Below are 57,671 nucleotides of genomic sequence, written 5' to 3'. Positions count from 1 at the left end.
TGCACGCGAAGCCAGCGCGTACCGCGCCCTGCCCACTGCGTCCTTTTCGGGTGCTGCCGGGAGCAGTTCGGTGCGCAGGAACTCTGCCAGCCCCACGTAGGCGCTCCGGGCCGCGCCGGTTCCGGCGTCGAGCTTTTCCTGGAGCGGCGCGGGCAGGGGGCCGCCGGCGGTGGCTGCACCGGCGGCCAGCTTGGCGAAGAATCCGTCGTCGGCGGCGTACTTGGTGACCTGTTCAATGACGATCCGGACCTGCCTCGCGGCGGCCACTTTGCCGGCGTCCCTGGCGACGCGGAGGGATTCGATGTAGCCGCTGATGGCCGCCGGCACGTTGCCGGCGCGGCCCGCGATATGCTCCCAGTCCTGCGCGGTGGCGGTGGGCATGAGGTCGAAGATGGCCCGGATGTCCTGGGCGGGGGAGGCGATGTTGTTGAGCTCGGCATACTCCCAGCCGGAGGCGTGGATCAGCAGTTGCAGCCCGAGCCGCTCCCGCATCGCGTCCAGGGTGACGGCGTCGACGTCGTCTTCCGGCTGCAGGCCCTCCAGTGCGGCCAGCGCGTCTCGCGCGGCCTCGGCGAAACCTGCGATGCCGGCAGGAGAGAAGTCCTGGTATTCCGTCTCGTGGCCCGGCAGGCCGAGAGTCGTGGCGAAGGTCGGGTTGAGCCTGATGAGGGTGTCGGTGTAGTCATCGGCGACGGCGTCGATGCGGGTATGCGGGCGCGCGGCGGGTGCAGTGTCTGTAGTCACATTCCGAGACTACCCGGCCGGGCGGACAGGGCGGGCCCACGCGGCCGCGGGTTCCCTGGCCGAGCGAAGCGAGGTGAGGCAGGCGCTGGGGAGCGTCAGCCGTGGCTGCGCTTCCAGGCGCCGGGGCCGGGCGACGGCGCGAGCCGCAACTGCTGCCGGCGCACCCAGTGCCGCACGCTGGGTGCGGCAGGCTTGGCCGGCGCCGGGCCGCCGAGGGTCAGGACGACGGCGGCCAGCGCGGCGAGTTCCTCGGCGTTCGGTTGTCCTTTGACGACAGAGAACAGCGGCGCGGTCGGGGTTTCGGCAGGCTCAACCACCGGCATCTGGTCGGGCGTCACAGCGGGATGTTCCCATGCTTCTTGGCCGGGAGGCTGGCGCGTTTGTCGCGCAGTGCCCGCAGTCCCTTGATGATCTGGACCCGGGTGTCGGAGGGGGCGATCACGGCGTCCACGTAGCCCAGCTCTGCCGCCTGGTAGGGGTTGAGGAGTTCTTCCTCGTACTGGCGGATGACCTCGGCGCGGCGCGCTTCGACATCCCCGCCGTTTTCCGCAACGGCGGCAAGGTCGCGGCGGTAGAGGATGTTGACGGCACCCTGGGCGCCCATGACGCCGATTTGCGCGGTGGGCCATGCAAGGTTCAGGTCGGCGCCGAGCTTCTTGGAGCCCATCACGATGTAGGCGCCGCCGTAGGCCTTGCGCGTAATCACCGTGAGCTTGGGGACGGTCGCCTCGGCGTAGGCGTAGAGGAGCTTGGCGCCGCGGCGGATGATCCCCTGGAACTCCTGGTCCTTGCCCGGAAGGAAGCCGGGAACGTCCACCAGGGTGATGATGGGAATGTTGAAGGCGTCGCAGTGGCGCACGAACCGGGCCGCCTTTTCGGAGGCGGCGATGTCCAGGGTGCCGGCGAACTGGAGCGGCTGGTTGGCCACGATGCCCACCGTGTGGCCCTCGACGCGGCCGTAGCCGATCATCACGTTGGGGGCGTACAGGGCCTGCATCTCCAGGAAGTGCCCGTCGTCCACGATCTGTCCGACGACGGCCCGCATGTCGTAGGGCTGGTTGGCGGAATCCGGAACCAGCGCATCCAGGGCGAGGTCGTCGTCGTCGACCTCCAACTCCTGCTGGTGTCCCAGCACGGGTGCCTCGGACAGGTTGTTGGAGGGCAGGAAGTCCAGCAGTTCGCGCACGAACTCGATCGCGTCGGTTTCGTCGGAGGCCAGGTAGGTGGACGTTCCTGTGGTGGCGTTGTGCTGCCGGGCACCGCCCAGCGTTTCCATGTCCACGTCCTCCCCGGTGACGGTCTTGATGACGTCCGGGCCGGTGATGAACATATGGGACGTCTTGTCCACCATCACCACATAGTCGGTGAGGGCGGGGGAGTAGGCGGCACCGCCGGCGGAGGGGCCCATGATGAGCGAGATCTGCGGCACGACGCCTGAGGCGTGCACGTTGTTGCGGAAGATGTCCGCGAACATGGCAAGGGATGCCACGCCTTCCTGGATGCGTGCGCCGCCGCCGTCCAGGATCCCCACCACGGGGCAGCCGTTGCGGAGGGCAAATTCCTGGACCTTGACGATCTTTTCGCCGTTGACCTGGCTCAGCGAGCCGCCGTAGACGCTGAAGTCCTGGCTGTAGACGGCCACCAGCCGGCCGTCCACGGTGCCGTAGCCAGAGACCAGGCCGTCGCCCAGCGGTTTCTTCTTTTCCATGCCGAATGCCGTGGAGCGGTGCACGGCGAGGGCATCGAATTCAACAAACGAGTCCTCGTCCAGCAGCAGCTCGATGCGTTCGCGGGCCGTGTTCTTGCCGCGGGCATGCTGCTTTTCGATGGCCTCGGGGCCGGAGGGCTGTGCGGCACGCGCCTGGCGGTCGCGGAAATCTGCGATCTTTCCCGCTGTCGTTGTCAGATCGTGGCTCATCAAGTGTCTCCGGCTCTGTAGCAAGTCAGTTCTGTTGGCAGTCGGTCCGCATTCGCGGGAGCTTTAAGTAGCATCCACACAAAAGAAGGACCCTGGTGGCAAGTCTAATGACGGTTTGTGCGCCCGCAGCTGTAGGGAACCTACAATTTTCTGCGGTTCCAGCGCCCTCTCCGTTATGTTACCCGCCAGTAACTTAGTTGGGCTACAGTGTTTCCATGACTTCAAGCGACGAGGCTTTGCAGGCACCCCGGAGCCCCTACCGGGCAGCCGGTTCCCTGGCAGGACGCACCATCCTCATCTCCGGCGGAAGCCGCGGAATCGGGCTGGCCATCGCCAAGAGGGCGGCCCGGGACGGCGCCAATATCGTGCTCCTGGCCAAGACCGGCACGCCCCACCCCAAACTGGCGGGCACGGTCTTTACCGCCGCCGAAGAACTGGTGGAGGCCGGCGGCCAGGCGCTGCCCCTGGTGGGTGACGTCCGCCGGGACGAGGACGTGGCCGGAGCCGTCGCTGCCGCCACGGAGCGCTTCGGCGGCATCGACGTCGTCATCAACAACGCCTCTGCCATCGACCTGTCCACCACGGACGCCGTCGACATGAAAAAGTACGACCTCATGCAGGACATCAACGTCCGCGGTACCTTCCTGCTCTCCAAGCTGGCGCTCCCCGCCCTCCGGGCCTCGGCGCACGGGCACATCCTGACGCTGTCCCCGCCGCTGAACCTCCACCCCTCATGGGCGGGAAAGCACCTCGCCTACACCATGGCCAAGTACGGGATGAGCCTGACCACGCTGGGCCTGGCCGAGGAATTGAAGGCCGACGGCGTCCGGGTGAACTCGCTCTGGCCGTGCACCCTGATCGATACGGCCGCCATCCGCAACATGCCCCACGGTTCAACGATGGTGCTGGCCGCGCGGGGCCCGCAGATCATGGCCGATGCCGCCCACGCCGTCCTGACCGGAAGCCACCTTGCCGCAGGAGATGCGGAATCGGGCAATTTCTACACGGACGAGCAGGTCCTGGCGGGCGCCGGCGTCACTGATTTCCGGCCCTACAGCCTCGGTGCGGCCGAGGACCAATTGGTTCCGGACATCTTCCTCTAGGGCCGGTTGGGTCCCGCCCGGACCGCCCGGCCACCTCCCTGTTGTTGCGGGTGGTGGACGGTCCCGGGAGGAATCCGTGCTGATGGGTAGTCTCCAGCTTCGCTCGGTAGGATTCAGGTATGGATGACACGCACGTACCGGGCACCCCCCTGAACCGAGTGGACCTGGCCGACCAGCGTTTCCTCTCCGCCACAGGCATTTCCCGGATCGACGTCGTGGACTCGACGGGCTCCACCAACGCTGACCTTCTTCGTGCCGTCACGGTGGACCCTTCGGCCTGGCCGGACCTTTCGGTCCTGACGGCCGAATACCAGACCGCCGCCAGGGGCCGGCTGGACAGGCGCTGGGAAGCGCCGCCGCTGAGCTCGGTGTCCGTCTCCGTGGTGTTGCGTCCCGTCAACGCGGAGGGCCGGCCGCTCCCCACCCAGAGCTACTCCTGGTTGTCCCTCATCGCCGCCCTCGCACTGCGCGAGACGCTGCTGGATGCCGCCGGCATCCCGGCCGAGCTCAAATGGCCCAACGACGTCCTGGTGCGCGGCCGGAAGATCGCCGGCATCCTGGCCCAGCTTGGTCCGATGGCTGACGGCAAGGTGCCCGCGGTGGTCCTGGGCACCGGCCTGAACGTCACCCTCCGCGAACGCGAACTCCCGGTCCCCACCGCAACATCGGTGGCACTTGAAGGCGCCCGGACCACCGACCGCACCGTCCTGCTCAAGAGCTACCTCACCCACTTCGCCACCTTGTACCGCAGTTTCTGCAACGCCGACGGCGACCCCACGGCCGGGATGGCCGGCGGCCCTTCCCTGCACAAGCGGATAGAGGCGGTGATGGTCACGCTGGGCAAGCAGGTTCGTGCACAGCTGCCCGGCGACCACGAGATCATTGGACACGCTTCCCGGCTGGATGACTACGGCTCCCTGCTGGTGGTGGACCGCGATGGGCGGGAGCATGTGGTGACGGCCGGCGACGTGGTGCACCTGAGGCCGTGGACAGCACCGGAAGACTCCGGCCAAGGCGGTTATGCGTAAGAGCCTCCTTCCCGGGGAACAAGTCATCGTCACCACCCGCCCGCAGCCCAGGAAGCTCGCCGGTGCCGCCGCAGCCTTCGTGCTCGCCCCCGCGCTGGCAGCCTTTGCCAGCGCCTGGATCATCCGCGGCGGCGCTGCCCGGGTGGCGCCGGTCCTGAACCGGCAATGGACATCATGGCTCGTGGCCGGCTGCGTCCTTGCTGTCGCCGCCGTGTGGCTGGGCTACTGCCTGCCGCGGCTCCTCCGCTGGCAGGGAACCCGGTACACCCTGACCAGCCAGCGGATGGTGGCCCGGTACGGCATGCTGAACAGGCGTGACCAACAAGTGAACCTGGTATCCGTGCGTAACCTGACCGTCCATGAATCGCTCCTTCAGCGGTTGGTGCGCTCCGGGAATATATCCTTGGAAACCGGGTACCAGGGCGTGGTGACCTTTCCGGACGTGCCCGAGGTTGCCCGGTTCCGCGACTTTATCCTCGACGCCATCGGGGAACTGCCGGACCAGGCCGATGCCCTGCCGGATGCGACGTTTTATCCCGCCGGTGCTTTTCCGGAGGACATGAGAGAAGGTGGACGGGATGACCGATGAGGACCAGCAGGAACGCGTCAACAGCATCGATCCCGGCATCGGCGCCATCGACACCGCCGCCGACACCGCTGCCGCCGTCGACGCGGCCGCGCCCGGCACCTCCGCACCCGGCACCTCCGCTCCCGACACCTCCGCTCCCGACACCTCCGCTCCCGACACTGGCGCAGACAGGCACCCGCCCACCGGTGCCATGTCCGCCGAGCGCCTCGCCATGAAGGCCCTGGAAGCACGGCTCCTTGGCGGGGAGCGCAAGCTCCGTCGTCGTGAAGTGGCCGCCGGCGCCGGTCTTTCCCTCCTCTCCGCCCGCAAACTTTGGCGCGCCCTTGGCTTCCCGAACTTTGGCGACGAAGACGTTGCCTTCACCGAACGCGACCAGGCGGCTCTGTCCACCGTGGTGGACCTGGTCCGCGCCGGCAAACTCACCGAGGAAGCGGCGATTTCAGTCACCCGGGCAATCGGCCAAATGACGGATCGCATGGTCGTCTGGCAGATCGAGGCTCTGGTGGAGGACATGGTCCACGAGCAGGGCGTCACGGACGCCGTGGCCCGCAAGCGCCTGGTCAACGAACTTCCCGCCCTCGTGGATGCGCTTGAGGAAGTGCTGGTGTACTCCTGGCGCCGCCAGCTCAACGCAGGCGTCCAGCGGCTCGCAGTCCGCGCCGAGGCGGGCCTCCAGGCCAGCGAAGAAGGCCGGGAAGGCGACGAAGACGATGCGCCGTTGCCCTTGGCACGCGCGGTTGGTTTCGCCGACTTGGTGTCCTACACCAGCCTGTCGCGGCGGATGAACGAAAAAACACTGGCCCGCCTGGTGCAGCGGTTCGAAAACAAATGCGCTGAAATCATTTCGGTAGGCGGTGGCAGGCTGGTCAAGACCGTGGGCGACGAAGTCCTGTACATCGCCGAAACACCCGCCGCAGGTGCCGAGATCTCCCTGGCGCTCGCCGAAGCCTTCACCGCAGACGAAATCCTCCCCGAAGCCCGGGTGGCCATGGTCTGGGGAAGGATCCTCTCCCGCCTCGGTGACATCTACGGCCCCACCGTCAACCTGGCGGCCCGCCTCACCACGCTCGCGGACCCGGGAACCGTGCTGGTGGACTCGATGACCGCCTCCGCCCTGGAGCACGACGAGCGGTTCGTCCTGATTCCCCAGGACCCGGAAAATGTCCGCGGTTTCGGCGAAATCAAACCCGTCCGCCTCACACGCGGACGCGGCAAGGGCCTGGTCCTGGACTAGGGGCGCCACCCGGCGACGGGTGACCCGGGGCTGCCCGAAAACAATTTGTCCACTTGTTGGCGGATAGCGGTATGGTTGTGATGCCCGGGGTCCTGTGCCACCGGCTGCCGGCAGGGGCAGAGAGCTATCGGGGGATAACACTTCATGGAACGTCGCGACCAATCGCGCGCTGAAAACCCTGGTTTTGCCATGCCCTCGAAACGCCGGCTGCTGCGCTCGCGGTGGTCCGCCGGGGCTGCGTTTGGTGTGGTGGTGGCTGTGGTGGTGACGGGTGCGGTGTTGTATCCGGGGTTTAAGACCACTGAGGTTGAGTTGAATGATGGTGGCGTGTGGGTGGTGTCGAAGTCCAAGAATGCTGTTGGGCGGTTGAATTATCCTTCGCGGGTGCTTGATGGTGCGGTGACGCCGGCGTCGACGACGTTTGATGTGTTGCAGCATGCGGGTGAGGTGTTTGTTGATGATGCGACTGGTTCGACGTTGAACCAGGTGTCGCCGGCGAATATGCGCCTGGGTGGGGATAAGCGGTTGCCGGGTTCTGCTGCGGTGAGTTTTGGGGCGCAGACGATTTCGGTGACGGATCCGGCGTCGGGCAAGGTGTGGGCGGTGTCTCCGTCGACGGTGAATGGTTTTGATGAGGAAGCGTCGGAGCCTGTCATGGTGGGTTCTGAGGGGATTGTTTCCGCGGTGGGGTCTGATGACCGGATTTATTCGGCGGATCCGAAGTCCGGGGTGGTGTCCGTGACGGGGGTGGATGCCAATGGTGCGGTGATGTCCTCGGAGTCCAGTACCTGGGAGGGGTTGAAGGGTTCCGGGGATCTGCAGATGACGGTGGTGGGGGATAAGCCGGTGGTGTTGGATGCTGCGGCGGGGAACCTGTTTTTGCCTGGTGGTAAGCGGCTGGTGTTGGAGAATGCGCGGGATGCGAAGTTGCAGCAGGCGGGGCCGGGCAGTGATTTTGTTGCCGTTGCGACGCGGAAGGCGTTGTTGAAGCAGCCTTTGGACGGGGCGGCGGCGAAGACGGTCTCGTTTGATGGTGAGGGCGTTCCTGCGGCTCCGGTGCAGTTGGGCGGGTGTGTGCATGCGGCGTGGTCGGGTGCGAACAAGTACGTCCGGGACTGCACCAATGATGCGGATGATAAGAATGTTGCGGTGCCGAAGGCGAGTGCGTCGCCGTCGTATGTGTTCCGGGTGAACCGGGACCTGGTGGTCCTGAATGATGTGAATTCGGGCAACGTGTGGCTGGTGAACCAGAACATGCAGCTGGTCAACAACTGGGACGACGTCATCCCGCCGCAACAGACCTCGGACGACGCCGACAAGGACTCGGCCGATGAGGTGCAGCAGACCGTCCTGCCGGACCGCACCAAACCCAACAACGCCCCCGTGGCCAAACCGGACACCTTTGGCGTGCGCGCCGGCAAGACCACCGTCCTTCCCGTGCTGGACAACGACTCGGACCCCGACGGCGACGTCCTCACCGTTCGCACGCCCGACCCCCTGAAGTCAGGCCTGCTCGCGCCGATCTACGGCGCCACCGGGTTCCAGGTCAGCGTCGGCGCCGACAAAACGGGCTCTGAGGCGTTTAAATACACGGTGGACGACGGCCGCGGCCTTTCCGGTTCCGCCGATGTCACGTTGAACGTCGTCCCGCCGGGGGAGAACTCGGCACCGCGGCAAAAGCCCAACCGCAACACCACCCTGGTGGTGCAGGCAGGCAAGGTCGTCAGCCAAAACATCCTCACCGATTGGATCGACCCCGACGGCGACGACCTCTTCGTGGTCGGTGCCAGCGGCAGCGACCCCCGCGACCAAGTCCGGGTCCGGCCTGACGGCCTGCTCAGCTTTCAGGATTCCGGTGCTGAACCGGGACGCAAAACCGTCACCGTCACCGTCTCGGATGGCCGGGCCACCACCGAGGGAAAGGTCACCGTCGACGTCCGCGCGCCCGGGGCGCTGCCGCCGATCGCCAACGCGGACCACGTGGTCGCCGTCGCCGGGGTGGACACGGTGATCGCGCCGCTGAAGAACGACTCAGACCCGCAAGGCGGGGCGCTGCGCCTGGCCCAGGCCACCCCGGACGGTAATTCCACCGCCACCATGGGCGCCGACCAGCAAACCTTCACGTTCAATTCCACCGCCGAGGGCGCGCACTACGTCACCTACCTGGCCACCAACGGACCGGCCAGCGCCCAGCAACTGGTGCGTGTCGACGTCGTGCCCGGGAACGGCGACGGCGCCCCCGTCGCCGTGCGCGACACCGCACTGCTGCCCAGTGGCGGCAACGTGCTGGTGGACGTGCTCGGCAATGACTCCGACCCCTCCGGCGGCGTGCTGGTGGTCCAGTCCGTGACGGCCGCGGACGGCCTGCCCATCAGCGTCTCCGTGCTGGACCATTCCGTTGTCCGGATCACCGACATCCGCGCCCAGGGCCAGCTCACCGTCAAATACACCATCTCCAACGGCAAAGCCTCGGCCACCGGCGAGATCGCCGTGCTGGTGGTCCCCGCACCGGCGAAACTCCAGGCCCCCCAGGCCAAGCCGGATGAGGCCACCGTCCGTGCCGGCGACGTCGTCACCATCCCCGTGCTGGCCAACGACACCGATCCCAACGGCGGCGCCCTCACCCTTGACCCGCAGCTGGCCCAGCAGCCGGACCCGGCGGACGGGCGCATCTTCACGGCAGGCGGAACTGTGCGGTTCATCGCCGGCGACGTACCCAAAACCGTCTACGCGATCTACAAGGTCACCAACGAATCAGGCCAGTCCGACTCCCAGCAGGTCACGATCCGGATCCGGGCCCGCGACGACCAACTCAATACCCGGCCAGAACCAAGAAACCTCACCGCCCGGGTGGTGGCGGGCATGACCGTCCGCATCCCGGTACCCCTCGATGGCGTGGACAGCGACGGCGACTCCGTCCAGCTGACCGGGGTGGACAAGGCTCCCGCCATGGGCACGGCCGTGGTCAAGGACGGCTACCTCGAATTCACCGTAGCGGGCAATGCAGCCGGCACTGACACCTTCACCTACCGGGTCCGCGACCGGATCGGGGCCGAGAACACCGGAACTGTGATCGTCGGCATCGCACCCGCGGAAGCCACCAACCAGAAGCCCATCGCAGTCGACGACGCCATTGAAGTCCGGCCCGGACGCAAGATCGCCGTTGAAGCCCTCGCCAACGATTCAGATCCGGACGGTGACCCGATCACCCTGGTGTCCAACGGCTTCGAGGCCCGCCCGGACCTCGCCGTGGAGGCAGCCGAAGGCGGCAAGGTGCTGCTCACGGCCCCGAACGCTGCCGGCAATGACAGCGTCAGCTACAAGATCCAGGACGACAAGAAAGCCCAGTCCGGTGCAGTGATCCGGGTTAAGGCCAGCCCTGATGCCGCACTGAAGGCCCCGGTTGCCAAAGACGATGTGGTCACCCCCGCAGAGACGCTGGGCAAGTCCGCCGTGGACGTGCCGGTCCTCAAGAACGACTCAGACCCCGACGGCGTGGCCTCCGAACTGAAGATCGGCCTGCCGGACGGGAACCCCAACGCCCGCGTCACCGGCGACGGCACCGTGCGCGTCACGCTTGGGCCGGCCGACCAGCTGGTTCCCTACACTGTCACCGATGTTGACGGCCAAAGCGCGACGGCGGTCATCTGGGTGCCCGGGCAGGGGGAGCAACACCCCACGCTGGCCAAGACCGAGACCGTGGAAGTCATGTCCGGGAAGGACATTACCCTCAACCTGGCGGACTACGTCCGGGTGCGGGAAGGCCGCACGCCCCGGATCACCCAGGTGGACAAGGTCCGCATCCTGGGCGGGGAACCGGACAACGTGGTGGCCGGAAACGGCAATGCCCTGCGCTATGCCGCCCTCAAGGACTACGTGGGTCCAGGCTCCATCACCTTCGAGGTGACGGACGGCACCGGGCCGGACGACCCCGCCGGCCTCAAGTCAACGCTGAGCATCATCACCAAAGTCATCCCGGACCCCAACGCCAACCATCCGCCCACCTTCAGCGGAGCCACCCTCGACGTTCCCGCCGGCGAGTCGGCCACCCTGGACCTGAGCAACCTGGCCAAGGACGTTGACGCCGGCGACCAGGACAAGCTCGCCTTCGCTCTCGACGGCGCGCTCCCCGAGGGCTTCAACGCAACAGTGGACGAGGCAACCCTTAAGGTCACCCCCGATTCAGCCCGGGCCGCCGGCTGGAAAGGCAGCATCCCGCTCAAAGTCACCGACGGCCGCTCAGATCCGGTCCGCGCCACCATCACCGCCACCGTGGTGGCCTCCAACCGACCGCTTCCCACAGCCAACGAGGACGTGGTGGACAAAGCGAACGCCGGCACGTCCGAGACCGTCAACGTCCTCGCCAACGACTACAACCCCTTCCCGGAGACGCCCCTCAGGATCACCTCCGCCACCGTGGAGACCGGATCGGCCGCAGGGCAGCCCGCCGTGGCGGGGGACTCGATCACCGTCACACCGGCCAGCGGGTTCAAAGGCGTGATGGTGGTGCGCTACACCATCATGGACAAGACCGGAGACGTATCCCGGCAGACCGACGGACGGGTCCGGATCACCGTCCGTGACCGGCCCGACGCGCCCTCCGCGCCCACGGCCACGGATGTCCGGAGCCGGACGGCCGTGCTCAAGTGGACACCGCCGTCGGATAACGGCGCGGCCATCACCAAATACACCGTGCACTCCACCAGCGGCTTCAGCCAGGAGTGTGCCACCACCACCTGCACGCTGACCGGCCTGACCAACGACGTCAAGTACGTCTTCACCGTCACCGCCACGAACGAGGTCAGGGAATCCGACCCGTCGCCGGCCTCCAATGAGATTCGGCCGGACGAAAAGCCGTCGCCGCCGGACGCGCCTGCCGTCAAGGCCGGCGACAAGACCATGGAAATCACGTGGCCGGCAGCCAAAACCGAGGGTTCGGCCGTCAAGAACTACAACCTTGAGATCTCACCGCCGCCCGCGAATGGGGCGGCGGTCAAGAACGGCGTGACCGGGCTGAACTACACCTGGCCCGGGCTGACCAACGGCGTCCGGTACAAGGTGCGCGCCCAGGCAGTCAACGAACTGGGCCCCTCAGACTGGAGCCCGTACTCCGCCGAGGACAATCCTGCCGGTGTCCCCGCCGCACCCGCCGCTCCGACGTCGTCCGTGGCATCTTCCGTGGGAACCTCCAACCAGCTCAAGGTGGACTGGAACGAGCCAAACACCAACGGTGACGCCATCAGGAACTACTACGTCACCATGAGCGGCGGCGGCGGGGCAGCCCAAACCCAGATGGTGGCCGGCACCGTCCGGACAGCCAACTTCACCGCCAACAACTCCGAAGCGGCCTACACCTTCACCGTGCAGGCCGAGAACAAGGCCGGGAAGGGCGCGGTCAGTGCGGCGTCCGCCCCGCGCCGCGCCACCGGCAAGCTCGCGCAAGTCTCCGGCGTGAGCGCCACGGAAGCCAACACGGGCGGAGCCGGGCGCTCCGTCACCATCGACTTCCGCGAACTCACCGCCGCCGAACGCAACGGCTCAACGTACGCCGAAGTCAGCTACACCTACCGGGCCAGCACGGGACAGTCCGGTCCGATCAGGCCAGGGCAAACCGTCGGAGGATTCGCCAACGGCAGTTCCACGGCCATCACCGTCATCGCCAACTCTTCGGTGGCCCCCAGTTCCGACGCCAGCACGCCGGCCACCGCCAACCCGTACGGTTCTGCTGGCACGCCGTCGGCCGCCGGGCAGGACGGCGCGGAGAACCAGAAGAACCTCACCTTGAGCTGGGCATCCCCGGCGGCGGGCAGCCACGACATCGCCTACACCCAGATCAGGATCGACGGCGGGGGCTGGGAACGGGTGGCTGCCTCTGGCAACCGCACCATCAACACCGCCGGATTCAACGAGCGGCATTCGATCGACGTACAAACGGTCAATTCGCGCGGCACCGGTGGCCCGGTCGCGTCTGCCTCCGCGCAGTCGGGTGCCGCGAAAACCCGTTGGACCACGCGGCTTGGTCCCGGCATGGACCGCAGCTGTACCGACCTGCCCGGCGCCACGTCATATGACCCGTCGAGGAATACCTGCGATGGCCAAGGCGGCTACGACCGGCCCTGGATGTCGCACCTGGACACGTTCGATGTCATGTGCTGGAAGCCGCACGGCACCACATACAGCGGAGACGGACAGTGGTACTACATCATGCGCGGCTCGCCCAACGCCACCCGCTGGATCCAGTCGCTGCACACCACCCTGGGCTCTCCCGCGCAAAGCGGTGTACCGCTGTGCACCTTCCCGACAGGGGCAACGCCATAGCCGCCGCGGCGCCGGGCAAGTGCCCCGGAATGAGCGGTACACGGGATAGAGGTCCCCATCGCGGGGTCTTGCGGGGCTTCGGTAGGCTTGGCCCGGGGAAAGAAAGCCTACTGCCTGTCCCGCGAACAGGACCGTATCTGGCAACACAATCTGAGGGAAAAGTAACGCTGTGACAACTCTGCTGGGGAAGCTTGGGCTGAAGAAGCGACATAAGAAGGCCGCCGCCGGGACTGCGTTTGGTGTGGTGGTGGCTGTGGTGGTGACGGGTGCGGTGTTGTATCCGGGGTTTAAGACCACTGAGGTTGAGTTGAATGATGGTGGCGTGTGGGTGGTGTCGAAGTCCAAGAATGCTGTTGGGCGGTTGAATTATCCTTCGCGGGTGCTTGATGGTGCGGTGACGCCGGCGTCGACGACGTTTGATGTGTTGCAGCATGCGGGTGAGGTGTTTGTTGATGATGCGACTGGTTCGACGTTGAACCAGGTGTCGCCGGCGAATATGCGCCTGGGTGGGGATAAGCGGTTGCCGGGTTCTGCTGCGGTGAGTTTTGGGGCGCAGACGATTTCGGTGACGGATCCGGCGTCGGGCAAGGTGTGGGCGGTGTCTCCGTCGACGGTGAATGGTTTTGATGAGGAAGCGTCGGAGCCTGTCATGGTGGGTTCTGAGGGGATTGTTTCCGCGGTGGGGTCTGATGACCGGATTTATTCGGCGGATCCGAAGTCCGGGGTGGTGTCCGTGACGGGGGTGGATGCCAATGGTGCGGTGATGTCCTCGGAGTCCAGTACCTGGGAGGGGTTGAAGGGTTCCGGGGATCTGCAGATGACGGTGGTGGGGGATAAGCCGGTGGTGTTGGATGCTGCGGCGGGGAACCTGTTTTTGCCTGGTGGTAAGCGGCTGGTGTTGGAGAATGCGCGGGATGCGAAGTTGCAGCAGGCGGGGCCGGGCAGTGATTTTGTTGCCGTTGCGACGCGGAAGGCGTTGTTGAAGCAGCCTTTGGACGGGGCGGCGGCGAAGACGGTCTCGTTTGATGGTGAGGGCGTTCCTGCGGCTCCGGTGCAGTTGGGCGGGTGTGTGCATGCGGCGTGGTCGGGTGCGAACAAGTACGTCCGGGACTGCACCAATGATGCGGATGATAAGAATGTTGCGGTGCCGAAGGCGAGTGCGTCGCCGTCGTATGTGTTCCGGGTGAACCGGGACCTGGTGGTCCTGAATGATGTGAATTCGGGCAATGTGTGGCTGGTGAACCAGAACATGCAGCTGGTCAACAACTGGGACGACGTCGTCCCGCCCAAGAACCAGTCCGATGACCAGGACCAGGAATCGGCAGACAACAACACCATCAACGTCCTGCCGGACCGCACTAAACCCAACCGGCCACCGGAAACCAAACCCGACGCCATCGGCGTCCGGCCTGGCCGCACCACGATCCTCAGCGTCCTGGACAACGACTCGGACCCCGACGGCGACGTCCTGACCGCTGCCGTGGCGCCGGAAGCCGCACCCAAATCCGGCACCCTCGAAAGCATCTACGGCGGCACTGCCTTCCAGATCACCGTTCCGGCGGATGCCAAACCAGGCACGGAGACCTTTAACTACAGCGCCTCCGACGGCCGCGGGCTCTCCGCCACCGGGCAGGTCACGCTCAGCGTCGTGGGGCCCGACGAAAACAAGCCGCCCAAGTTCAAGCGCGGCGAGGACACCACCATGCTCGTGGAACAGGGCAAGACGGTCAGCCAGAACATCCTGACGGACTGGATCGACCCCGACGGCGATGATCTGGTCCTCCTCGACGCGAAGGCCGACAACGACCAGGACCAGGTCAAGGTCCGGCGCGACGGCCTCCTCACCTTCCAGGATTCCGGTGCGACCGCCGGCAAGAAGAACGTCCAGGTCACCATCTGGGACGGCCGCGCCACGGTCACCGGCAAGGTGGTGGTCAACGTCCAGCCCCCCGGCGCCCTGGCGCCGGTGGTCAACGCGGACCATGTCACCGCCGTCGTGGGCCAGGACCTGGTCATCTCGCCGTTGAAGAACGACGTCGACCCGAACGGCGGTGCCCTCCGGCTGGCCCAGGTGGAAGCCAACGGACCGGCCGAACTCGGGCCCGTCACGGACGGCGGCACCTTCACGTTCCGCAGCAGCACCCCCGGGCCGGTGTACCTGACGTACATTGCCAGCAACGGGCCGCAGAGCAGCCAGGGGCTGATCCGTGTCGACGTCGAATCCGGCAACGACGGCGGCGATCCCGTCGCGGTCCACGACGTGGCACTGATGCCCACCGGCGGCAGTGTCCTGCTGGACCCCCTGGCCAATGACTCCGACCCCTCCGGCGGCGTCCTGGTGCTGCAGTCCGTCAAAATCCCGGACAACGCCCCGGTATCGGTCAGCGTGATCAACCACAGCGTCCTGCGGATCACCGACATCCTGGGTACCAAGGACCCCCTGCTGTTCGAATACACCATGTCCAACGGCAAGAAATCCGCCACGGGCAGTGTCTCGGTCGTGCCCGTGCCGGCGCCGGCCGTGCTCGAAGCACCCCAGCCCAAACCGGACGAGGTGAACGTCCGGGTCAACGACGTCGTCACCATTCCCGTCCTTGACAACGACACCCACCCGCAGGGGCAGGAACTGACCGTGGACCCCGTCCTGCCGCAGGCCGTGGACCCGGCTGACGGCAAGAGCTTCGTTTCCGAGAACACCGTCCGCTTTATTGCCGGCAGCCAGCCCAAGACGGTGCGCGCCATCTACAACGCCGTCGATCCGCAGGGCCAGAAGAGTGCCGCGGCGGTGACCATCCACATCCTTCCCCTGGAAGGTGCGGAGAATTCCCGGCCCCAGCCGCGGAACCTTACCGCCCGGGTGGTGGCTGCCGGGACGGTCCGGATCCCGGTTCCCCTCGACGGCATCGACCCCGACGGCGACTCCGTCCAGCTCACGGGCATCGACAGCACCCCGGCTATGGGTACAGCGACGGTAGGCAGCAACTTCATCGACTTCACCGCGGCCGGCGACGGCGCGGGTACGGACACGTTCCGCTACAAGGTGGTTGACCGCCAGGGTGCCGTGAACACAGGCACCGTAACAGTTGGCATCGCCCCGCGCGGAGAGGTGAACCAGAAGCCCACGCCCGTGGACGACGAAGTCCGGGTCCGTCCCGGCCGCCAGATCGCCGTCGACGCCACCGCGAACGACACCGACCCCGACGGCGACCGCATCCGCATCCTCACCGACGGCATCGAAGCCGATCCCGCACTCCAGGCGACAGTCAGCAGGAACAGCGGCCGCATCATCCTCCTGGCCCCGAACGAGGCAGGAACCGTCAACGTGCGCTACACCATCGCCGATGACCGGGACGCCACCGCCCAGGCCACCATCCGCCTGGTCGTCGATAACAACGTGCCCCTGAAGGCGCCGATCGCCCGTGACGACAGGGTGACCTCAGCCCAGGCAATGGGCAAGACCGCCGTTGATGTCCCCGTCCTGAAGAACGATGAGGACCCGGACGGCGTCGGCGAGAACCTCAAGATCAGCACGGAGGCCACCACCGCCAGGCCTGGCGGCAACGGCAACGTCCTGGTAGACCTGACCAAGGATCCCCAGCTCATCCCGTACACCGTGGAAGACGTGGACGGACTGCAGTCCACCGCGGTTATCTGGGTCCCGGGCCTCGGCCAGCAGGTTCCCACCCTGGCCAAGGACGAGGTCATCGAGGTGGTAGCGGGACAGTCCGTCGACGTAAACCTCAACGAATGGGTGAAGGTCCGCGAGGGCAGGTCGCCCCGGCTGACCCAGGCGGACCGGATCAACCTCATCGGAGCCGACGGCGGCAACCCCGTCATTGGCGACGGCACCGGCCTGAAATACACCGCGGGAACAGACTACGTGGGCCCCGGGTCCCTGACGTTCGAGGTGACGGACGGAACCGGACCGGACGATCCCGCCGGCCTGAAGTCCACCCTCAGCATCCGCACCAAGGTGCTCCCGGACCCCAACAAGAACAACCCGCCCGAACTGCTTGGCTCGGACGTGGACGTTCCCAAGGGCGACACGGCCAGCACCGACCTGGGCAAGCTGACCTCCGATCCGGACCAGGGCGACCTCGAAAAGATGAAGTATGAACTGGTGGGCGGAGCGCCCGGCGGCTTCAACGTCAGCATCGACGGCAAGACCCTCAAGGCCTCGGCGGCGGACTCCACCGCCACCGGCACCAGGGCCGCCGTCCAGGTCAAGGCAAGGGATCCGCGCGGGCTCGAGGCAACGGCCACGTACCAGCTTTCGGTGACCGCCTCGAACCGGCCCAAGCCGGTGGCCAACGACGACGTCGAAGCGAACGCCGCCGCGGGCAAGCCCGTCACCATCAACGTGCTCGCCAACGACGCCAACCCGTTCCCGGAGACCCCGCTGAAGATCATTGCCGCAAACACCGAAACGGGCACCGGCAACGTAGGCGTCAATGGCGACTCGGTGACCGTCACTCCGGCGCCCGGTTTTACCGGGACCATGGTGGTGGCCTACACCGTGGAGGACAAGACCGGTGACGCGTCCCGGCATGCCACGGCGCGCATCCGCTTGACCGTCAAGGACAAGCCCGCGGCCCCCACCACGGCGCAGGCACAGAGCGTGGGTGACCGCACGGCGCTGCTGAACTGGACCGCCCCGGCCGACAGGGGCTCGCCCATCACCAAGTACACGGTGTATGGCGAGGGCGGGTTCCGCCAGGATTGCCCGGCCAACACCTGCACCCTTAATGGCCTGACCAACAACACCACCTACCACTTCCAGGTGACGGCCACGAACGAGTTCGGCGAGTCCGACCGCTCGCCGGCCTCGGCCGATGTCCGGCCGGACGTGAAGCCGGATACCCCTTTGGCGCCCTCGCTGAAATTTGGCGACAAGCAGCTGACCGTCAACTGGACCCAGCCCGCCAGCAAGGGATCGCCGGTGAAGTCCTACGACCTGGAAATCTCGCCGGCACCGGCAGGCCAGAACGCACAGATCCAGAACCTGACGTCGGTCAGCTATGTCTGGAAGGGGCTGCAGAACGGCGTTTCCTACAAGGTCCGGGTCCTGGCACGCAACGACGCCAAGGAACCCTCCGAATGGAGCCCGTACTCGGCAGCGGAGGTGCCCGCGGGTGTTCCCGCGACGCCCACCGCGCCGAGCGTGTCGCAGGCAACTCCGGTGGGCTCGCAGAGCCAGCTGCGGGTGGTCTGGTCCGCGCCGAACAACAATGGTGACCCTGTCTCGTCCTACACCTTGACCACCCTCCGCGGCGGTGCGGCGGTGGCCAGCCAGCAGGTATACGGAACGTCGCAGAACGTCACCGTGGATAATTCGGAAACGAACTACACCTTCACGGTCTCGGCCACCAACAAGGCCGGAACAGGCGGCACGAGTGCCCAGTCCGCCCCCATCCGGGCAGCAGGCAAACCGGGCCAGGTGAGCAGCGGGACAGTCGCGGAAACGGGAACCAGCGGACAGCTGAAAGTGACGTTCACGCCGCTGAGCGAGGCGCAGCGGAACGGGTCCACCGCGAGTGAAATGACCTATTCGTACAACGCTGACGGCAAGAGCGGCCCGATCCCAGCCGGCGGTGGAACCATCGGCGGCATGACCAACGGCAGGGACATCACGGTGACCATCATCGCGACGTCCACGAAAAACACCATGTCCGGCGATGCCAAGGCGATCGGGACAGCCAACCCGTATGGGCCGGCAAGCGCCCCCAACGTCAACGGCACCACGTCAACGAAGGGCGACGGCCAGGTGCACTGGACCTGGAACGATCCGAGCACGAACGGCCGGCCCCTGAGCTACTACGAGGTCAGTTACGAAGGCGGTGGCTGGGTCAACGTTGGAAAGGCCAACCGCTATGACCGCGACGCTGGTGGCTGGAACCAAAGCCGTCAGTTGCGGGTTCGGGCGGTCACGGTGACCGACGGCGCGATCGGGTCGGCCACCTCCAAGTCCGGTGCAGACCCAACCCCGCCGCCGCCCACGGAGTGGAACGTCACGGCCAGCCCCACACGCAGCTGCACGGAGCCTCGCAAGGGGACGGACAGCTTCGTTGACGGCAACCCGTCCCAATGCACGGGCGCGGGCAAATGGCTCGACGCCGGTGCCCCGTCCACGGCCGACCGCTACCAGGTCTGGTACAAGACCTCGAACAACCCCAGCGGTATCTGGTACCACCTGAACTCCGGTATGGCCTCGGGCAACTGGCTCCGCTGTGACACGTCCAACGTGGGCTGCAACCCGCCGAACGGCATGCCGAACCGCTAGCAACCGCATCCATCTTGTGGGCCCGGGTTTCCCGGGCCCACAAGGCAACTTTCGATCCATCTATAGGAAGCACATTTCATGACCATGACCATGGAGCAGGCCGAATGGTTTGCCGGTACGTTCGAAAAGCTGGTTGCCAACGTGGGGCAGGCGGTGCTGGGCAAGGAACACGTCATCAGGCTGACCTTCACGGCCATGCTGGCCGAGGGCCACGTCTTGTTCGAGGACGCGCCCGGAACCGGCAAGACCTCCTTGGCACGGGCCCTCGCGGCCACCGTGCAGGGGTCCAACAACCGCATCCAGTTCACCCCTGACTTGCTTCCTTCCGACGTCACCGGCGTGACCATCTACGACCAGAAGACGCAGAAGTTCGAGTTCCACAAGGGCCCGATCTTCAACAACATCGTCCTGGCTGACGAAATCAACCGCGCCTCGCCCAAGACCCAGTCCGCGCTCCTGGAAGTCATGGAAGAGTCCCGGGTGACCGTGGACGGCGTCACCTACTCCGCCGGCCGGCCGTTCATGGTCATGGCAACCCAGAACCCGATCGAACAGGCCGGTACCTACCGCCTGCCCGAAGCCCAGCTGGACCGGTTCCTGATCAAGACCTCCATCGGGTACCCGGACCACGCCTCCACGGTCCGTCTGCTGGGCGGCAACAACCTGAAGGACCGCTCCAAGGAACTGTCCCCCGTGATCACCACCCAGGCTGTGGCGGACATGGCAGACCTCGCCGCCACCGCGCACGTGGATACCGCGGTGCTGGAGTACATTTCGCGGCTGTGCGAGGAGACCCGCAGCGCTCCCGAGACCCGGCTGGGCGTGTCCGTTCGCGGTGCCCTGGCCATGGTCCGGGCCTCCAAGGTCTGGGCTGCCTCGCAGGGACGGAACTTCGTCCTGCCGGATGACATCAAGGAACTGGCGCCCGTGGTGTGGACGCACCGGTTCGTGATGGACCCCGAGGCCGAATTCTCCGGCGCCACCGCCGAGGCCGTCCTGGCCAGGATCCTGGCCGACGTCGCCGCCCCGCAGCAGCGCACCAACGCCTGACCGGTCCGGCGCGCAACCAACGGCTGCACGCCGGCCCCTTTCCTTTCCACCGCAACAACGAAGGCACACCCACATGTCCGACGGCACGTCCAGCGGCACCCCGTTGACCCGGCTCGGGGAGCGGATCCAGCTCCTTTTCCACCGGAACGGCCGCCCCACCCGCCTGCACCCCGCTGCGGTGTGGTCTGAAGCCAGCAACACGGCCCTCCTTGCCCTGACCCCGGCCTGGCGGACCATCCGGACCACCTGGCTGAAGTACGTTTGGCCGGTGCTGTCCGTGGTCAGCATCCTGGGCTGGTCCGTCCTCGCCGCTGCCGTCCTGCTGTGGACCACCGGCCAGGCGTTCGGCTGGCAGGAAGCCACGGCAGCCGCCATCGCCGCCTTCGCCATGTTCGTGATCGCGGTCGCCTTCATCCTGGGCCGGTCCTCCTACGGCGTGGTCCTGGACCTTGCCCGGACCCGCGTGGCGGTGGGGGACAGCGCCGTCGGAAGCATCGCCGTCTCCAATACTTCCGCCCGGCCGCTGCTGCCTGCCGCGCTGGAACTTCCGGTGGGCAGCACCACCGCCGTGTTCCACCTGCCCAGGATGAAGCCAGGCCAGATCCACGAGGACCTCTTCACCATCCCCACCGCCCGGCGCGCCGTCATCGTGGTGGGACCGGTCCGCTCCGTCCGGGCCGACCCGCTGCACCTCCTGCGCCGGCAGGTCCTCTGGACCGAGCCGGAAGACCTGTTCGTGCATCCCCGGACCGTAGCCCTGGCCGGTTCGGCGGCGGGCTTCATCCGCGACCTGGAGGGCATGCCAACCACGGACCTGTCCAGCGCCGACGTCTCCTTCCACGCCTTACGCGACTACGTGCCCGGGGACGACCGCAGGCACATCCACTGGAAGACCACCGCCCGGACCAACAAGCTGATGGTGCGCCAGTTCGAGGAAACCCGCCGCGCCCACCTGGCCATCTCGCTGTCCATCAACACGGAGGAATACGCCTCCGAGAACGAATTCGAGCTGGCCATCTCGGTGGCAGGGTCCATCGGCCGGCAGGCCATCCGCGAACAGCGGGAACTGGACGTCCTCACCCAGAAAGGCCCGCTGCGCTGCGAAACCGGCCGCAACCTGCTCGATGACATGACCCGGATCGTCGGCGCCCCGATGCGCCGCACCGCCGTCGACCTTGCCCGGACCCTGGCGGACACCGTCCCCAACGCGTCCGTGGTGTTCTTCGTGGTGGGAAGCAACGTGACCGCCACCCAACTCCGCTCCGCAGCCGCTTCCGTCCCGCCCGGAGTCCGCAGCCTGGCCGTCCGGGTGGAAGCCGGCGCAGCGCCCACCCGGGCCAACATCGCAGACCTGACCGTCCTGACCCTCGGCGACCTGGCCGACCTTGCCATCGTGCTGAGAAAGGCCGCCGCATGAGCACCGCACCGGGCCAGATCCCGCAAACCCGTACACGCCGCAACGCCCCCAGCCCGGAGTCCGCCTTCGCCCACGGCCGGCCGTGGCACTTCCTGCTCGACGCCGGCGCCCTGGTTGTCCTCCTGGGGCTGGGCCTGCTCGGCTTCGGTTTGAGCTTCGGCGGCGATCCCTACTACCTGCTGTCCGGATTCGGCGGCATCATCCTTGGCCTGGGCATTGGCGCCGCCAACGCGCACCTGCGCCTGGGCCTGCTGATCACCACGGCCCTGGCGCTGGCAGCTTACCTGGTCTTCGGGACTTGGCTCGCGGTGCCGGACTCGGCCATCGCCGGTTTCGTCCCCTCCCTGGATTCCCTGCGGACCCTGCTCCTGGGCGTCGTGTTCGCCTGGAAGGACATGCTCACCGTCGGGGTGCCGGTGGGAACTGCCGGCGGCGTGCTCATCGTCCCCTTCCTCAGCTCGCTTATCACGGCACTCGTGGCCGCGCTCCTGACGTGGCGCGCGCGGAGCCCCTACCTGCCCCTGCTGCCGGTCCTGGTCCTGTTCGTCGCCGGCATTGCCTTCAGCACCAACGCGGCGTTCCTGACCCTGGAACGCGGCATCGGCCTGACAGTCCTCGGCATAGCCTGGGCCACGTTCCGCAGGGACATCCTGAGGCGGGACAGCACCCGAAGGGTTGCCGTTAACACCCCGCAGGCCGACAGCGGCACGGCTCGGCGTGCCCAAATCCGGCGGCTGGGAATGGCAGCGGGCGTGATTGCCCTCAGCGTGGGCGTCACCGCCGTGGCTGCGCCCCTGGTCAACGCCGGCGAGGACCGCAAAGTCCTCCGCAACGTGGTGGTCCCGCCGTTCGACCCCAAGGACTATGTCACGCCGCTGGCGAGTTTCCGGACCTACGTCAAAGACAAGAAGGACGACACCCTGTTCGTGGTCAAGGGGCTGCCGCGGGACGGCCGGGTACGGCTGGGTGCCTTGGACGCCTTCAACGGGACCAACTACAGCATGGATCCTAACGGCTCCGGCAACTTCAGCAAGGTGGGCGACGCCAAGTCCATCAACACCCTTGCCGATTCGGCCGGGGTGGTGCCTTCCAACGACTACTCGATCAGCATCAACATCGAGGACTACCAGGGCTTCTTCGTCCCCGGCGGGCGGAAGACCACCGGCATCAGCTTTGACCAGTCCGGTTCCGCCGCGGCTGCAGGCCTCTACTTCAACCCCGGGACGGACACCGCCGTCACCACCAACGGCCTCACCCGCGGCGATTCGTACAGCGTGCAGGTTTCGGATCCCGTCAAGCTTGAGCACGGCCAGCTGACCCAGTACGACTTCGCGAGAGTTTCCCTCCCGGATCCGCTGGAAGTGCCGCCGGTTGTAGGCTCCCAGGCCAACGACCTTTCCGCGGACGCCCCCACGGCGATCGACCGGGTCCGCCAGATCGAGGCCCATTTCCAGAAGACAGGTGCCTTCAGCAACGGCCTGGTCAGCGAAGGACAGCTGCCCAGCGTTTCCGGCCACGGCTCGGCCCGGATCCGGAACCTGCTCACCGCCAAGCAGATGCTCGGCGACGACGAGCAGTACGCCGTGGCGATGTCCCTGATGCTCCGGCACCTGGGCATCCCGTCCCGGGTGGTGATGGGCTTCTATCCTGAGCCCACCAGCCCGGAAAACGGTGCCGGCGAAGTGAAGATCACCGGAAAGGACGTCCACGCCTGGGTGGAGGTTGCGTTCGAGCGCGTCGGCTGGGTCAGCTTCGATCCCACCCCGCCCAAGGACAACATCCCCATTCCGCCGGACCCGGAAAGCAAGTCAAAGCCCAAACCGCAGGTGCTGCAGCCGCCGCCCCCGCCACAGGAGCCCGCGGACCTGCCGCCGGACTCGTCGCCGGACGCGCTGGACGCCGACCAGAAGAAGAACAATCCGTGGTTGTTCTGGGGCGCCCTGCTGGGTGCCCTGGGCGTCGTCGCCATCCCCGTGGTGATCCTTGCGCTCCCGTTGTTGCTGATCGCCTTGCTGAAGACACGACGCCGGAAACAGCGTTTCCGGGACGGCCATCCGGCCCAGCGCGTCGGCGGAGGCTGGAGCGAAGTGGTGAGCCTGGCAACGGACATGGGCGCCGCCGTCGACACCCGGTCGACACGCCGGGAAAGCGCCGCCGTGCTGGCCGAGGCGTTCCCTGCCAGCCAGGGAACCACAACGCTCCTGGCCCGCCGGGCCGATGCCTCCATCTTCGGCGCCGGCCAGCCCACGGAAGAGGAGGTCAAAGAGTACTGGACCATCGTGGACGGCTCGCTCAAGGAGATGACCGCCACCGTGGGGTTCTGGCGCCGGCAACAGGCACGTTTCTCGCCCCGTTCCCTGCTCAGCGACGCCCGGACCGCGATGAACTCCGGCGGCGGGCTTTCCCTTCGCCGCCTCCGGGCGGGACTGCCTGCGCTGGCAGCCCTGTCCGCCGGCCGTCGCCGCCGCGGCACCGGAGGTACTGACACGCCAGGCACGCCGGCAGGTGACCAACAAGGCCCCGGCGCGCCCGCAAGCGAACCGCAGGGCCCCGGCGCGCCGGAGGCCAACCAGCAGGAAACCAGCCGGCCGGAGGCCAACCAGCAGGAAACCAGCCGGCCGGAGGCCAACCAGCAGGGAACCAGCCAGCAAGGAACGAACCAGCAAGGACCAAGCCAGCAGTGACCTCCGACGTCGACCGTTGCCCGCGCTGCCAACAAACCGTCCGCGCGGGAGCCACCTTTTGCGCGGCATGCGGTGCGCCGCTGCCCAACCGGGCGGCGCGCCGCAACCGCGGCCAGGGCCCTGGCCCGCACGATGACCAGGCCGGCGCCCGGGACGGGCATGCCGCGCATGCGCCGGGGATTCCCGGTACTATCCCGGTAGTAGAAAGGCCTCCGGCAGCACAGCCGGCGGGCATCGCATATCCGGGTACCGCTCCTGCGGGCACCGATCCGGGCAGTGCCGGCGGTTCCACCAGGGTGGGGGCCGCTCCAGGGGGAGGAACGGGAATGGCAGTAAACCTCGAGCTTGTTCCGGCTGCGGCGGGCAAGCGGTTGGGCGCTGCCGTCATCGACTGGCTGCCCGGCGTGGCAGTGCTGGTGGTGACGTTCGCCATCGGCTTCGCCGGAATCACCCGTTCCCGAAGCGGCGGCTTCATTGTCTATGACACCTCGTCCCTGGTGCTGTTCGGCGGCATCGGCCTCGGGCTGACCCTTGCCTACCTTTTTGTGGTGCTGGGCCTGGAAGCCCGTACCGGCAAGACCCCCGGCAACCTGCTCATGGGCATCCGCAGCGCGGACCAGGACGGCTACGCACCCGGGGCCGGAGGTGTCTTCCTTCGGGGCGTGATCACCGGCGCGGGCATCCTGCTGTCCCTGGTGGCTGCGGTCCTGGTGGTGGTGTTCAAGTGGTTTGATGCCGCCATGTTCATCCTCGGCCCGCTGCTCCTGCTGGGTGCTGTGTGGGCGGTGCTGGTAGTGGTTTCGAGCCAGTGGGACAAAAACGGCGGGCTGCGGGCCTGGAACGACACCGCCGCCAAGACCCTCGTGTTCGACGTCAAGGCGGGGCGCGACCCCATCACCACGGGGGGCATCCAGGGCCCGTACAGCTTCGCGCCACTGGACCTTCCGCCCGTTCAGCAGGTCCTGTCTCCGGTGGCCGGGGCCAGGACGGCCACCACCGCGGCCGCCCGGCAGCCCACGCCACAGCCTGCCCCGGGGCTGGCCGCCCAGGCCCCGCAGCCGCCGGCCGCCCAGGCGCCGCTGCCGCAATCCGCCCAGCCGCAGACAGCCCTTCCCCAGGCAGTCCCGCTGCCGCCAGCCGCCCAGGCCCCGGCATCCCAATTCGCTCCACCCCAGGCGGCGGCACCCCAGCCTCCTGCACCCCAGCCTCCTGCACCGGCCGCTGCGGCTCCATCGCAGACCATGCCCTACACCAGCCCTGCCTCCTTCGCGCCGCCATCCGTGCAGGACGCCCCGTATCCCGCCACCGCCTATCCCGCGGCGACCCAGAACCCGCAGCCCGTCACGCCGCACGCCGCCCAGCCGGCGGCCGGCAGCCACGGGTTCGCCCCGGGCGCCCAGGCGTCCACGGCAGGCCACCGGGTGCCCGGGCCGCACCTTGACGACGACGTCGAACGTACCCAGGTGCGTTCGGATACCGGCGGGCCCGCCCCCGTGGCGGTCCTGCGGATCCGCCTGGACGACGGCCGCGACTTCCAGCTGGACCGCAGCGTCCTGGTGGGCCGCAACCCGGTGGGCCAGCCCGGGGAACAGCATGCCCAACTGCTGGCCGTGGATGATCCCGGACGCTCCATCTCAAAAACCCACCTGCATCTGCTCACCGATGGTGCGGGGATATGGGTTACGGACCGGCAGTCCACCAACGGCAGCGCCGTGACCACCCCTGACGGCCTGCGCACCCCCTTGGCGCCGGGCGTCCCAACGTTTGTTACCCCCGGCTCCAGTGTGCATTTTGGAGACCGCACCTTTTACCTAGGACAGGCATGAACCAGCACCCCGCCAGTGTTTCCTCCACCATCCAGCCGGGGCCGGGCCTTAGCCTCACCTACGGCTACGGGACGGACAGGGGACTCCGCAGGGAGCTGAACGAGGATTCCTACATTGCGGCGGATCCCGTCTTCGCGGTGGCCGACGGCATGGGCGGCCACGAGGCCGGCGAGATCGCCAGCGGCCTGTGCGTAAGGGCCTTGGCCGGGATTCCGCAGCTCGCCACCGGTGAGCGGAGCATTACGGCCGCGGTCCTGCAGCAGTACCTGGTGCGGGCGGACAACTCGATCCGTGAGGCCGCGGGAGCCCGCGCCGGCACCACCCTCACGGGCGCGGTGGTGGTGGAACAGATGGGCATGCCGTACTGGCTGGTGCTGAACATCGGCGACTCCCGCACCTACCGGCTCAGCCAGGGCCGGTTCGAGCAGATCAGCGTGGACCACTCAGAGGTCCAGGAACTCGTTGATGCCGGCGAGATCACCGCCCAGGAAGCCACCGTGCATCCCCGCCGGCACGTGGTCACCCGGGCCCTGGGCACGGGGGATGAGACGGAGGCTGACTACTGGCTCCTCCCAGTCGAGGAAGGAGACCGGGTCCTGGTCTGCTCGGACGGGCTGACCGGTGAACTGGCGGACGAGGACATCCTCCGCATCCTCAGCACCGTGGCCCAACCGCAGGACGCCGTGGACGCCCTGATCCAGGCTGCCCTGCGCAGCGGCGGCAGGGACAACGTCACGGCCATCGTGGTGGACGCCAGGAACGTGGCGAACGACGACGGCGCCGGCACCACCGCGCCACGCTACAGCCCGGCGGACCGGGACGAGGAGACGCTGCCGCGTCCGCTGGCCAACGGCGCGGTGACGCAGCCCTTGCCTGAGCAGCCGGAGGCCGGCACGGACGCCGAGGGGGAGGGCGACAATGACCGCCGCTAGCTACATTCCGGGTAGCTGGCTTGGTGTCGTCCGGTCCGGCACGGCCGTCCTCCTGGGCCCCGAATCACCGGCCGAACTTGCCGGTGCCCTCTGGGAACTCCTGGCAGCCCGGCCGGAACCGCATGAGGTCCTTGCTGCCGTGACCAGCAGCTCGGGCGGGTCGCTGGCCCGCATACCCTCCTTCGGCATCCTGGACTTCAACGGTTCGCTGAGGGTCTTCCTGCGCGGCAACCTCGACCTTCGCGTGGAGCAGCCCGGCGGAGCCGTGGACCTGGACGGCCGTGACGTCACCACCTGGAACGAACGCCGGTTTGTCGTCCCCGGGATGTGCCGGCTGGACATCGCTGACGCCGGCGGAGACCAGCCCGAGCTGCCGCTCGGCGAGGGGGTGGTTTTGCTGCAGGCGCTGACGCTCGGCGTCCCGTCCGGGCCAGCCGCCGTTGCAGCCCCCGCTGCCAAGGAACGGGCCGCAACAACGGAACACCCGGCTGCAGCGGAAAGTCCTGTCGAGGCACAGGGCCCGGACCAAGCCGAAAACCCGGTTGTCGTCGAAAGCGTGGTTGCGGTCGCAAACCCCGTGGTCGTCGAAAGCGTGGTTGCGCTGGATTCTCCAGGCACGGCCGGGGACCCGGGCGCAGAAGCCCGCTCCACCCTGACCGACTTTGCCGGGGAGGACGAGCTCCCCGGCACCCCCACTCCTGAGCACGGGGCATCCGCCGAGACGGTTCTGGCAGTGATCGATGAAGACCAGGAGGGGCTCCCCGCGGATACCGCAGACGCCGCGGAGGCCGTGGGGGAAGCCGCCGACCCTGATGCCACGATTGCCCCCGGCACCATCATCCCCCCTGACCCGGCGGACGCGTCCGGCGCGGGGGAAGACGATGGGCCGGAGGAAGATGCGCCGCCGGCCGGTGACACCGCATCGGCTGAAGCGGGTCCCGCGGTGGAAATGACCACGTCCTACGACCACCTGTGGGACCGCACCGTGATGCGGAACATCGAGGACGCGGCAGTCCGTGAGGACCCGGACGCCGACTCCGGCCTCATCGCTGTCAGCCCGCAGCCCGCCCTGCCTGCGGCCGAACAGCCCGCCGCCCTGGGCCCGGCCGACGACGCGTCCACGGCCGGACAGCAGTCCGGTTCCGATGCCGGGCCGGGCGCCGGGCCGGGCGCCGGGGCGGACGGTTCCGCGGGCAGCGACCCAGCCTGGGGCGCCAGGCGGAGCCCCAACCCCACCCCGGATCCCGGGCCGGAAGCGCAGGCTCCCGCCCCGCCTCCCGCCGGCGGCCTCATCGATTCGGTACCGTGGCGCACCGGCGGAAACGCGGCCGCTCCGTCGTCGGCCCCGTCCGGCCCATCCTTGGGGGCACCTCCTGCCGTCACCCCACCGGCAGGCCCTGAAGCATCTGCGAACCGTGCTCCCGCGCCGGCCTTCTCAGCAAGCCAGGCCCCTGCGGCAGGAACTCCCGACCAGGCCCCTGCCGCCGGCTTCGATCCCGACCATGACGGCGAGACTGTCATGAAGAGCAGCCTCCCCGGAATGGCTCCGCATCCAGCGGCGCCGGCCGCCGTCCAGGACCCCGCCAATGGACCAATGGTGCTGGCCCGCGTCTGCGCCCAGGGCCACGCCAACCCACCCACACGTGCCCTCTGCAGCGCCTGCGGGGGCAGCCTGCTGCTGGACGCCGTCCAGGTGGCGCGCCCCAGGCTGGGGCGGGTGCGCCTGTCCACCGGCGACGTGCTGGACCTCGACCAGTCGATGGTCATCGGGCGGCAACCGTCGGTATCCCGCGTCCAGGGCGGTGTGATGCCGCGCCTGGTGCAGGTGGCGAGCCCGGGCGGTGACATTTCCAGGTCCCACGTCGAAGTCCGGCTCGAAGGCTGGCACGTCATGCTCTGCGACCTGAAGGCCACCAACGGCACCGTGTTGGTGCGTGAGGGCCAGCCGCCGCGCCGCCTGGCCCAGAACGAGATGGCCATCCTGCTCGATGGCGACATCGCGGAACTGGGCGACAACATCTCACTGCGTTTTGAGGAGATTCCTTGAGTTCCAAACGGCCCGTAGCGCCGCCGCCCCGGATCCAGGGGTTCACGTACATCAGCCTGCTCGGCTCGGGCGGGTTCTCTGACGTCTACCTGTACGAACAGGACAGGCCGCGCCGGAAAGTCGCCGTGAAGGTGCTGCTCTCCGATTTGAAGACCGAGGGCGCCCGCCGGCGCTTCGAGTCCGAAGCCAACCTGATGGCCCAGCTGTCCTCGCACCCTTACATCGTCACCATTTTCGAAGCGGAAGTGACCGACGACGGACATTCCTACCTGGCCATGGAGTACTGCTCCCGGCCCAGCCTGGACGTGCGCTACCGGCGGCAGCGCTTCAGCGTGGACGAGGTCCTGGCCGTCGGCATCCAGGTGGCGTCCGCCGTCGAAACCGCGCACCGTGCCGGCATCGCCCACCGCGACATCAAGCCGGCCAACATCCTGGTGACGGACTACAACCGCCCGGCCCTGACCGACTTCGGCATCTCCGGAACCCTGGCAGGCGACACGGACGACGACTCGGGGATGTCCATCCCGTGGTCCCCGCCCGAGCAGTTCCGGGATGGAAGCGTTGACGGCGTCATGGTGGACGTATGGGCCCTCGGCGCCACCCTCTATACCCTGCTGGCCGGCCGCTCGCCCTTCGTCATGCCCGGGGCGGACAACTCCCAACGCGAACTGATCAACAGGATCAGCAACATGGCCCTGCCGCGGTTGGGCCGGGCAGACGTGCCGGAGTCGCTGGAACTGGCGCTGTCCACCGCCATGGCCAAGTCCGCACAGTCCCGCTACAGTTCCGCGCACGCATTCGCCCTGGCACTGCAGCGCATCCAGGCCGAACTGAACCTCTCCGTCACGCCCTTCGAAGTGCTGGAGGAACCGCAGCAGGAGGAAAGCCACCCGGACGACGGAACCGAGGAAACCCGGGTCCGCAGCATCGCCGCCATTGATCCCGAACGGACCGGCAGCGCACCGACGTTTCCCGCGCGCACGCGCCCCAGCCAGCCCGGCGGCACGGACGCAACCGGTCCCAGGGGAGGTGCCGCCCCGCCGTCGCACTTCACTCCCGCCGCGCCTGGCCAATGGCAGCCCGCCCCATCCGTACCCCACCTTCCGGCCGGGCCGGCCGCACCGGAGGCAGCCGACGGCGTCCGGGCGGGGGAGTGGGCACAGTCAACCGTGCTGCGGGGCAGCGCCGCGGCACCACACTATGGTGCGCCCGTCACCGGTCCGGCGGGGAGCAGCGAAGATCCGGCGTACGCCGCGGACGCTACGGTCCAGCGGGCGGTAAAAACCGCGGAGCCACAGCAGGCGCCCGAGGCCGACCACGGCAAACGCAACCTCTGGCTCGCCCTCGCCGGGGGAACCCTGCTGGCACTTGCGGCGGTGGTGGGCATCGTGGTGGCGAACTCGGCCACCGGAACCCCCAAGGCCGTGGAAACCCAACAGGTCAGCAAACCTCCCGCGGACGCCCTGGACAACGGCACCGTCCCCGACGTCGAAGGTCTCAAGGGCTCCATCGGGGCCGACGGGGAAGCCACCTTCACCTGGACCAACCCGCAGCCCAAGGACGGGGACACCTACAAGTGGAAGGTGTACACCATTGGCGGCAACAGCGCCGAATTCACGTCCGTCGCGAACCCGCCCGTCAAGATCCGGCCCAACCCCGGCGGACAGACCTGCATCCAGGTGATGATCGTGCGCACCGACGGCGCATTTTCACCCATGGAGGAGGGCTCCATCGCCTGCACCGGCCAATGAGCGGCCTGCACGCACCGGCGGGGCGGCCGCTCCGCACCACCAGCACTGACGGTTACCGCAACACTTCTGCCTTGAGGAGGCACAGATCATGGGGGATCTAGCAATAGATTTCTGTGGCGAATGGTACGAGCCATCCGACGAGGACATCTTCAACATCGGCCGCGAAGGCGACCTTGAAGTGGACGACAACCCGTACCTGCACCGGCAGTTCCTGCAGGTTGCCCGCTACGACGGCATCTGGTGGCTCAGCAACGTCGGCAGCATGCTCTCCGCCACGGTGGCCGACGCTTCCGGTGGCATGCAGGCGTGGCTTTCCCCCGGCGCCCGGATCCCGCTGGTGTTCAGCCACACGAACATTATTTTTACGGCCGGCCCGACCACCTATGAGTTCGCCGTGCACTTGAAGACGCCGTCCTTCCGGCAGGAAGCCCGTGAGGACAGCAGCGGCGGCGACACGACGATTGGACCGGTGGTCTTCACGGATGCCCAGAAGGCCCTGATCGTGGCGCTCGCCGAGCCGGTCCTCCGGCGCGAAGGCACCGGCTTCAGCACCATTCCGTCCTCGGCCGCGGCCGCGAAGACGCTGGGCTGGGCGCTGACCCGCTTCAACCGGAAGCTGGACAACGTCTGCGACAAGCTGGACAGGGTGGGCGTCGTCGGGCTGCGCGGAGGCGGCGGCAAACTGGCGACCAACCGCCGTGCCCGGCTGGTGGAGCACGCCGTCACCACGCACCTGGTAACACCCGATGACCTGTACCTGCTGGAGAAGATGAGGGGCGTGGACGAAGGATGAGGATCCGCCTGACACTCCGCCGCGAGCCCGCCGACGCCAAGGATCTGGCCGTCACGGTGGACGGCCTGGCCACTGTGGCCGACATCGCCACCGTGTTGTGGGCTGCTGATCCGGACCGGAAAGGAACGCCCCCTCCGGAGAACCTCTCGCTGCGCATCGATGAAGCGTTCGTCGGTGCCGGCATCAGCGGAAATGTCCTGGCCCGCCAGGACAACCTGCTCGAATCAGGCCTGCGCCCCGGCTCGGTGGTATCGCTGGCCCAGGTCAGCGAGCAATTCCATGAGCCCGGCGCCGGCCGCGGACCGGCTGCGGCCACCTTGCGTGTCCTGTCAGGGCCCGACGTCGGCCGTGAATTTTCGCTGCCCACCGGCACCAGCTACATCGGCCGGGACCGGGACGTCGATATCCGCCTCACGGACCCCCTCACCTCCAAGCGGCATGCCCGGATCACCGTGGCGGAGGGCATCGAGATCGTGGACACGAACTCCGCCAACGGCCTGTTGATGGACGGACTTCCCGTCACGCGCGCAACCCTGAACTCCTCCGACACGGTGACGCTGGGGGACACCACGGTCACCGTGGTTCCGCTGGGCCACAACCATGCGGCAGCGCCGACGTCGCCCCTGGTGGACTTCAACCGTTCCCCGCGGGTGGTGCCCCGCTTCGAGGTGCCCAAACGGGTCCTGCCCTCCGGCCCCAAACGCCCCGAAGACCACCCCTTCCCGTACATCATGCTGGTGGCGCCGCTGATGATGGGCGCCGTGATCTTCGCGGTCACGCAAAACGTGCTGTCCATGGTGTTCATGCTGATGATGCCGTTGTTCATCGTGGGCCATTACGTGGACCAGAAGATGCGGACCAGGAAGCAGCAGAAGGAGCAGCTCAAGCAGTTCCGGGCGTCCATGGCGGCGTTCCGGCAGGACCTGACGGAACTGCAGCAGGTGGAGCGGGCTGTCCGGCTGCAGGAAGCACCGTCGGTCAGTGACACGGTGGATGCCATCTATAAGCTGGGCCCGCTGCTGTGGACCCACCGCCCGGAGCATTCCTCGTTCCTGGGCCTCCGGTTTGGGCTGGGCACGGCGCCGTCCCGGGTCCCGCTGGAGGAACCCTCCAGCAATGACACCGAAGTACAGTACAGCCGCGAAATCCAAGACTGCATCAAGCAGTTCAGCGAGATCGAAGGCGTTCCGGTTGTCTCCCAGCTGCGGACCTCCGGTGCCTTGGGCATCGCCGGTGCCCGCGGCCTGGTGGACGACGTGGCCCGGGGAATGGTGCTGCAACTGGTAGGCCTGCATTCCCCGGCCGAGGTTGTCCTCACCGCCATCACATCCGCCCAGTCGCGCGGGCGCTGGGATTGGCTGCAGTGGCTGCCGCACGTCGGCTCCGGCCACAGCCCGCTGGGCGGGGACCACCTTGCGGCGGGCTCGGCCGGCGGATCCTCCCTGCTGGCCCGGCTTGAGGACCTGGTGGACGCCCGCGAAGCCGCGGCCAAGCGGTCGGGTCCGGAGCTGCGCCCGGGCATCGACCCCGACAAGCACGACCTCGAAGAGCCTGTCCTGCCCGCCGTGCTGGTGGTCGTGGAGGATGACGCGCCCGTCGACCGCGGCCGGCTGACCCGGCTGGCCGAGCGGGGACCCGACGCCGGCGTCCACGTCCTGTGGGTGGCCACGGACATCCAGGCGCTGCCGGCCGCCTGCCGCGACTTCATGGTGGTGGACGGCGAGCACGGCACCACCACCGGACAGGTGCGCCTGGGCCGGCACACCTACCCGGTCAGCTGTGAGAGCGTGGACGCGGAGCTGGCGGCCCAGCTCGCGCGGATGCTGGCTCCCGTGGTGGATGTGGGCAAGCCGGTCAACGACGACTCCGACCTTCCGCGGGCCGTTTCCTACGCCACCCTGATCGGCAAGGACTTCCTGGACAACCCGCAGGCGGTGGCCGAGCGCTGGACCGAAAACAACTCCGTGCACGCCACCGCCGTGGCGAACCGCAAGGACAACGGCACCCTCCGCGCACTCGTGGGTTCCAAAGGCATCGAACCGCTCTACCTCGACCTGAAGAATGAGGGCCCGCACGCCCTGGTGGGCGGTACCACCGGTGCAGGAAAGTCCGAGTTCCTGCAGTCCTGGGTCATGGGCATGGCCGCCGCCTACAGCCCGGACCGGGTGAGCTTCCTGTTCGTCGACTACAAGGGCGGCGCCGCGTTCGCGGACTGCATCAACCTGCCGCACACCGTGGGACTGGTCACCGACCTTTCCCCGCACCTGGTGCGCCGGGCCCTGACGTCCCTGCGCGCCGAGTTGCACTACCGCGAACAGCTGCTGAACCGGAAGAAGGCCAAGGACCTGCTGGCACTGCAGCGGGAAGCCGACCCGGACGCACCGCCCTACCTGATCATCATCGTGGACGAGTTCGCCGCCCTGGCCAACGAGGTTCCCGAGTTCGTTGACGGCGTGGTGGACGTGGCGGCCCGCGGACGGTCCCTGGGCCTGCACCTCATCCTGGCCACCCAGCGGCCGGCCGGTGTCATCAAGGACAACCTCCGCGCCAACACCAACCTTCGCGTGGCCCTCCGCATGGCCGACGAGGAGGACGCCACGGACATCCTGGGCGTCCCGGACGCTGCCTATTTCGATCCCGCCATCCCCGGCCGCGGCGCAGCCAAGACCGGCCCGGGCAGGATCCAAGGGTTCCAAACCGGTTACGCGGGCGGCTGGACCACGGACAAGCCGCAGCGGCCGCAGATCGACATCGTGGAGATGGCCTTCGGTTCCGGTCCCAGCTGGGAGGCGCCCGCGCCCGACAAGCCCCTGGCGCAGGAGCCTGCCGGCCCCAATGACATTGCACGGATGACGTCCACGATCGTGCACGCGGCGGACTCGCTGGACATCAGGGCGCCCCGCAAGCCGTGGCTGGATGAGCTGGCCAAGACCTACGACTTCTCCAAGCTGCCCAATCCACGCACGGACGAACAGCTGCTGCTGGGCGTTGCCGACGACCCCGTGCACCAGGAACAGCCCACCGTGTTCTACGAACCGGACAGGGACGGCAACATGGCCATTTACGGCACGGGCGGCTCCGGCAAGTCGGCCGCACTGCGGGGCATCGCCATTGCCGCCGCGGTGACTCCGCGCGGCGGACCGGTCCACATCTACGGCATCGATTGCGGCTCCGCGGGATTGCGGATGCTCGAGGAGCTTCCGCACGTCGGTGAAATCATCAACGGCGACGACGTCGAACGCGTGGGGCGCCTGCTGCGGCTCCTGCGCGACATCGCCGAGCTGCGGTCAGCGCAGTTCGCGGAGGTACGTGCGTCCACCATCGTCGAATACCGGAAGCTCGCGAACCGGCCGGACGAGAAGCGGATCTTCGTGCTGGTGGACGGCATGTCGGCGTTCCGAGAGGCATACGAGCACAGCAAGCTCTCCGGGCTGTGGGACATCTTCCTCCAGCTGGCCACCGACGGCCGCACCCTGGGGATCCACCTGGTGGTGACGGGCGACCGGCCAAACGCCGTGCCGGCCTCCCTGCTGGCCTCGATCCAGCGCAGGCTGGTCCTGCGCCTGTCCTCCGAGGACGACTACATCTCCCTGGATGTTCCCAGGGACGTCCTTACCGCCACCTCGCCCCCTGGGCGCGGTCTCCTCGACGGCCTCGAAGTCCAGCTGGCAGTCCTGGGCGGGAACTCGAACCTGGCCCTGCAGGCCCGCGAAGTCCACAAACTCAGCGAAGCCATGCAGCGCCAGGGCCTGGACACCGCCCCCGGAATCGAACGGCTCCCGGACCAGGTGGACCTGGACGTCCTGCCCGCCGGCAGCCCGGACCTGCCCGTCATCGGCGTGGACGACGAATCGCTGCAGCCGGCCGAGGTCATGGCCCGCGGCCCGCTGCTCCTGGCGGGCCCGCCAGGGTCCGGGCGTACCGTTGCACTGGTCACCCTGGCCTACGCGCTGCGCCGGTCCAACCCCGCCACCGAGCTGATCTACCTCGGCTCCCGCCGCTCCGCCGTCGCGTCCCTGCCCATCTGGAACCGTTCCGTGGTGGGCCCGGATGATCTCGCCGAGGTGGTCGAGGACCTGGTTGAGCACTCAACCGGAAATCCCGGTTCGGTGGCCATCTTCATCGAAGGCCTCACCGAGTTCACGGACACCATCGCCGAATCCGGCATTGCCCAGCTGGTCACGGCGTCCCTCAAGGCAGACCAGTGGGTGATCGGCGAGTCCGAGTCCTCCACCTGGTCCTCGGCCTGGCAGCTTGCCCAGCCCTTCAAATCCGGCCGGCGGGGACTGCTGCTCAACCCTGGGGATATCGAAGGGGACGGCCTGCTCAACACCTCCCTGGGCCGGGTCAGCCCGGACTTCATTCCCGGCCGGGGCTACGTGGTGGGACGCGGCAAGGCACGGAAGATCCAGGTGGCGTTGCCGCCCGAAAACCGGGACTGAGCAGCCCGGAGATGTGCGGGGCCGCCGCAGCCGCGGATTTGCGGCCCCGCACGGCGCTGTAGAAGACTACCGGGGACACCAGAAAGCCGCGGTGGGGGGACTGCGCGCAGCGAAAGGTAGCAATGGCCCCGTCCGCACCGGTTCTCCGCACTGTTTCGACGACGGCAACAGCAGCTGTCATGGCATTGGCCCTCGGCATCTTCCCGGCCGGGGCGGCGGCCGCCGCCCCCCTGGCCGCACCTGCCCAGCCTTCATCCACCCAGGTGTCGGGAACCCAAACGGCGCCGGACTGCGGGCTGCTCTGCCTGCCCGTCCTTGCCAGCAGTCCGGACACCGGCCAAACCGGGCGGCCGCGCAAGTCCAAGGACCCCGTACCGCCGACCGCCCAACCCGCGCCTCCCGCCGCCGAAGCTCCGGTCCAGCCGCCACAGCCCGCCGGGCCTCCGGCCGCCACCGCGCCACCAGCCGACGCTTCGGTGCCGGCTGCAGACGCGGAAGCAGCATCCGACGGCGCGCCAACCGCAGTCCCATCGGCCGACGCCGGGTACCGCCCGCCCACCGGTCCTTCCAGCGGGGTGGACTGGAACAGCCCGGTCACCCGGTCCGCGGCGCCAACCCAGCTGGCTGCCGTTTCTCCCGCCCGGGGCGAAGGCCCCGGCGGCCCGGCGCTCCTGCCCATCGCACTGGGAACGGTGCTGTTGGCCATAGCGGCCGGCGCGTTCACCTGGTGGAACCGCAACCGGCTCCGGTCGCACTGACGCCGGCTCCGCGCCGCCCTGTCCCGTGCCGCGCCGCCCTGCCAAGGAAATCGTCGGAGGGGTAGGGCAAGATAGGTCTGTGAGTACAGGACCAGGACCCGCAGAACAGACCGCCGCCCGGACCGCGGCCCCGCACGAGCCCGAGGCCATCCCCACCGAAGCCCTCCGCGAGGAATACGAAAACCTCGCGGACCTGGTGCGGAAGTACCGGTTCGCCTACTACCAGGAGGATGCGCCCCTGGTCTCGGACGCCGAGTTCGACACCCTCTTCCGCCGCCTGGAAGAGATTGAGGCCCTGCACCCGGAACTGGTGGCCAATGACTCGCCAACCCAGGAAGTCGGCGGCGAGGTTTCCGCCGCATTCGCCCCGGTGGAGCATCTGCAGCGGATGTACAGCCTGGAGGACGTCTTCTCGCTTGAGGAACTCGAAGCCTGGCTCAACCGGGCCGAGGCAAGCATCGCGAAGATCGGTGACGGCGGCACCAAAGCCGCATGGCTGACTGAACTCAAGATCGACGGCCTCGCCGTCAACCTCCTGTACCGTGACGGAAAGCTGGTGCGCGCGGCCACCCGCGGCGACGGTACCACCGGCGAGGACATCACCCACAACCTGCTCACCATCAAGGAAATCCCGCAGGAACTGCAGGGCAGCGGCTTTCCCGCCGAGATGGAAATACGCGGCGAGGTCTTCATTCCCTCCAAGGCGTTCGCCGAATTCAATGACGCCCTGATCGAGGCCGGCAAAGCCCCGCTGGCGAACCCCCGCAACGCGGCGGCGGGTTCATTGCGGCAGAAGGACCCCGCCGAAACCGCCAAGCGGCCCTTGAAAATGTTCGTGCACGGCATCGGCGCCCGCGAGGGGCTTGAAGCCCGCAGCCAGTCGGAAACCTACCATCAGCTCAAAGAATGGGGCCTGCCCGTCAGCCCGTACTTCGAGGTGCTGGCGGCCCGCGACGACGTCCTGGGTTTCATCCAGCGGTACGGGGACCAGCGCCACAAGCTGCTCCACGAAATCGACGGCATCGTGATCAAGGTGGACGATTTCGCCACCCAGCGCGCCTTGGGCAACACCACCCGCGTTCCCCGCTGGGCGGTGGCCTACAAATACCCGCCCGAGGAAGTCCACACCAAGCTGCTGGACATCCAGGTCAATGTGGGCCGCACCGGCCGCGTAACCCCCTTCGGCGTCATGGAGCCGGTCAAGGTGGCCGGATCCACCGTGGAAATGGCCACGCTGCACAACCAGGACGTGGTGAAAGCCAAGGGCGTGAAGATCGGCGACATCGTCATCCTGCGGAAGGCAGGGGACGTCATCCCCGAGATCGTTGGCCCGGTCCTGGCCCTCCGGGACCAGCAGGATCCGCCGGTCCGGGACTTCGTGATGCCCGCCGAATGCCCCTCCTGCGGAACCCCGCTGGCCCCCGCCAAAGAAGGCGATGTGGACGTCCGCTGCCCCAACTCCAAGTCCTGCCCGTCCCAGCTCCGCGAGCGGGTATTCCACGTGGCCGGCCGGGGCGCGTTCGACATTGAGGCCCTGGGCTGGGAAGCGGCCATCGCCCTGACCCAGCCGGCCGAACCTGAAGTGCCTCCGCTGACGTCCGAAGCACGGCTGTTCGACCTCACCCCCGAGGACCTGGCCGAGGTACGGATCCGCCGGGAGAAGAAGTCCAAGGGCGTCCCCACCGGGGAGTTCGAGCTGGTGCCGTACTTCTACAGCAAGGGCACCGCCAAATCGCCATCCAAGCCAACCGCCAACACCCAGAAACTGTTCAAGGAACTGGAGAAGGCCAAGACGCAGCCCTTGTGGCGGGTCTTGGTGGCGCTGTCCATCCGGCACGTGGGCCCGCGGGCGTCACGCGCCCTGGCGCAGGCCTTCGGCACCATGGACCGTATCCGGGCAGCCAGCGAGGAGGAGCTCGCCCACGTTGACGGCGTAGGACCTACCATCGCCGCCGCCCTCAAAGAGTGGTTCGCCGAAGATTGGCACGTGGAGATCGTGGACCGGTGGGCGGCTGCGGGCGTCCGCATGGAGGACGAACGGGACGAGTCCATGCCGCGGACCCTGGAGGGCCTCACCGTGGTGGTGACGGGCTCGCTGCCCAACTTCAGCCGCGACGAAGCCAAGGAAGCCATCCTGCTGCGCGGCGGCAAGGCCGCGGGCTCCGTTTCCAAGAACACCAGCTACGTGGTGGCGGGGGAAAGCGCCGGGAGCAAGCTGGACAAGGCCGAACAGCTGGGGATCCGGGTGCTGGATGAGGACGGCTTCAGGCAGCTGCTCGACGGCGGGCCGGCAGCCCTGGGCGACGCCGCACCCGACGGCACCACACCGGACGCCGACGCCGCGGACCAACACAGCGCGGACCAAGGCAGCCCGGACCAAGGCAGCGCCCGCCACAACACGCCCGACGACACCACTGTGGAGGAAAGCGCATGACATCCGCGTCTGAACTGTTGGATGTGGCCCGGCAGGCCGCCGCGGCCGGTGCCCAGGTACTGTCCGGCCGTGACGGCAACGCCCTGGACCCCAACAACAAGGGTGCGGCCGGGGACTGGGTCACTGCCTTCGACATCGCCGCCGAGGACGCCGTGCGCGCCGTGATCGCCGCTGCCCGCCCCAGCGATATTGTCACCGGGGAGGAACAGGGAACGACGCGCCCCGCTGAATCCACGGGGTACCGCTGGTCCATCGATCCCCTGGACGGAACCACCAACTTCATCCGCAACATCGTCTACTACGCCACCTCCGTGGCAGTGGCCGATGCCGACGGCGTCTGGCAGGCCGGCGTCGTCAACGCCCCAGCCTTGGGGCGGGTGTACTACGCCGCCCGCGGCCAGGGCGCGTGGCTGGAGGAGCGGGGAACGCTCACCCGGCTGGAAGGGCCGGTTTCGGGCCGTACCGGGCAGATCCTGGCCACCGGGTTCAGCTACGAGCCGGCCGTCCGCTCCGAGCAGGCGGCAGCGTTCGCCACGCTGATGGATGGCTTCGCCGACGTGCGGCGGCTCGGCTCCGCTGCCCTGGACCTGTGCATGGTGGCGGACGGGACACACGACGCCTACGGCGAACGCGGCCTGAACGAGCATGATTTCTCGGCCGGTGCCCTGATCGCAGAGGAAGCAGGCTGCTGGGTGCGCCGGCCGCGGTTGACCAGTCCGCTCGACGGCGGTCCCTCCGACGACGAACGCCTGGACGCCTGGACCTGCGCGGCCGGGCTGGAACTGTCAGGAAAGTTTCCGCTCTAGGTGTACCGAGCCAAGCGCGCTGTCCGCCGGCCGGCCTGGGTGCGGCGGTAACTCCTCCCGGTACTGATAGTTCGATCACGGAAAGCCCCGTTTGGGCCCGCGGGGACCCGAACCGCCACTACCATTGACGGGTGCAGCCGCAGCTAACCATCCGTCCCGCCGTCGAAGCCGACTTCGGCGACGTCGCCCGCATCACCGGCGACTCCTACCTCGCCGCAGGGTACTTCGACGACGCCGCCCACCCGTACATGGTCAAGGTCATGGACGTTGCGGCGCGCGCGGAGCAGGCCACCATCTGGGTGGCTGAACGGGAGGGGTCGGTCATTGGCTCGGTCACCCTGGCACTTGCCGGTGAACCGTACGCTGACATTGCCCTGCCGGACGAACTGGAATTCCGGATGCTGGTGGTGGACCCTGCCGTCCAGCGCAGCGGCGCCGGACGCGCCATGGTGGAAGCCATCATCAGCCATGCCCGAACCCTGCCGGGTATCCGTGCGGTGGCACTGACCACGGGGAAAGACTGGGAAAGCGCGCATGGCCTGTACCGCAGGACCGGCTTCCACCGGGTGCCTGAACGGGACTGGTTCGTTCCCGGAACCGACACAAAGCTGCTGGTTTACCGGCGCGACCTGTAGCGGCCCTACAGTGGTGGCGACCCATTCCAGCTTTGAAAGGCCCACCCATGCGTAAAACCTTCGGCACCGGCTCCGTCTGGGAGCAGACGCTCGGCTATTCCCGCGCCGTCCAGGTGGACAACACCCTCTACATCTCCGCCACCGCGGCCAGCGGCGACGACGGAATCGTGGGAGACGACTTCTACACGCAGACCCAGTACATCCTGCAGAAGCTCGGCAAGGTCCTGGCCGACGCCGGCTTCGCGTACGAAGATGTGGTGCAGTCCAAGCTGTACCTGACGGACATCAGCAAATGGGAAGAGGCCGGCCGGGCACACGGCGAAGTATTCGGCGAGATCCGCCCCACCCTCTCCCTGGTCCATGTGCTGCCGTTCCTTGACCCGAACATGCTCGTCGAGATCGAACTGGTCGCCCGGAAAGCTGCCTGACGCTCTCCCTGCCCTACCTTGCCGGCAGGCCGTAGCGGTGTTCCGGCCTGCCCGTGGTGCCGTAGCGCAGCTGGATGTCCACGGCGCCGTCGTCGGCCAGCGACGACAGGTAGCGCTGCGCCGTGGCGCGGGAGACGCCCACCCGGGCGGCCACCTCGGCGGCGGAATACTGTTCGCCCGGAGCCAGTGATTCCAGCACCGCGGCTTCGGTTGCCGAGCGGGGTTTCGACGACGACGTGACGTCCCCCGGGATCAGCGACCGTTTTGCGCGTTCCACGGCCTCCTGGTCCAGGGCCCCGGCCTGGCCCAAGAGGCGCCGGTACCTGGCATAGGAACGAAGCTGCTGGGACAGCGACTCAGCGGTGAAGGGCTTGAGCAGGTACCCCAAGGCGCCCCGGCGGAACGCCACCCGGACGGAGGCGGCATCCGAGGCGGCGCTGAGGATGATCGTGTCCACATCCAGCTGCTGCAGCAAGTCCAGGCCGGACGCATCGGGGAGGTAGACATCCAGCAGCACCAGGTCCGGGCGCAGGCTGTGGATTGCCTGCAGTGCAAGCGAGGCGGTGCCAACGGGGGCCAGGGCCAGGAATCCGGCCACGGAGTCCACGTAGGCTGCGTGCAGCTTGGCCACATGGAAGTCGTCGTCCACGATCAGGACCCGAAAATCATCAGCCATTGTTGTCCTTTCCGGCTGCCCCGGGGGTCTTCGCGGCAGGGTTTCCCGCCGTCGTGTGCGGGAGGACCGCCATGAAGACGGCGCCCGGCCCGCCGGCGGTGCCGCGATCCAGTACTTTGACGTCGCCGCCGCGGCGGCGTGCCAGCTGCCTGGCCAGGGCCAGGCCGAAGCCCTGCCCGCCACCGGCACGCACCGGGCCCGCAGCGGTGGTGAATCCTTCTACGAAGACGCCTTCGGGATCGGTTCCGTCCGCCAGCCCGTCGCCCGAGTCCGCCACCACGATGTGCAGCGTCCCGCCGTCGTCGCCCGGCTCATCCAGCACCTCGAGCTCAACCCAGCGGTCCGTCGAGGATCCTGCCACGGCGGCGTTGACGGCGTTGTCGATCAGGTTCCCCAGCACCGTGGTCACATCCTGGGCCTCCGTGACCTGGCCGCGGACCAGGGTTTCGGGCCCGATGCGGAGGGCGACGCCGCGTTCGTCCGCTTCCACGCCCTTGGCCCCCACAAACGCCTGCAGGTAGGGGTCCTGGAGCAGTTCGGCCTGGTCCACGGGGAACTTCAGCGGACCGGTGGCGGCCAGGCCGGCCAGGTAGTCACGGGCCTCCTGGTGCTGCCCGATGCCCAGGAAACCGGCCAGGGTGTGCAGCTGGTTGGCGAACTCGTGCCGCTGGGCGCGCAGGGCCGTGGACATGGTGCCCACGGCGTCCAGCTGCCGGGTGAGCTCCTGCAGCTCTGTGCGGTCGCGGAGCATGATCACCCAGCCCAGGTCCTCCCGGCGGTGCAGCGCCTTGCGGGCATTGACCACCAGGACCCGGCCGCCCGCCACCAGTTCCAGGGCATCCGGCCCCGCGGCATTCCCTTCCGGTCCGGCGGCAGCCAACCGCGGAGCGGCGGCCACGGGGGCGGGGCTGGTGAGTGACTTCAGCTGGGCGGGAACGGGGGCGTCCTCCCACCGTGTCCCGGACAGGTCGGGCAAATCGAGCAGGCGCTGCGCCGCGGCGTTGAACACGCTGACCCGGCCGTCGGCACGGACGCCGATGACGCCGTCGTCCACGCCCTGCAGCACTGCTACCTGGTCGTGGACCAGCGTGCTGATCTCTTCCGGTTCCAGGCCCAGGGTGAGCCGCTGGAGGCGGCGGCGCAGCAGGAAGGATCCGAGGACTCCGGCCAGCAGTGCGCCGGCGGCGGTCAGGGCCACCGGGCCGATGTCGCGGCTCACGCTCTGGGCCACGGTTTCCATGGAGTAGCCCACGCTCACCTCACCCACCACCGTCGCGGTGCCGGGGGCATACACCGGAACCTTTGCTCCGGCGGAAGGGCCCAGGGTTCCCGTGTTCCGGGTGGTGATTTCCTGCCCGGACAGCGCCTCGGACGGGTCCGTGCTCACCTTCTCGCCGAGCCGCTGCGGATCCGGGTGGGCCAGCCGGATCCCGGTTTCGTCGGTGATCACTACGAACAGGGCGCCGGTCCTGGTCCGTGCGGCCTCTGCGGAGGCCTGCAGCGGACCCGCGAGGAGCGCGGCCGGCGGGGGAGTGCCGGGCTGTTCGCTGATGGCCAGTACGTCTGCCCTGACCTCCGGATCGGATGCGACGGTCCGGGCCAGCGTCAGGGCCTGGTTCTCCGCGTCGCTGCCTACCCGGTCATACGTCAGCCAGGCATGCACCGTGGCGCTCAGGAGGACCACCAGGAGAACGACGGCCACCTGCAGCAAGAGTGTCTGGGTGGAAAAGCGCAGCGGCTGCCGGGGCGCGGGACGCTGCATTCATCCTCCTTGACGGGTGTGGCGCGACGGGTATGGCTCAACCGTATCGGCTGCCGCCAGGCGCCGACACAGCGTGAGCACAATGAGCAAAATGCTCCCAATAAGCAGTATGCCAATCAATTGAGCCAAAGGCACCGCCGTGACGGACGCCACCCTACAGTCTGTAGCACGCGTCACACCGGTGTGCCGCTGTTCACAAGAAGGAGCCGGCTGTGCTGGTAATACTTGGATTCGCCATGATCGCGGTTTTCATGGTGCTGATCATGACGAAGAAGTTGACGCCAGTGCTGGCGTTGATCATTGTCCCCACCGTTTTTGGCCTCTTTGCCGGCGCCGGCCTGGGCATCGGCGACATGGTCATGGACTCCATGAAGTCCATGACCTCCACCGCGGCCCTGCTGATGTTCGCCATCATCTACTTCGGCCTGATGATCGACGTCGGGCTCTTTGACCCGCTGGTGAAGTTCATCCTCCGCAAGCTGGGCAACGACCCCGCCAAGGTGGTCCTGGGCACCGCCATCCTCGCGGCCGCCGTGTCGCTGGACGGCGACGGGTCCACCACCTTCATCCTCACCACCGCCGCCATGCTGCCGGTCTACCTGCGCCTGAAGATGAGCCCCGTGGTCCTCACCTGCGTGGCCGGCCTGGCCAACGGCACCATGAACATCCTGCCCTGGGGTGGTCCCACCGCCCGCGCCGCCACCGCCCTGAAGATCGATGTCAACGACGTTTTCGTCCCCATGATCCCGTCCCTGGTGGCCGGCCTGGTCGTGGTATTCGCCTTCGCCTGGCTCCTGGGGCTTCAGGAACGCAACCGCCTCCGTGCCGTTGCTCCCGAGATTTGGGGCGTCCCGTCTTCGGCAGAGCCCTTCACGGCAGAAGAGTTCGACGGCGGCACTACCGCCGGCGGCACGGCGCCGCGCGCCGGACGCAAGGGCGGCAACCCCGGCGGGGCAGCCCCCGCCGTCGGCGGCTCCCCGGCAGGATCCTCCGTGGCCGTGCTGGAGCGCACGGACATCCTCCTTGAGGACAGCAGCGCCGGACTCACCGACACCGCCCTGGATCCGAACCGCAGCACCTTGCGTCCCAAGCTGTTCTGGTTCAACCTGGCCCTGACCGTCGCCGTCATGGTGGTCCTCGTGGCCAACGTCATCCCGCTGCCGTTCGTGTTCATGGTGGGCGCGGCCATCGCCCTGCTGGTCAACTTCCCCAAGGTCAAGGACCAGGGCGCCCAGCTCATTGCGCACGCACCTTCCATCGTCGCCGTGGTCAGCATGGTCATGGCCGCCGCCGTCCTCACCGGCGTCCTCAAGGGCACCGGCATGGTCGAAGCCATGTCCGCCTGGCTGGTCCAGATCATCCCGTCCTCCATGGGCCCGTTCATGGCCGTCATCACCGGTGTGCTGAGCATCCCCATGACGTTCTTCATGAGCAACGACGCCTTCTACTTCGGCGTCCTGCCCGTCCTCAGCGAGACGGCCGCGCACTACGGTGTCGGCGCCGCGGACATGGCCCGGGCCTCCATCACCGGCCAGCCGTTCCACCTGCAGAGCCCGCTCGTTCCGGCCATCCTGCTGCTGGTTTCGCTGGCCAAGGTGGACCTCGGTGACCACCACAAGAAAGTCCTGTGGCGTACCGCCGTCATCTCCCTGGTCATGCTTGGCGTCGGGATGCTGACCGGAGCCATCGGAATCGGTTAGTCTGTAGCTGCCTGTGCTCCTGTCCCCGAGGCAGGGCCTGGCACGAAGGTGCCCGTCTGACGCCCGCTGGGGGATGTCAGACGGGCATCGGCGTTTCCCCACTAGACTGGATCGGAAAACAATTCGAACTTTGCAGGGGAGATCCATGGCTGCGATCAACCGTGACGACGTCGCGCATCTCGCGCGGCTCGCTCACATCGAGATGAGTGCCGAAGAGCTGGACAGGATGGCCGGCGAACTGGCCGTTATCGTCGATTCGGTCAAGTCCGTCAGCGAGGCCGCAGGGGATGACGTCCCGGCGACCTCCCACCCCATCCCGCTGACCAACGTCTTCCGCGACGACGTCGTGGGACACACCTTCACGGCGGAACAGGCGCTCTCCGGTGCTCCGGATTCCGATGACAACCGTTTCAAGGTCCCGGCCATCCTGGATGAGGCATAACCATGACTGAACAGAACTCCACCGGCATCAGCGCCGAAACCCTGATCCGCCTCTCCGCCGCGCAGCTCGCTGAGAAGCTGGCTGCCGGCGAGGTCACCGCCGTCCAGGCCACCCAGGCGTACCTCGACCGCATCGCCGCCGTCGACGGGCAGGTCAATGCCTTCCTGCACGTCAACGCCGAGGAAGCCCTTGCCGTCGCCGCGGAGGTTGACGCCATCCGTGCCGCCGGCGGCGCGGAGGCGGAATCCCTGCACGTCCTCGCCGGCGTGCCCATCGCCGTCAAGGACCTCATCGTCACCATCGGCCAGCCCACTACTGCCGGTTCCAAGATCCTCGAAGGCTGGCACAGCCCGTACGACGCCACGGTCGTCGAGCGCCTGCGCGCGGCCAAGATGCCGATCCTTGGCAAGACCAACCTGGACGAGTTCGCCATGGGCTCCTCCACCGAGCACTCCGCCTACGGACCCACCCGCAACCCCTGGGACCTGGACCGGATCCCGGGCGGCTCCGGCGGCGGTTCAGCTGCGGCCGTGGCTGCCTTCGAGGCCCCGCTGGCGCTCGGCACGGACACCGGGGGATCCATCCGCCAGCCCGGCGCCGTCACCGGCACCGTGGGCGTGAAGCCCACTTACGGCAGTGTCTCCCGCTACGGCGCCATCGCCATGGCGTCCTCCCTGGACCAGATCGGCCCCGTGACCCGCACTGTCCTGGACTCCGCCCTGCTGCACCAGGTCATCGGCGGCCATGACCCACGCGACTCCACCTCCCTGCCGGAACCGCTTGCTGACCTTGTTGCCGCAGCGAAGACCGGCAACGTCGAGGGCCTGCGGATCGGCATCATCAAGGAACTGCATGGCGAGGGCTACCAGGCCGGCGTCGAAAACCGCTTCAACGATGCCCTGGAGCTGCTCAAGGAAGCCGGCGCCGAGATCGTGGAGGTTTCCTGCCCCAACTTCCAGTACGCCCTGGGCGCCTACTACCTGATCATGCCGTCCGAGGCCTCCTCCAACCTGGCCAAGTTCGACGGCGTCCGGTACGGCCTGCGGGTCCTGCCGGAAGACGGTCCCATGACCATTGAACGCGTCATGGGCGCCACCCGCGCCGCCGGCTTCGGCGATGAGGTCAAGCGCCGCATCATCCTGGGTACCTACGCCCTGTCGGCCGGCTACTACGACGCCTACTACGGGTCCGCCCAGAAGGTGCGCACGCTGGTCCAGCGGGACTTTGATGCCGCCTTTGAGCAGGCCGACGTCCTGATCTCGCCCACCGCCCCCACCACGGCCTTCCCGCTCGGCGAAAAACTGGACGACCCCCTGGCCATGTACCTCAACGACGTCGCCACCATCCCGGCGAACCTCGCCGGCGTCCCCGGGCTGTCCCTGCCCGGCGGCCTGGCGGACGAGGACGGCCTGCCCGTGGGCATCCAGCTGCTGGCACCCGCCCGTGAGGATGCCCGCCTCTACCGGGTGGGTGCTGTCCTGGAGTCCTTGCTGGAAGCCAAATGGGGCGGCCCGCTGCTGGCCCAGGCTCCCGCGCTGGGCGCTGAATCCCTCGAAACCCAGGAGGCAAAATAATGAGCACCGACGAAATCCTGAGCTTCGAAGAGGCCATGGAGAAGTACGACCCCGTCCTCGGCTTCGAGGTCCACGTCGAACTGAACACCAAGACCAAGATGTTCTCCTCCGCGCCCAACGTCTTCGGCGACGAGCCGAACACCAACGTCAACGAGGTGGACCTGGGGATGCCCGGTGTCCTGCCGGTGGTCAACAAGACGGCGGTGGAGTCCTCCATCAAGATCGGCTTGGCGCTGAACTGCAAGATCGCCGAATCCTGCCGGTTTGCCCGGAAGAACTACTTCTACCCGGATACCCCCAAGAACTTCCAGACCTCGCAGTATGACGAGCCCATCGCGTACGACGGCTACCTGGATATTGAACTCGACGACGGCACCGTGTTCCGGGTGGAAATCGAGCGCGCGCACATGGAAGAGGACGCCGGAAAGCTGACGCACATGGGCGGCGCCACCGGCCGCATCCAGGGTGCCGACTTCTCCCTGGTGGACTACAACCGTGCAGGCGTACCGCTGGTGGAAATTGTCACCAAGCCCATCGAGGGCGCGGGCTCCCGCGCACCGGAGCTCGCCAAGGCGTACGTTGCCGCCATCCGCGAAATCGTCAAGAACCTCGGCGTTTCCGACGCAAAGATGGAACGCGGCAACGTCCGTTGCGATGCCAACGTCTCGCTGCGCCCGCACGGCCGCGAACGCTTCGGCATCCGCTCCGAAACGAAGAACGTGAACTCGCTGCGCGCCGTGGAACACGCCGTGCGCTACGAGATCCAGCGCCACGCCGCCGTCCTGGACTCCGGAAACCCGGTGGTGCAGGAAACCCGCCACTGGCACGAGGACACCCGCACCACCACCTCGGGCCGGCCCAAGTCCGACGCCGACGATTACCGCTATTTCCCGGAACCTGACCTGGTGCCGGTGGTCGCTTCGCGCGAATGGGTGGAGGAATTGCGTGCCACGCTGCCCGAGCCGCCCGCCGAGCGCCGGAAGCGGCTCAAGGCCGACTGGGGCTACTCCGACCTGGAATTCCGCGACGTTGTGAACGCCGGCGTCCTGGACGAAATCGAGGAAACCATCGCGGCCGGGGCTTCCGCCTCCGTGGCCCGCAAGTGGTGGATGGGGGAGATCGTCGGCCGCGCCAAGGCTGCCGATGTGGACCCCGGCCAGCTGGGCGTCGAGGCTGCCACCGTGGTGGAGCTCAGCCGCATGGTGGAGGCCGGCAAGATCAACAACAAGATGGCCTCCCAGGTGCTGGACGGCGTGCTCGCCGGCGAAGGCACCCCGGAAGAGATCGTCGAAGCGCGCGGCCTCGCCGTGGTGTCCGACGACGGACCCCTCCTGGAAGCCATCGACGCCGCGCTGGCCGCGCAGCCCGGCGTCGCGGACAAGATCCGCGCCGGCAAGGTGCAGGCCGTGGGAGCGATCGTGGGCGGGGTCATGAAGGCCACCCGCGGGCAGGCCGACGCAGGACGCGTCAAGGAGTTGATCCTGGAGAAGCTGGGCGTCACCGCTTAGCACTCCGATACCCACCCGGGTCGCAGCAGATGTCGTTTTGAGCATCCATAACGACATCAACTGCGGCCCGGTTGGGCTTTAAGTACTCAGGTGCCGCCGGCCGCAAAGTACCCGTGGCCGCACGTGCGTGGCGGACCTAGACTGGAGCCCACAGGGCACAGGAGGGTACAGGGCGATGATGCCTTGGCAGTGCTGAGGAAGGAACAACCATGGTCCGGGACCCATTGAGGATGCGCAAGGCAATGCTGGCCGGGGCGGTGGCCTTGGCCCTTTCCGGAACCGGGGCGGCACTGGCCTGGTCGGCCACCGGGACGCCAACGCCGTCCCCCTCCCAGACTGCACCGGGACAGCAGAAGGCACCGGGCCAACAAAAGGCACCCGGGCAGCAGAAGGCACCCGGGCAGCAGAAGTCCCGGCATGGCCAACCGCTCCACGGTGAGGCAGTGGTCAAGCAGCCCGACGGAACCTTCCAGACTGTCCTCGAACAGCGCGGAACCATGGAGTCCGTCAGCGACTCCGCCATCACCGTCAAGAGCGAGGACGGCTTCATCCAGTCCTATGCAGTCAACGCGGACACCAGGATCACCAAACTTTCGGCGGCCGACGATGGTGCGGGCCGCAAGCCGGCAGCCGGATCGATGGCGGACATCGCCGCCGGCGACACCGTGCGCGTGGCCGGCGTGAAGGACGGGGACCAGGCCACTGCCAAGCGGATCGTCGACGGCGCCGGTGACGGCCCGGGCCTGGGGTCGGGACGTGGGCACGGCATGGGCAAAAAGATGGGTGCGGGCAACCATCAGGATGGCGAAGGGGCATAGCTGCGCCGGTCCGGCCACGCCTGCCACGGGTCCGTGACACCGTGCCCGCCCCTGCACCAGCCAGCTCCCGCTTACCCCTGTTGCACCAGCCCTGCCATGATGTCTTCCAGGGCCTCACAGACCAGCACTACTGCACGCCGCTTGAGGTTTTCCGGCCTGGCCAGCAGGTCGATCCGGCGGCGGGTGCTGATGCCTTCGAGCGGGCGCAGGACAATGTCCGGATTCAGGACCGGCCCGGCGGTGTACCTGGGCAGCAGCCCCACCACCCCGCCCGCGGCCACCAGGGCAGCCACCGTGGAGTAGTCGTTGATGCGGTGGACGATGTTCGGTTCCCGGCTGGATACGGCCGCGACGGCGGAGAGCACGTCGGCGGGGGAGTAGCCGGGGTGGCTGGTCACCCAGGCTTCGGCGCCGACGTCGTGCACCGTGACGGTGTCCTGCCGGGCCAGCGGGTGCCCGGCGGGGAGGGCCACGTCCAGCGGCTCGTGGGCCAGCGGGATCACGGCGACGCGCTCGGCGGGCCAGCGGGGGCTGTGGTCCATCCGGTGCGCCAGCACGAGGTCGTACCGGGCGGTGAGGGCCGGGAAGTCCTGCTGGGCGACGTCCTCGTCGGAGAGTTCGATCCGCGGATGTCCCGGCTGGTCCAGCATCCGCGCCAGCGGGCCAAAGAGGGCCTGCCCGGCGCTGTGGAACCCACTGACGGTGACCCGGCCGGCGGGCGAACCGTGGTATGAGCCCAGCGCGCCACGGGCATCGGCCATGGCGCTGAGGACGGCGGCGCCGGCGTCGGCGAGGACTTGGCCGGCTTCGGTCAGGACCAGGTTCCGGCCCTCCTTGCGCGTCAACGGCACGTCCACCGTCCGTTGCAGGTGGGCCAGTTGTTGGGAGACCGCCGACGGGGTGACCATGAGGGTGTCGGCCACCGCCTTCACGCTGCCCAGCGCCCCAAGTTCGCGGAGGATTTCCAGCTGATGTAATTCCACTCCGCCAGTGTATACATTAGGAAAATCTAAATCGTCGATTGAGAAGATTCCTGTTGTGCTAATGCTTTCCCGGGGCTTCAATGAGGAGGACACCAACCCGCTGATGTGAATGCCAAGAAGTAAGGACGCCAATGAAGGCCCTGTACAAGGCCGGCCCGCACGCCGGTTTCGAACTCGTCGACCGGCCGGAACCCACGGCGGGTCCGGCCGACGTCAAGATCCGCGTGATGACCACCGGGATCTGCGGAACCGACCTCCACATCCAGTCCTGGGACGCCTGGGCGCAGGGCATGATCGAGGCTCCGCTCATCGCCGGCCACGAATTCTACGGCGAAGTGGTGGAGGTGGGCGAGGACGTCCGCGAGGTCAAGGTGGGAGACCGAGTCTCCGGCGAAGGCCACGTGGTCTGCGGTATCTGCCGCAACTGCCGTGCCGGGCGCCGGCAGATGTGCATCCACACGGTCAGCGTGGGAGTCCAGCGGGACGGCGCCTTCGCCGAATACGTGGTCATCCCGGAGACCAACGTTTGGATCCACCACGACCCCTCGGTCACTCCCGAGCTTGGCGCCATCTTCGACCCGTTCGGCAACGCCGTCCACACGGCGCTGAGCTTCCCCTTGGTGGGCGAAGACGTGCTCATCACCGGCGCAGGTCCCATCGGCCTGATGGCCATCGCTGTGGCCCGCCACGCCGGCGCGCGCAAGATCGCCATCACGGATGTGTCGGTGCCGCGGCTGGAGCTGGCCAAGCAGCTGGGCGCCGACCTCGCCATCGATGTCTCCACGACCCGCGTCCGCGATGCCCAGCGGGAGCTGGGCATGCGGGAGGGGTTCGACGTCGGAATGGAAATGTCCGGCCACCCCACCGCCCTGCCTGAGATGATCGACAACATGAACCACGGCGGCCGGATCGCCATGCTGGGCTTGCCCAGCCAGGACATCACCATCGACTGGGGCAAGGTGGTCACCCACATGCTCACGCTCAAAGGCATCTATGGCCGGGAGATGTACGAAACCTGGTACGCCATGAGCGCCATGCTCTCCTCCAACCCGGTGCTGCACGCCGGAATCTCCGCCGTGGTCACGGACACGCTGCCCGCCACGGACTGGGAGAAGGGCTTCGACATTGCCCGCAGCGGCGTGGGCGGAAAAGTTGTCCTCGACTGGACCCGACTGTAAGGAACCCCATGTACACCTCCATCAAGGACCAGCTCCGCGGCGAGCTGGACGAGATCCGCACCGCGGGACTCTACAAGACCGAACGCAGCATCAGTTCACCGCAGTCAAGCCACATCATCGCGGGCCGGATCGGCGGTCAAGGCAGCGACGTGCTGAACTTTTGTGCCAACAACTACCTGGGCCTGGCCGACCATCCGGACATCATCAATGCCGCAAAAACCGCCATGGATGAGCGCGGCTTCGGCATGGCCAGCGTCCGTTTCATCTGCGGAACCCAGGACCTGCACCTCAGCCTCGAGGCCAGGGTCTCCGCGTTCCTGGGGACCGAGGACACCATCCTTTTCTCCAGCTGCTTCGATGCCAACGGCGGCGTCTTCGAGTCCCTCCTCGGCCCGGACGACGCCGTCATTTCGGACGCCCTCAACCACGCCTCCATCATTGACGGCATCCGCCTGTGCAAGGCCCGCCGCTACCGGTACGCCAACCAGGACATGGCCGAGCTCGAGGCCCGCCTCCAGGAGGCCCAGGACGCGCGGCGGAAGCTGATCGTCACCGACGGCGTGTTCTCCATGGACGGTTTCCTCGCCCCGCTTGAGGCCATCTGCGACCTCGCCGAAAAATACGGCGCCATGGTGATGGTGGACGACTCCCATGCGGTGGGCTTCATGGGCGCTACCGGCGCGGGCACCCCGGAGCACGCAGGGGTTTCGGACCGGGTGGACATCTACACCGGAACCTTCGGCAAGGCACTTGGCGGGGCGTCCGGCGGCTACGTGTCCGGCCGCGGCGAGATCGTGGCCATGCTTCGGCAAAAGGCGCGGCCGTACCTGTTCTCCAACTCATTGGCGCCCGCCATCGTGGCCGCGACACTCAAAGCTCTTGACCTTGTGGAGAATTCCGCGGAGCTCCGGCGCCGGTTGTTCGAGAACGCCGCGCAGTTCCGCCGCAGGATGACCGAGGAAGGCTTCGACCTGCTCCCGGGGGAGCACGCCATTGTGCCCGTCATGTTTGGGGACGCAGTGATGGCAGCCAAGGTGGCGGACCGGATGCTGCAGCACGGCGTCTTCGTCACCGCCTTCAGCTTCCCCGTGGTCCCGCGCGGTGCCGCCCGGATCCGGGTGCAGCTGTCCGCCGCCCATTCAGGGGACGACGTCGAAGCATGCGTGCGTGCCTTCGTCGCCAGCCGTGCCGAGGCGGCAGCCTAAACGGCAGCGCCGCCTGGCATGAACGCGCGCCTGGCATCAACCATCGCCGGGCATGTACGCGCGCCTGGCATCAACCATCGCCGGGCATGTACGCGCGCCTGGCATCAACCATCGCCGGGCATGTACGCGCGCCTGGCATAAACCCCGCCCGGCATGAACTCTGCGAGGATGGACCAATGGCAGCACATTACGATGTCCTGATCGTAGGCGGCGGCATCGCCGGCCTGTCCTTGGCGTCCGCGCTGGCGGGGCGTTGCAGCGTTGCGCTGGTGGAGGCGGAGCAGGAACTGGCGTACCACACGTCCTCCCGCTCCGCCCGCCAGCTCATCCCCAGTTACGGGCCTCCCGTAGTGCAGGAACTCACCGTCCGGACCCTCGAACTGCTGGCTGCCCGCGACAGGGAACTGCCGGAACCGGTCCTGACCCCGCGCAGTTTCATGCTGATCGGCTCGGAGCCGGATGTGGCATCCGAGGCGAGCGGACACATGCAGGCGATTACGGTGGACCGTGCCCTCGAGCTCTGCCCGGCGCTCTTGCCGGGAACGTTTACCGCCGCAGGGCTGGACACTGGTTCCTTCGGATGCAACGCCCCTGTCCTGCTGGCGGATCACCGTGAGAGGGCGGTCGCCGCCGGGGCGGACATCATCACGGGCGCCCGCGTCCACTCGGCCCAGCGGCAAGGCTCGGGGTGGCAGGTGGGCGCCGGCAGCGAAGGCTTTGAGGCCGGGGTCCTGGTCAACGCGGCCGGTGCCTGGGCCGACGAGCTCGCCGTGATCAGCGGCGTCGAGAAGCTCGGACTCCAGCCGTACCGGCGCACTGCGGCGATTGCCGCCGTCGAACGATCCCTGCCTGAACACAGCCCCATGGTGGCCGCCGCGGACAATTCTTTCTATTTTCGGCCGGACGGCCCGGATGTGCTGATTTCCCCGTCCGAAACGGTGCCCAGCGGCCCCGAGGATGCGCGTCCGCGGCCAGGCGACGTGCAACGCTTGGTGGCCATGTTGAACTCCACGACCGCCCTCGGGATCACCCACATCCGGCGTGCCTGGACGGGCCTGCGCACCGAAGCGGCGGACGGGGTGCCGGTGGCGGGCTTCGACGCCGAAGCGCCGGGGTTCTACTGGCTCGCAGGGCAGGGCGGCTACGGATTCCAGACCTCCGCAGCCATGGCGGAGTTTGCAGCCACCCAGATCCTTGCCGGGCAATCCGGTGGCGGCGGTGCGAGCGGGGCCGGTCCGGCATCCCGGACAGTGGAGGCACTGGCTGCCACACGCTGGTCCATTCGACGCTGAAGAATGGTCCCATGAGCACCCTGATCACCAATATCGCCGAGCTGATGACGCAGGACCTTGAACATCGGCTCCTGCGGGACGCCGCCGTGGTAGTGGACGGGGAACGGATCGCGTGGATTGGCGCTGCGGACGATGCACCTGCCGCGGACGACGCCGTCGATGCCGGCGGGCGGGCCATGCTGCCGGGATGGGTGGACTCCCACAGCCACTTGCTCTTTGCCGGGGACCGCACCGCCGAGTTCGAAGCCCGGATGTCCGGCGAGGCCTACGCCGCCGGCGGCATCGCCGTCACCATGAATGCCACCAGGGCCACATCCGATTTTGACCTCACGCGGCTGGCCATGGGGAGGGTGGCTGAGGCCGTCTCGCAGGGGACCACCTACCTGGAGACGAAGACCGGCTACGGCCTGGACATTGAGAATGAGGCCAGGAGCGCCCGGATCGCTTCCACAGTGGCAGACCAGGTGACTTATCTTGGTGCGCATCTGGTTCCCGCCGGCCAGGATGCCGAGGCCTACACGGACCTGGTCTGCGGGCCGATGCTCGCCGCCGTCAGGCCCTATGTCCAGTGGGCGGACGTGTTCTGCGAGGAAGGTGCCTTCACTGCCGAGCAGTCGCGCCGCGTGCTCCTGGCCTGCCGCGACGCCGGGCTCGGCCTGCGCGTGCACGGCAACCAGTTGGGCGAAGGGCCGGGCGTCCAATTAGCCGTCGAGGTGGGCGCTGCCAGTGTTGACCACGTGAACCACCTTTCCGGGCGGGACGTCAAGGCCCTGGCGGCCTCGTGGTCCGCGTGGGACCCGGCCACCGGCACGGGGGAGCGGGGCACGGTGGCCACCTGCCTGCCCGCTTGCGACCTGTCCACCCGCCAGCCGCTGGCACCGGCGCGGGCACTCCTTGATGCTGGCGTCCAGGTGGCGTTGGCCTCCAACTGCAATCCGGGCACGTCCTACACCAGTTCCATGGCATTTTGCGTGACCACTGCCGTTCTCCAGATGCACCTGAGCGTGCACGAGGCCGTCCGTGCTGCCACCTATTGCGGTGCCTTGGCGCTGCACCGGGAGGTGGGGCGTGACGCGGACGGCGAGCGGGCCGTAGGATCGATCGCCGTCGGCCACCGGGCCGACCTTCACCTGCTCAACGCACCCTCCGCCACCCACCTCGCTTACCGCCCGGGCATGCCGCTGACGTACGCTGTGTGGCGTGCCGGAGTGCGGGCTCGGTAAAGATTGCCGGTTAAGTGATTTTTCTTGATCGTTCACCCGGGGTTACAATCAGAAAACGTCATCCGATAGGGTGGCTGGTGTACTGAAAGGCCCCCCTGCATGACGCGCACAGACCGGCTGACGGCCATTCTTGACCTCTTGGCCAGGACCGGCCAAGTGGAAGTTGACGAGATCGTCAGCAGCCTGAATGTTTCGCCGGCCACTGCCCGCCGCGACCTGGACAGCCTTGCCAAGCGGCGGCTGCTGACCCGGACCCGCGGCGGCGCCACTACCGGTGCCTTGGCCTACGACCTGCCCGGACGCTACAACCGTGACGACCACGCAGAGGCCAAGGAACAAATCGCGCAGTGCGCATCGGCCCTGATCCGGCCTGGAGCAGTCATTGGGCTGTGCGGGGGCACCACCAGCACAGCCCTGGCGCAGATCCTGGCGACGCGGGAAGACCTGAACGCCCCGTCCAACCAGCCAACTCTCACCGTGGTCACCAACGCCATCAACATCGCCGGCCAGCTCGCGGTGCGGCCCAACATCAAAGTCATGGTCACCGGGGGCATCCTCAACCCCCGCTCCTACGAGCTGGTTGGGCCCTATACGGACATCATCATGCAAAAGGTGGTGCTGGACATCGCATTCATCGGAGTCAACGGCATCGACCCCGAGGTGGGACCCACCAACACCGGCGAAGGGGAAGCCTCGGTCAATGCGCTGCTCGCCAGCCGGGCCCGCGTCTCGTACGTCCTGGCCGACTCTTCCAAGGTGGGCGTCCGGGCCTTCGCCACCATGGACGGTTACGACTTCACCCGGCTCATCACTGATTCCGGCATTTCTGCCCACGACAAGGCGGCCTTCGAAGCCCGGGGTACGGAAGTTATTATCGCGCCTGCCTGATGCACGGCAGCTGGTGTAAGCGTGGCCTGTGCGCCCTCTGGTGTGCTGCCTGGATCCTTGGTGTTGCCCCGGCTTGTGGTTCCCTCCGGCCGCTCCATCAGCCCGGATCCAGAAACTGAGGGCAAGATGGGAACATGCTGGTTCCCTCCCGCCGTCGCCTGCGGCTCGAAGTCTGGATCGTCCTGGGCCTGTCACTCGGCCAGTCGGCTGTGTACTCTGTGGTGCAGCTGCTGGAGAAGATGACCCGTGCGCCACTGGCGGAGGGAACCTCCACCCTGAACCGGTCGCAGAGTACGCGGGAGTACTTTGACCTGACCTACCAGTTGCTGGACATCATCTTTGCGCTGGTTCCCGTGCTGCTGGTCCTCTACTTCCTCACGGACCAGCGCCAGGCCGCCCCGGGCGACGCCGGTTCATCAGGTTCGGCGTTCCGGAAGCTTGGGTTCAACTTTGCGCGGCCCGGAAGGGACCTGCTGCAGGGCCTGGGGCTGGCGGCCCTGATCGGGATCCCGTCGCTGGGGCTGTACGCCGCCGGCCGCGCGCTGGGAATCACGACGTCGATCATTCCCAGTGCGCTCGACGCCTACTGGTGGACGGTGCCGGTCCTGATCCTGTCCGCGATCAGGCACGCGGTCCTGGAAGAAGTCATTGTGGTGGGCTACCTCTTGGACCGCTTCGGCAAATTCGGTTGGAGCACGCCTCTCGCTATCGCCGTCAGTTCGGTGCTCCGCGGCAGCTATCACCTCTACCAGGGTTTCGGGCCATTTATCGGCAACGCGATCATGGGGGTGGTCTTCGCCTGGCTGTACACCCGAACCCGCCGCGTCATGCCGCTGGTCATCGCCCACGCGCTGCTGGACATCGTGGCGTTCGTCGGCTTCAGTCTCTTTGGCAAGGCCGTGGGGCTGGGGTAGGAGTGGGGAATTAGCCTCGGCGGCTCAACCCGTACATGTGCTGTCACATCAGCGACAACAGCAAAGGCCACTGTGCTTGCGGGTCCGGTGGCAACACGAAGGGTTTCGCGTAGAAGTCGTACCAGAGGGCATCAGTCGCGCAAAGCTCGTCGGGATCCAGCAGGTTGTTTCCGTCAGGCTCCTCCGTTTCCGGATCCTCCGTTTCCGGATCCGGCCACGCTTGAACTTCGGCACGTGGCAGGGTTCCTGGTGGCCAGTGGGTTGGTTGGGGGTCGTGTTGTTCGGGTTTGT

At 67.7% G+C, this 57,671-nt stretch carries 37 protein-coding genes and 1 pseudogene (1 of these 38 running past the window's edge); 31 read left to right on the top strand and 7 right to left on the bottom strand.

Going from position 1 to position 57,671, the window contains the following annotated elements; all coding sequences use genetic code 11:
• The 3 genes from QRM96_RS14445 to QRM96_RS14435 form a co-directional block, all read right to left on the bottom strand.
• On the bottom strand, positions 1 to 744 hold the 5' portion of the coding sequence (locus QRM96_RS14445) for a DUF885 domain-containing protein (protein ID WP_285320064.1). Its footprint begins 942 nt before the window's first position; only the first 744 of its 1,686 coding nucleotides appear in the window; it begins with the start codon at positions 742 to 744; its stop codon lies beyond the left edge, outside the window.
• A 95-nt stretch (positions 745 to 839) separates the two neighbouring features.
• The gene (locus QRM96_RS14440; RefSeq protein ID WP_043424302.1) at positions 840 to 1,067 is read right to left on the bottom strand and encodes an acyl-CoA carboxylase epsilon subunit; all 228 of its coding nucleotides are present in this window, start codon (positions 1,065 to 1,067) and stop codon (positions 840 to 842) included.
• An 11-nt stretch (positions 1,068 to 1,078) separates the two neighbouring features.
• A complete protein-coding gene (locus QRM96_RS14435; protein WP_285320063.1) occupies positions 1,079 to 2,662 on the bottom strand; it encodes an acyl-CoA carboxylase subunit beta in 1,584 nt (527 codons plus the stop codon).
• Between the two features lie 215 nt (positions 2,663 to 2,877).
• Here QRM96_RS14435 and QRM96_RS14430 point away from each other — a divergent pair, with 215 nt between their 5' ends.
• From QRM96_RS14430 to QRM96_RS14335, 20 genes are all read left to right on the top strand, one after another.
• On the top strand, positions 2,878 to 3,765 hold the full coding sequence (locus QRM96_RS14430) for an SDR family oxidoreductase (RefSeq protein WP_026264931.1): 888 nt from the start codon (positions 2,878 to 2,880) through the stop codon (positions 3,763 to 3,765).
• Between the two features lie 119 nt (positions 3,766 to 3,884).
• A complete protein-coding gene (locus QRM96_RS14425) occupies positions 3,885 to 4,793 on the top strand; it encodes a biotin--[acetyl-CoA-carboxylase] ligase (protein WP_285320062.1) in 909 nt (302 codons plus the stop codon).
• Positions 4,786 to 5,382: a PH domain-containing protein gene (locus tag QRM96_RS14420; protein WP_018762997.1), complete on the top strand. Its 597-nt coding sequence runs from the start codon at positions 4,786 to 4,788 to the stop codon at positions 5,380 to 5,382. Before QRM96_RS14425 ends, QRM96_RS14420 begins: the two co-directional genes overlap by 8 nt.
• On the top strand, positions 5,372 to 6,616 hold the full coding sequence (locus QRM96_RS14415; protein WP_285320061.1) for an adenylate/guanylate cyclase domain-containing protein: 1,245 nt from the start codon (positions 5,372 to 5,374) through the stop codon (positions 6,614 to 6,616). Before QRM96_RS14420 ends, QRM96_RS14415 begins: the two co-directional genes overlap by 11 nt.
• 189 nt (positions 6,617 to 6,805) lie before the next feature.
• A complete protein-coding gene (locus QRM96_RS14410; RefSeq protein WP_285320060.1) occupies positions 6,806 to 12,934 on the top strand; it encodes an Ig-like domain-containing protein in 6,129 nt (2,042 codons plus the stop codon).
• 169 nt (positions 12,935 to 13,103) lie between these two features.
• Complete coding sequence (locus QRM96_RS14405; protein WP_285320059.1) at positions 13,104 to 19,214, top strand: Ig-like domain-containing protein; 6,111 nt, start codon at positions 13,104 to 13,106, stop codon at positions 19,212 to 19,214.
• A 78-nt stretch (positions 19,215 to 19,292) separates the two neighbouring features.
• A complete protein-coding gene (locus tag QRM96_RS14400; protein ID WP_285320058.1) occupies positions 19,293 to 20,264 on the top strand; it encodes an AAA family ATPase in 972 nt (323 codons plus the stop codon).
• A 73-nt stretch (positions 20,265 to 20,337) separates the two neighbouring features.
• Entirely contained in the window at positions 20,338 to 21,681 is a 1,344-nt protein-coding gene (locus QRM96_RS14395; protein WP_285320057.1) for a DUF58 domain-containing protein, read from the top strand.
• On the top strand, positions 21,678 to 24,365 hold the full coding sequence (locus QRM96_RS14390) for a transglutaminaseTgpA domain-containing protein (RefSeq protein WP_285320056.1): 2,688 nt from the start codon (positions 21,678 to 21,680) through the stop codon (positions 24,363 to 24,365). Before QRM96_RS14395 ends, QRM96_RS14390 begins: the two co-directional genes overlap by 4 nt.
• The gene (locus tag QRM96_RS14385; RefSeq protein ID WP_350224071.1) at positions 24,362 to 26,191 is read left to right on the top strand and encodes an RDD family protein; all 1,830 of its coding nucleotides are present in this window, start codon (positions 24,362 to 24,364) and stop codon (positions 26,189 to 26,191) included. Before QRM96_RS14390 ends, QRM96_RS14385 begins: the two co-directional genes overlap by 4 nt.
• Positions 26,188 to 27,123: a PP2C family protein-serine/threonine phosphatase gene (locus QRM96_RS14380; RefSeq protein ID WP_133830271.1), complete on the top strand. Its 936-nt coding sequence runs from the start codon at positions 26,188 to 26,190 to the stop codon at positions 27,121 to 27,123. Before QRM96_RS14385 ends, QRM96_RS14380 begins: the two co-directional genes overlap by 4 nt.
• Positions 27,110 to 29,170 (top strand): FHA domain-containing protein, encoded by a 2,061-nt coding sequence (locus QRM96_RS14375; RefSeq protein ID WP_285320054.1) that lies wholly within the window; start codon positions 27,110 to 27,112, stop codon positions 29,168 to 29,170. Before QRM96_RS14380 ends, QRM96_RS14375 begins: the two co-directional genes overlap by 14 nt.
• A complete protein-coding gene (locus tag QRM96_RS14370; RefSeq protein ID WP_285320053.1) occupies positions 29,167 to 30,921 on the top strand; it encodes a serine/threonine-protein kinase in 1,755 nt (584 codons plus the stop codon). Before QRM96_RS14375 ends, QRM96_RS14370 begins: the two co-directional genes overlap by 4 nt.
• 88 nt (positions 30,922 to 31,009) lie before the next feature.
• Entirely contained in the window at positions 31,010 to 31,714 is a 705-nt protein-coding gene (locus tag QRM96_RS14365) for a hypothetical protein (RefSeq protein ID WP_018763009.1), read from the top strand.
• Complete coding sequence (locus tag QRM96_RS14360; RefSeq protein ID WP_285320052.1) at positions 31,711 to 36,156, top strand: type VII secretion EssC family protein; 4,446 nt, start codon at positions 31,711 to 31,713, stop codon at positions 36,154 to 36,156. The genes QRM96_RS14365 and QRM96_RS14360 overlap by 4 nt, the downstream gene beginning before the upstream one ends.
• 179 nt (positions 36,157 to 36,335) lie before the next feature.
• Positions 36,336 to 36,914: a hypothetical protein gene (locus tag QRM96_RS14355; protein ID WP_109045930.1), complete on the top strand. Its 579-nt coding sequence runs from the start codon at positions 36,336 to 36,338 to the stop codon at positions 36,912 to 36,914.
• Positions 36,915 to 36,993: 79 nt separating this feature from the next.
• Complete coding sequence (gene ligA / locus QRM96_RS14350) at positions 36,994 to 39,348, top strand: NAD-dependent DNA ligase LigA (protein ID WP_502934893.1); 2,355 nt, start codon at positions 36,994 to 36,996, stop codon at positions 39,346 to 39,348.
• The gene (locus QRM96_RS14345; RefSeq protein ID WP_285320051.1) at positions 39,345 to 40,154 is read left to right on the top strand and encodes an inositol monophosphatase family protein; all 810 of its coding nucleotides are present in this window, start codon (positions 39,345 to 39,347) and stop codon (positions 40,152 to 40,154) included. The genes ligA and QRM96_RS14345 overlap by 4 nt, the downstream gene beginning before the upstream one ends.
• A gap of 131 nt (positions 40,155 to 40,285) precedes the next feature.
• On the top strand, positions 40,286 to 40,789 hold the full coding sequence (locus tag QRM96_RS14340; RefSeq protein WP_018763013.1) for a GNAT family N-acetyltransferase: 504 nt from the start codon (positions 40,286 to 40,288) through the stop codon (positions 40,787 to 40,789).
• A 47-nt stretch (positions 40,790 to 40,836) separates the two neighbouring features.
• Positions 40,837 to 41,217 carry a RidA family protein gene (locus QRM96_RS14335; RefSeq protein ID WP_018763014.1) on the top strand — a complete coding sequence of 127 codons (381 nt, stop codon included), beginning with the start codon at positions 40,837 to 40,839 and terminating at the stop codon, positions 41,215 to 41,217.
• A 13-nt stretch (positions 41,218 to 41,230) separates the two neighbouring features.
• On the opposite strand, the gene QRM96_RS14330 is transcribed toward QRM96_RS14335, so the two are convergent.
• A complete protein-coding gene (locus tag QRM96_RS14330; protein WP_018763015.1) occupies positions 41,231 to 41,893 on the bottom strand; it encodes a response regulator in 663 nt (220 codons plus the stop codon).
• Positions 41,886 to 43,655 (bottom strand): sensor histidine kinase, encoded by a 1,770-nt coding sequence (locus tag QRM96_RS14325; protein ID WP_018763016.1) that lies wholly within the window; start codon positions 43,653 to 43,655, stop codon positions 41,886 to 41,888. The genes QRM96_RS14330 and QRM96_RS14325 overlap by 8 nt, the downstream gene beginning before the upstream one ends.
• A gap of 212 nt (positions 43,656 to 43,867) precedes the next feature.
• Between QRM96_RS14325 and QRM96_RS14320 the strand changes: the two genes are divergently transcribed.
• The 5 genes from QRM96_RS14320 to QRM96_RS14300 all read left to right on the top strand — a co-directional run bounded on the left by QRM96_RS14320 (position 43,868) and on the right by QRM96_RS14300 (position 49,697).
• Positions 43,868 to 45,355: a CitMHS family transporter gene (locus QRM96_RS14320; RefSeq protein ID WP_026264939.1), complete on the top strand. Its 1,488-nt coding sequence runs from the start codon at positions 43,868 to 43,870 to the stop codon at positions 45,353 to 45,355.
• Positions 45,356 to 45,500: 145 nt separating this feature from the next.
• Entirely contained in the window at positions 45,501 to 45,797 is a 297-nt protein-coding gene (gene gatC / locus QRM96_RS14315; protein WP_018763018.1) for an Asp-tRNA(Asn)/Glu-tRNA(Gln) amidotransferase subunit GatC, read from the top strand.
• 2 nt (positions 45,798 to 45,799) lie between these two features.
• Positions 45,800 to 47,371, top strand: coding sequence for an Asp-tRNA(Asn)/Glu-tRNA(Gln) amidotransferase subunit GatA (gene gatA, locus QRM96_RS14310; RefSeq protein WP_018763019.1), 1,572 nt, complete (start codon positions 45,800 to 45,802; stop codon positions 47,369 to 47,371).
• Positions 47,371 to 48,879 carry an Asp-tRNA(Asn)/Glu-tRNA(Gln) amidotransferase subunit GatB gene (gene gatB / locus QRM96_RS14305; RefSeq protein ID WP_109864150.1) on the top strand — a complete coding sequence of 503 codons (1,509 nt, stop codon included), beginning with the start codon at positions 47,371 to 47,373 and terminating at the stop codon, positions 48,877 to 48,879. The genes gatA and gatB overlap by 1 nt, the downstream gene beginning before the upstream one ends.
• Positions 48,880 to 49,088: 209 nt before the next feature.
• Positions 49,089 to 49,697 carry a DUF5666 domain-containing protein gene (locus QRM96_RS14300; protein ID WP_285320050.1) on the top strand — a complete coding sequence of 203 codons (609 nt, stop codon included), beginning with the start codon at positions 49,089 to 49,091 and terminating at the stop codon, positions 49,695 to 49,697.
• 71 nt (positions 49,698 to 49,768) lie between these two features.
• On the opposite strand, the gene QRM96_RS14295 is transcribed toward QRM96_RS14300, so the two are convergent.
• The gene (locus tag QRM96_RS14295) at positions 49,769 to 50,680 is read right to left on the bottom strand and encodes a LysR family transcriptional regulator (protein ID WP_285320049.1); all 912 of its coding nucleotides are present in this window, start codon (positions 50,678 to 50,680) and stop codon (positions 49,769 to 49,771) included.
• A gap of 131 nt (positions 50,681 to 50,811) precedes the next feature.
• Between QRM96_RS14295 and tdh the strand changes: the two genes are divergently transcribed.
• From tdh to QRM96_RS14265, 6 genes are all read left to right on the top strand, one after another.
• Positions 50,812 to 51,858, top strand: a complete 1,047-nt coding sequence (tdh, locus tag QRM96_RS14290) for an L-threonine 3-dehydrogenase (RefSeq protein WP_285320048.1) — start codon at positions 50,812 to 50,814, stop codon at positions 51,856 to 51,858.
• 8 nt (positions 51,859 to 51,866) lie between these two features.
• Positions 51,867 to 53,063 (top strand): glycine C-acetyltransferase, encoded by a 1,197-nt coding sequence (locus QRM96_RS14285; RefSeq protein WP_285320047.1) that lies wholly within the window; start codon positions 51,867 to 51,869, stop codon positions 53,061 to 53,063.
• A 176-nt stretch (positions 53,064 to 53,239) separates the two neighbouring features.
• Positions 53,240 to 54,355 carry an NAD(P)/FAD-dependent oxidoreductase gene (locus QRM96_RS14280; protein ID WP_285320046.1) on the top strand — a complete coding sequence of 372 codons (1,116 nt, stop codon included), beginning with the start codon at positions 53,240 to 53,242 and terminating at the stop codon, positions 54,353 to 54,355.
• 11 nt (positions 54,356 to 54,366) lie between these two features.
• A complete protein-coding gene (gene hutI, locus QRM96_RS14275) occupies positions 54,367 to 55,578 on the top strand; it encodes an imidazolonepropionase (RefSeq protein ID WP_285320045.1) in 1,212 nt (403 codons plus the stop codon).
• A 99-nt stretch (positions 55,579 to 55,677) separates the two neighbouring features.
• Entirely contained in the window at positions 55,678 to 56,466 is a 789-nt protein-coding gene (locus QRM96_RS14270; RefSeq protein WP_018763027.1) for a DeoR/GlpR family DNA-binding transcription regulator, read from the top strand.
• A gap of 134 nt (positions 56,467 to 56,600) precedes the next feature.
• Positions 56,601 to 57,380, top strand: a complete 780-nt coding sequence (locus QRM96_RS14265) for a CPBP family intramembrane glutamic endopeptidase (RefSeq protein WP_285320044.1) — start codon at positions 56,601 to 56,603, stop codon at positions 57,378 to 57,380.
• A gap of 43 nt (positions 57,381 to 57,423) precedes the next feature.
• On the opposite strand, the pseudogene QRM96_RS14260 reads toward QRM96_RS14265, so the two are convergent.
• Positions 57,424 to 57,671 (bottom strand): annotated as a pseudogene (locus QRM96_RS14260) (HNH endonuclease signature motif containing protein); the annotation flags it as partial.

This window comes from Pseudarthrobacter sp. lyk4-40-TYG-27 (genome assembly GCF_030209295.1).
GTDB lineage: Bacteria > Actinomycetota > Actinomycetes > Actinomycetales > Micrococcaceae > Arthrobacter.
The sequence above is the reverse complement of the archived record's forward strand: the minus strand, read 5'-3'. Positions and strand labels throughout refer to the sequence as shown.

Excerpts from the sequence above, each read along its gene's own strand:
- QRM96_RS14440 (WP_043424302.1), bottom strand. The coding sequence starts at position 1,067 with ATGCCGGTGGTTGAGCCTGCCGAAACCCCGACCGCGCCGCTGTTCTCT.
- QRM96_RS14435 (WP_285320063.1), bottom strand. The coding sequence starts at position 2,662 with ATGAGCCACGATCTGACAACGACAGCGGGAAAGATCGCAGATTTCCGC.
- QRM96_RS14430 (WP_026264931.1), top strand. The coding sequence starts at position 2,878 with ATGACTTCAAGCGACGAGGCTTTGCAGGCACCCCGGAGCCCCTACCGG.
- QRM96_RS14425 (WP_285320062.1), top strand. The coding sequence starts at position 3,885 with ATGGATGACACGCACGTACCGGGCACCCCCCTGAACCGAGTGGACCTG.
- QRM96_RS14420 (WP_018762997.1), top strand. The coding sequence starts at position 4,786 with ATGCGTAAGAGCCTCCTTCCCGGGGAACAAGTCATCGTCACCACCCGC.
- QRM96_RS14415 (WP_285320061.1), top strand. The coding sequence starts at position 5,372 with ATGACCGATGAGGACCAGCAGGAACGCGTCAACAGCATCGATCCCGGC.
- QRM96_RS14410 (WP_285320060.1), top strand. The coding sequence starts at position 6,806 with ATGCCCTCGAAACGCCGGCTGCTGCGCTCGCGGTGGTCCGCCGGGGCT.
- QRM96_RS14400 (WP_285320058.1), top strand. The coding sequence starts at position 19,293 with ATGACCATGACCATGGAGCAGGCCGAATGGTTTGCCGGTACGTTCGAA.
- QRM96_RS14395 (WP_285320057.1), top strand. The coding sequence starts at position 20,338 with ATGTCCGACGGCACGTCCAGCGGCACCCCGTTGACCCGGCTCGGGGAG.
- QRM96_RS14390 (WP_285320056.1), top strand. The coding sequence starts at position 21,678 with ATGAGCACCGCACCGGGCCAGATCCCGCAAACCCGTACACGCCGCAAC.
- QRM96_RS14380 (WP_133830271.1), top strand. The coding sequence starts at position 26,188 with ATGAACCAGCACCCCGCCAGTGTTTCCTCCACCATCCAGCCGGGGCCG.
- QRM96_RS14375 (WP_285320054.1), top strand. The coding sequence starts at position 27,110 with ATGACCGCCGCTAGCTACATTCCGGGTAGCTGGCTTGGTGTCGTCCGG.
- QRM96_RS14365 (WP_018763009.1), top strand. The coding sequence starts at position 31,010 with ATGGGGGATCTAGCAATAGATTTCTGTGGCGAATGGTACGAGCCATCC.
- QRM96_RS14360 (WP_285320052.1), top strand. The coding sequence starts at position 31,711 with ATGAGGATCCGCCTGACACTCCGCCGCGAGCCCGCCGACGCCAAGGAT.
- QRM96_RS14355 (WP_109045930.1), top strand. The coding sequence starts at position 36,336 with ATGGCATTGGCCCTCGGCATCTTCCCGGCCGGGGCGGCGGCCGCCGCC.
- QRM96_RS14345 (WP_285320051.1), top strand. The coding sequence starts at position 39,345 with ATGACATCCGCGTCTGAACTGTTGGATGTGGCCCGGCAGGCCGCCGCG.
- QRM96_RS14335 (WP_018763014.1), top strand. The coding sequence starts at position 40,837 with ATGCGTAAAACCTTCGGCACCGGCTCCGTCTGGGAGCAGACGCTCGGC.
- QRM96_RS14330 (WP_018763015.1), bottom strand. The coding sequence starts at position 41,893 with ATGGCTGATGATTTTCGGGTCCTGATCGTGGACGACGACTTCCATGTG.
- QRM96_RS14325 (WP_018763016.1), bottom strand. The coding sequence starts at position 43,655 with ATGCAGCGTCCCGCGCCCCGGCAGCCGCTGCGCTTTTCCACCCAGACA.
- gatC (WP_018763018.1), top strand. The coding sequence starts at position 45,501 with ATGGCTGCGATCAACCGTGACGACGTCGCGCATCTCGCGCGGCTCGCT.
- gatA (WP_018763019.1), top strand. The coding sequence starts at position 45,800 with ATGACTGAACAGAACTCCACCGGCATCAGCGCCGAAACCCTGATCCGC.
- gatB (WP_109864150.1), top strand. The coding sequence starts at position 47,371 with ATGAGCACCGACGAAATCCTGAGCTTCGAAGAGGCCATGGAGAAGTAC.
- QRM96_RS14300 (WP_285320050.1), top strand. The coding sequence starts at position 49,089 with ATGGTCCGGGACCCATTGAGGATGCGCAAGGCAATGCTGGCCGGGGCG.
- tdh (WP_285320048.1), top strand. The coding sequence starts at position 50,812 with ATGAAGGCCCTGTACAAGGCCGGCCCGCACGCCGGTTTCGAACTCGTC.
- QRM96_RS14285 (WP_285320047.1), top strand. The coding sequence starts at position 51,867 with ATGTACACCTCCATCAAGGACCAGCTCCGCGGCGAGCTGGACGAGATC.
- QRM96_RS14280 (WP_285320046.1), top strand. The coding sequence starts at position 53,240 with ATGGCAGCACATTACGATGTCCTGATCGTAGGCGGCGGCATCGCCGGC.
- hutI (WP_285320045.1), top strand. The coding sequence starts at position 54,367 with ATGAGCACCCTGATCACCAATATCGCCGAGCTGATGACGCAGGACCTT.
- QRM96_RS14270 (WP_018763027.1), top strand. The coding sequence starts at position 55,678 with ATGACGCGCACAGACCGGCTGACGGCCATTCTTGACCTCTTGGCCAGG.
- QRM96_RS14265 (WP_285320044.1), top strand. The coding sequence starts at position 56,601 with ATGCTGGTTCCCTCCCGCCGTCGCCTGCGGCTCGAAGTCTGGATCGTC.